The following is a 43,719-nucleotide window of genomic DNA, read 5'->3' as shown; positions in this document are numbered from 1 at the left end:
ATGCAAAAAAGCCCCGTCATTTCTGACGAGGCTTCGTTGTGTTGGCGGAGCGGACGGGACTCGAACCCGCGACCCCCGGCGTGACAGGCCGGTATTCTAACCAACTGAACTACCGCTCCAATTCTGTGTGAAACTCGATTAAATCAAATTTCTAGAATTTGGCGGAGAGATAGGGATTTGAACCCTAGATACGCTATAAACGTATGCCGGTTTTCAAGACCGGTGCTTTCAACCACTCAGCCATCTCTCCAATGCCGCGCATAATAGCGAGGTTAGCTTAATGTGTAAAGCTAAATTTTAACTAAAAATATCAACCGCTTAATTTTTACACTATCGTGTTAATTTGTGGTTTATTTAAATATAAAAAAGGCCAACAACTTGTCGACCTTTAATAATTACCAATAAGTGTTTAGTTTATTTTTCAGCAGCAATCACAGAAATTTCAACCAATAGAGTATCACGTGCCATACTAGCTTCAACACACGCACGTGCTGGTGCATGACCCGCTGGCACCCAGTTATCCCACACGGCATTCATTTCAGCAAACATACTCATATCTTTAATATAAATAGTTGCAGATAGCATGTGTTCTTTATCACTGCCCGCTTGTGCAAGCAGTACGTCAACTTTATCAAGCATGGTTTGTGTCTGCTCTGTAATGTCTTTAGTTGCATCGGCACAAACTTGACCACAAAGGTAAATAGTACCATTGTGCTTTACAACACGACTCATACGGGGTTTCGTTTCTTGGCGCTCGATCATAATGCTCTCTCTGATTGGTTTAAATAAGCAAATAATTCACTATTAACCCATCTAAGATAGCAAATAAATTTACTTTTTTATATTTTATTGCAAATAAATCTTCATTATTTGGTTAATGTATCTTCTAACCGTGCTTTCCAGATAGCCATTGCTAATGCAGGCTTACGCAAAATTTCTGGCGTTGGAATCCAACCATGTTTAATTTTAGCAAACACATCAAAACGTTCAGCAGTACCAGCCATTGCCTCAGCAACAACTTTACCCGCGATATTAGTCAGTCCGACACCATGACCGGTATAACCGTGCGCAACATAAATATCATTACCTAAATGATCAATTTGTGGCATATATGAACGTGTTACTGCAAATAACCCGCCCCAATGGTATTCCATTTTTACATCAGCAAGCTGAGGGAAGACAGTAATCATTCGCTGACGTAAACGCTCACTTGAATCACTATATTCACCATTGAATGGGTGATTAACACCACCAAACAAAATACGACCGTCTGGTGTTGGACGATAATAATCAAGACTATTATTCAAATCTGACATCGCCATCATATTACTGATCGGTTGACGATCGCCAAGTTGCTCAGTGACACCAATATATGACGCTACAGGCAACACAACACTTTGAGCTTTGCGATGTAATCCATCAAGATACGCATTACAAGCTAATAAAACTTGTTTAGCTTTAACCTGACCTTTAGGAGTATGGATAATATGTGGGTTACCCTTATCAAGTTTTACTGCAGGCGTATTCTCAAAAATAGTCGCACCTAAACTTAATGCTGCTTGTGCTAAACCTAAGGTGTAATTCAATGGGTGCATATGAGCACTATTTGAATCATAAAGCCCACCTAAATAGCGCTCAGTATGTGCAACTTGATTTACTTTATCTTTATCCCACCAGCTCGCACTTGGATAATCATAACGACCCTGTTTTAAGTCATACCAAGATTTTAGTTCTGTTTCTTGGCTTTTCTTCAACGCTAGTTCGATATAACCTTGTTGAAAATCACAATCAATATTAAATTTTTCAATCCGATCACGAGCAATATCAACCGCTTCACAAGATAAATCCCATAGCTGTTTGCCCCACTCTGGCCCGTATGTTTCATCAACTTCACGTAACCCTAAGCAATAACCCACTAAACACTGACCACCATTACGCCCAGATCCTCCCCATGCTAAACGTTGTGATTCAAGTACCACAACGGAGAATCCTTTTTGACGTAATTCAATCGCGGCATTTAACCCCGTCATACCGCCACCAATGATACATACATCAGCTTCAATCGCCTGATCAAGTAATGGCTGTTCTGGTAACGCATTAACGGTTGCTTGGTAGTAACTATCGATATATTGACTGCTGATTGACATTCCAATTGCCCACAAAAAAGTACAGGTTAAAAATCGCGCGGATGATGTCACGACTCTTATGCCTTCACAAGTAATTTATTACTGTGATTTGGCTCATAGTTTAGCTTGATAGTTTTTGACACTTAGGTAGTTAACTCTAATATCCGCGCTCAGATCTGACTTACCTGGTCAATTAGGGATAAACAATATGAAAAAGATATTTAAAGGGGTGACCACACTAGCATTCGCACTTTCAGCATTTAATGTTTCGGCAGCAAATGATGTGCTTAACGTTTACAACTGGGCTGAGTATATGCCAACAGATGTAATCAAAGCCTTTGAAAAAGAATATGATGTCACTGTTAACTACTCTACTTTTGATAATAACGAATCGATGTACACCAAACTTAAGCTACTCGATAGCAAGGGTTATGATGTCGCATTTGCTTCTACGTATTTTATTGAAAAAATGGCTCGTGAAGGCATGCTTGCAAAGATAGATAAAAGCAAAATGCATCACTTAACTGACATCTATCCTGGCTTAATGAAGCAGCCTTTCGATCCTAATAATGATTACTCTTTACCTTATGTATGGGGTGTGACTGGGATTAGTTACAATGCTGAAGTGATCACTCAAGATCAGGTAACTAGCTGGAAAGATCTATGGAACAAAAATTTTGAACAACAAGTAATGTTACTTGATGATGTTCGAGATGTATTTGGTATGGCACTACGAGCTCAAGGCCACAGCATTAACAGCACTAATGAAGCTGAGATAAAACAAGCCTACGAGAAGTTACGTCAGCTACGTTCAAACGTTGTCGTTTATAATTCTGATGCGCCGCATGTCCCTTATGTTACAGGGGAAGCTATGGTCGGTATGCAATGGAACGGTAACGCTTTTATGGCAAAACAAGAAATGCCAGAGCTTAAGTTTGTCTACCCAACAGAGGGCGCTATTTTATGGATGGATAATTTTATCGTCCCTAAAGGCAGTGAACATAAAGATCTCGCATTCAAATTTATCGACTTCTTTATGCGTCCAGAAAACCAGGCAAAAATTGTCGAAGAACTTGGCTTCCCGGCACCGAATAAACAAGCAAAGCAATTTTTACCAACTGAATTACAAAATGATCCAATGATTTTCCCAACTGACGAGCAAGTCAATAATGGCGAATTCACGGATGATGTTGGTCAAGCCGTTAATATTTACCAAAAATATTGGCAGATGCTAAAAAGCTAACAATAAAAAAGGCTACAGTTAACCATTAACTGTAGCCTCTCTATTTTCACAATAAAACCCGTAAAATTAGTTGATAACTAAACCAGCGGCATTAAGTTGGGGCACTAAATCTGTAATCGTACGTGGTATATTCCAATCAATACGAATTAACCTTGTACCCATCTTACGGCACGCTTGTGGTAATACTGCGTCATGAAACGCATCAATATCACTAATATATCCAAGCTCTAATCCCATTTCTTCTGCGCGCCCACGCTGACGCATGCGGCTATAAGCCACTTCAGGATCCGTCTTTAAGTAAATACAATAATCAATGGTCGGATATTGATTAATTTGGCTAATCAAGTGCTGATAACATGCCATATGTTGAGCAATATCTTCAGCAGTGCTGTTGTAATTAGCAATGCAAGCATGGGTAAAGACCAAATCACTCAGCAAAGAACGCTCAATAATATAGACCCCTTTTGGATCTAAATTATTCAGCAACTCAGCTCGTTGTGCTGTGATATAACATTGAAAATTGCTGCGCGCAGTAACGTTAAAAGGGTCGCGCGTAAATTCACCTAATAAATGTTGAAATTCAGGATCTGAATCTACAGGCTCTAAAATAGCTGTCGCGTTTAGTGCTGCCGCTAGTTGAGGGAGTAATGTCGATTTACCGGCACCGATATTACCTTCTACACATATAATTTGGGGCTTATCCAAGAATCTTTCCCTCTCAAGGTTTACAGATAAAAGAACCCACTTCGGTTCTTCTAGCGTTTACCAATGCTATAAACCCGACATTCTGAAACTAAACGTCGCAAAAAACCATCCCTTATATACTGTTTGGTGATTAATAAACCAAAACACTATGCTTTGAGTGCTAAAGCCGAACTAAATAAGACCACCCTTCCCATCTCAATTCAGCGAACATTAACTCTGTAGTAGAAGATAGAAATTTAATAAACCTAATCCATTTAGAAAATAACACCACTTCATATGCAAAATTTAGAGCATAAAACAGCTCCATCATGATAGCATTCGCAAAATTTATACATATAGGACAACAAAGTGTCATTTGAAGCTGCTATCGCATTTTTTGCTGCTATTTTCATTTTTGCAATAACACCAGGTCCCGGCGTATTTGCCATTTTAGCTAAAGCCATGGTTGAGGGGCCTCGAAAATGTGTAATGATGGCATTAGGCATGGTTTGTAGCGATCTACTCTACTTACAACTAGCCTGCTTTGGATTAGCAACGATTGCTGATAATTGGTCTGAAGTGTTCTTAATTATTCGTTATCTCGGTGCCGGATACTTAATTTATCTTGGTTATAAAATGTTTACGTCGTTATCTAAAGGTCAACACCCCCAAAATGACCAACAACCACAACAAACACCTTTAGCGAGTTTTAGCCATGGTTTTTTTATTTCCGCTTCTAACCCTAAAGTTATTTTGTTCTATGTTTCATTCTTACCGACATTTATTGATTTAACTCGCTTAAACCGTAGCGATATCATATTGGTATCAGCATTATCTTCAATCGCATTGATGTCTGCGATTATGTTAGTTGCTTATGGCGCTTCACGATTAGCGAAAGTCATTAAAACGCCAGCTGCACAACAGCGTTTAAACCAAACTGCAGGTGGAATTATGATTGCAGCCGGAGCATATTTAGCGATTAATAAGTAGTTGTTTGATTCGCGAGTAACTAACCTTGCGTCATTCTCGACAGCGAGGTTACGAGCGGCGATAGGGAATCTACTTTCCACGTATCGTAGAGTGACTGTTTTATTAGGGTTTTAACGTATGCTCAAACACGTGATGAATAGATCACGGATAGTTCGTACCTCTCTTCCGAGATGACGGATAATAACCTGTGTTATTATTTGTAAAAATAGCCATTCAAATAGACACAAAAAAGCCTCACATTGCTGACGAGGCTTCGTTGTGTAGTGAAGCGGACGGGACTTGCCATTCCGAAAATCAGCGCGACCCTCGGCGTGACAGACCTAACCGCTATTTCAACAAGCCTTTATTGTCTCTAAAACGCTTATCTTTAAAAATTACAAATGCAAAAAAGCCCCGTCATTTCTGACGAGGCTTCGTTGTGTTGGCGGAGCGGACGGGACTTGCCATTCCGAAAATCAGCGCGACCCTCGGCATGACAGACCTAACCGCTATTTCAACAAGCCTTTATTGTCTCTAAAACGCTTATCTTTAAAAATTACAAATGCAAAAAAGCCCCGTCATTTCTGACGAGGCTTCGTTGTGTTGGCGGAGCGGACGGGACTCGAACCCGCGACCCCCGGCGTGACAGGCCGGTATTCTAACCAACTGAACTACCGCTCCAATTCTGTATGAAACTCGATTAAATCAAATTTCTAGAATTTGGCGGAGAGATAGGGATTTGAACCCTAGATACGCTATAAACGTATGCCGGTTTTCAAGACCGGTGCTTTCAACCACTCAGCCATCTCTCCAATGGCGCGAATAATACCTATCATCACGGTGGCTGTAAAGCCTTTTTTGTCAAAAAAAATCATATTAGCTAATTTAATCTTAATTACTAACTAGAAGTATCAAAAAACAATCTTTCTGATTATAAAATTAGCATTTTCATATTGTTATCTATTTATAAATAAGCTTTATACAAAATGAACTATCGTTTGAATTAGCTTAGTTGCTAATTTCGCCGTCTGGTTATCGTAATCATATTCAGGGTTCAACTCAGCAATATCGACAATCTTGACTTTGCCACTTGCCATAATATGCTTAATCGCCCACTCAACCATTGATAAACTCACACCATGCATACGCGTCATATTAGCACCAGGCGCAATAGACGATGAAAAAACGTCCAGATCAATACTCAGCTGAATACAATCCACTTGCTCAATAAAGTTATCAAGTTGTGCCTGAATATGTTTTTTATTGCGAGTCGTCATTTGATTATCAAGTAACCACTGACAACCTAGTTCCTCTGCCAATTTAAACATTGCTTGTGAATTAGCGTGATCGCAAATACCTAAACCAAGAAAATCAAAACTACGTTGCTGTTCTTTGCTATAACACCACGCAGTATGAAATGCAGAACCCGCTCTTAATGATAATGACGGCCTAAGCTCAAAATGGGCATCAAAATTAATGACCCCTACACGAGGAGACGCTAGCATTCGTTGCTGATCTGCCACTGCTGATGCGGATAGTGACTCAGCACTAAAATCAGACAATGCTTGATAACTGGCAATTGATATTTCATGTCCGCCGCCAAGGACGACAGGAAAGTGACCATCGCGTAAGCTACGCAACAACAATTGATGCTGTCTTTGGCTTACAGCAACAAAACTCTGATCATCAATTGTTTGTTCAATATCACCAGCATCATAAAAAGGCAATTTTGTTTGTGAATGTGTACGCGGAAGTATGCGTCGAATACTCGCAGGGCCTTCTTTAGCCCCTTGTAAACCACGGCCCCAATCAAGACTAAGATCAGAGATCACCCCAACCAGCATAATTCCAGGCTGACATTGTTGAGTATAAGGGCTGATGAGCGTATGTTTACGATGGTATAACATCGGTTTTTGTGGCTCATTTTTAAATAACTTTTTTAATTGATCAACTAACATACGCCTATCTTCCCTATCTTTCACAAACAACACACACTAGTGTTGCGGTGGTAACGCTCTTGCTGCTTGCAATACACACATTACAATTTTATTTTTGCGGCTATTAATTCGCTCTGCTGGTGCCATGACACTGACCGCACCAACCACTTTATTACCGACAAATACTGGCGCACTAACACCGGAAACACCGACATCAATTTCTGAAGTACTGATTGCGAAGCCATCTTGTTTAATCAGATCTAACTCAGCAATCCAAGTATCGATCTGCTGTTGTTCAGTAATATCGTAATGTTCTAAAATTGTTAATTGGCGAGCCAATGGTAAGTAAGCCAGAATCACTTTGGCATATGCGCCACGAATCAGCGGCTGACTTTGACCTTTTTCATAACTACAACGCAGCGCGTATGGACTATCAATACTGTCAACACATAGCGCATTAAATCCAACTGCAACCATGTATGCTGACATCTCGCCAGTTTGCTGCTGTAAACGTTTTAAAATTGGCCTTACGCCATCTGGTAATGGCGAATTCATTTCAAAATTACGCTGAAGTTGTAATGCAGCTGGGCCTGCACTATAAGTATTACGGCCATGATTTTCTTCAATTAGGTTCCAATCACGAAGCAGAGCCAAATAGCGATATAAGCTACTTATTGGCATTTCCATTTCGGTACTGAGTTGTTGTGCTTGCAGCGGTACATTTGATGCTGCTATATGAATAAGCACTTGCAACAATTTTTCATTAGCACTGAGTGAATGAGTCACAGGTAGGTTATCTCTAATTTGTGTGATGATTATTTGTAACTAATTATATTGCTGACGACAAGTGTTATTCTTACATTATGAGAAAAATTAGGATTTATTTGACTTATTTTATTACCTTGCGAGAAATAAACCCATATTTGAAATCTTTCAGTCCAAAAATAAAACTCATGATTACTCTTTTTAACGGTGGTTTATTATTTCAACGTAAAAATAAAAAAATCGACTTTAGCCAGCATAAATACAGATCTAACTAGCCAGAATAAAGGGGTGCTGGTAAAATATTTGCATAATTGACCGTCTAAAACAGTAAAAGAGAGTGATTCCTCATGGGAAGAAAGTTCGAAGTACGCAAATTGTCTATGGCAAAAACCCAAGGCGCTAAGATCAAGGTTTACTCTAAGTACGGTAAAGAAATCTACGTTTGTGCTAAGAACGGTAGTCCAGATCCAGATAGCAACCTAGCACTTCGCCGTCTTATTGAAAAAGCGAAAAAGGATCAAGTACCAAGCCACGTTATCGATAAAGCAATTGATAAAGCGAAAGGCGGCGGCGGTGAAGATTACTCAACTGCACGTTACGAAGGTTTTGGCCCAGGCAACTGCATGGTTATCGTTGACTGTCTAACAGATAACAACAACCGTACTTTCATGGACGTTCGTCAAGCATTTGTTAAAAACAATGCGAAAATCGGTAGCCCAGGTACCGTTGGTCACATGTTTGAGCACCAAGCAGTATTTGAATTTAAAGGTACTGACGAAGAAGTTGTTCTTGAAAATCTAATGATGGAAGACGTTGACGTTACTGACATCACTTGTGAAGATGGCGAAATTACCATTTATGCTCCTCACACTGAATTCTTTAAAGTTAAAAATGCACTTGCTGCAACAATGGCTGACGTTGTTATTGACTCTGAAGAAATTGCTTTCGTGCCACAGACAATGACTGAATTGGCTGGTGACGATATCGCAATGTTTGAAAAATTCCTTGACGCACTAAACGATTGTGATGACGTGCAAAACGTTTACCACAATGCTGAAATGGCTGACTAATTTTAGACTGCAATTTCTTTGTAAAAAGGTCACCTCGGTGGCCTTTTTGTTTATTCATAATTATATATCACCCCGCTTAAAATTCAGCTTCAGTAGCACTTAAGCCATACCAACCCTCATGCCATTATTTTAATAATTACTTAGATATAATATTGAAGAAAAACACAACTATTCTACTTGTTCGTCTTATTATTTGAGCCTATAACTAATTGTAATATTAATTTATGTTCAATTAACGCGACTTATTTAAGCGGGAGTTCAAGGATAAATATGAATATTTTAATTGTATTAACGTCTCATCAAAATTTAGGTGAAACCACCGCTAAAACAGGGCTATGGCTAGATGAGTTCACAGTTCCGTTTTACGCCTTTAAAGATAATAACTACACCGTTACTCTCGCCTCTCCTAACGGTCAACAAGTACCCGTTGATCCAAAAAGTGACACGCCTGAACTGCAAACTGAATCAGTACTTCGCTTTAAAAATGATCCTGATGCTGTCACACAATTAGCCAATACATTATTACTGTCTACCATTAATCCTGCCGATTATGATGCAGTATTTTATCCTGGCGGTCATGGGCCACTATGGGATTTATCACAAGATATAGCATCACAAAAGATCATTGAATGGTGTTATCAAAACAATAAACCGACAGGCTTGGTCTGCCATGGACCCGCAGCGTTGAAAGCCCCAAAAAATCCCGATGGTAGCCCATTAATCACAGGTAAAAATGTCACCGGATTTAGTGATAGTGAAGAAGCCGCTGTTGGGCTAACCGAGGTTGTCCCTTTTTTACTTGAAGATATGCTAACAAGCCAAGGTGCACATTATAGTAAAGGAGCCGATTGGCAGAGCTATGTTGTTGTTGATAAAAATCTAATCACAGGACAAAACCCAGCGTCTGCACTGGCTGTTGCTACTGAAATCATTCATCAACTACAGGATCATTAATTAGCACTAAAATCCTTGTGCAAACATTTCTATTTATAATCATATCCTTATGTGGATAAATCAAAAAATAACATCTTATTAGCAACAAAAAATTATCGTTTAGCGATAATTTTTTGTTGCTTTAGGTGTGCTTCACGTTTACATTAGCACTCGTTAACCAACACGTAGTTCTAAATTAATCATGAGGTATATAATGAAAAAATATTTATTCTTATTGGCACTTAGTAGTATGTCTTATTTTGCTAATGCTGCAGATATTGTTCAATCTAAGCCAATGCTTGCGCAAATTAATAGTATTTCTGTTTACGCTGGGGATAATGTTGATAGTCAAAAAACAGCACTAAAAACAATTGATAAAGTCGCAGTTCCAGACTTTTCACACTGTGCCGTTTACCTCCCTAAAGAACAACAATCCGCTAGTACAAAAATCACTTTAAGCCGTACTAATGATGGTAAATTTTCAGTATCTTGTGGCAGTTAATTTCTTTATTAGATCATTTAATAACTTAATATTTGTTATTAAATAAAAAAGCCTAGCTATTCAATTAGCTAGGCTTTAAGTACTGGTTAACATTAGCGTTATAATTAGTTGTTATTCAGTGGCCAATGATCAAAATAGATATGGCTCGCTTGCCAATCAACCTTTTGATGGTTATCAGCTAATAGATAATGTGCAACGGTAAAGGCAAACTCAAAGCTAACCCCTAAACCACGTCCAGTAATAAATTGCCCATCAACGACAACTTTTTGTTTAACAAACTCACCGTCATCAAATTTTTCAGCTAATTTATCACCGGTTGTATACGTTCGTCCTTGTAATAAATGATGAGCTGCAAGTACTTTTGCACCCGAAGAACATAATGCACAAATATACTTATCAGCATCAATATGACGTTTTAAAAAAGCAATAACATTAGCGTTAGCTGACAAATTATCAGTGCCTTGCGGACCACCAGGCATCATCACCGCATCATAAGTGCTATCAAATTTATCCGCTAGAAGATAATCGGCACTAATTTTAGTTTCAAAGTAAGTATTAAGTGTGGTGGTTTCCATACAAGACAACACATCCACTTTAATATCTAAACGGCGCATAATGTCGATAAAAACGACCGCTTCCCCTTCTTCAAAACCATCAGCAAGAAGTACCGCAACGTGTTTTACATCCGTCATAATGATTCCCTATCTACCTAGCTGATCAATCATCGCTCGCACTTCACGTACATTAGCAGCAATAACATCCCAGTCATGATTATTGATAACACTTGTTGGCGCTATCCACGTACCACCACAAGCAATCACTTGAGGAATTGCTAAATACTCTCCCAAATTAAGCGGCGTAACTCCACCTGTTGGCATCAATTGGATCTGGCTGTAAGGCCCAACCAATGATTTGAGCATATTAATACCACCAGAGGCTTCTGCTGGAAAAAACTTAAGTGCACTCACACCAAGTTCTAATGCTTGCTCAACCGAACTGGGATTATTAACGCCTGGGATCATTTTAATGTTATTGGCTAAACAATATTTCACTGTCGTAGGATTAAACCCAGGGCTAATCACGAAATCAGCGCCGGCAGCCATAGCTGCATCGACTTGTTCAACGGTTAATACCGTCCCTGCACACAACACAATTTGTGGATAAGCAGCACGGATCAAGCGAATAGACTCAGCAGCGGCTGCGGTACGAAATGTAATTTCAGCAGCAGGCAAACCATTATCCACCAACACTTTAGCAAGAGGTACCGCATCCGCTGCATTGTCAATTTGAATGACAGGCATTACGCGTAATGCACGCAAACAATCAATCCATTCATTTGTCATCATAATTACTACTCATTAAATCCGTTAAATATTGGGTACATTGCTCAGGAATAACCGCCCCTCGATGCTGAATAACTTGTGCCGCGAGATTATTCCCCCACTGACAACATGCTGCCATTGGTAAATCTTTGGCCCATGCGGCTAAATAGGCTGCATTAAAAGAATCCCCTGCGGCTGTTGTATCAACAACGTGTTTAATCTTATTCCCGTCAATAAATCCTTGCTGACCTGCTTGTGACCACATTGCGCCTTTACTGCCTAATTTCACCACCACTTGTTCCACACCTAAACGGTGCAAACGCTCAGCAATCATTGGTGCTGGCGTATTGACTTCATCACGCAATAAATCTTCATCATCCGCAGTCACTAATGCAATATCCGCTAATCGATACAGTTCTGACAGCCATGTTTTTGCATGAGTAACGCCATTCCATAATCGAGGTCGATAATTAGAATCAACCGCAATTTTACAACCGGCAGCTTTCAAGTTTGCCAATGCTTCAATCAGCTTAATTTTGCCGTGCTCAGGTAAAATAGCTAAAGAGATCCCTGAAAGATAGATCAAATCGTAGGCTTTTAGTTGTGCCATAATTTGTGAAAACTGAGCATGTTCGCACATATAACGCGCCGCTGAATCATTGCGCCAATAATGAAAACTACGTTCACCTTGAGGATCGATTTCAATGGCGTACATACCTGGCAATTTAGTGTTTTCGCGCATCACAAACCGACAATCAATTCCCTCATGCTGCCATGCGTCAATCATGGCATTACTGTAATTGTCGACACCTAATGCTGTCACATAACTAGGTGATATTTTAGGAAGTAATCGAGAAAGATAGATGGCGGTATTAAGCGTATCACCACCAAAATTTTGATTCTGGGTCGCAAAAGGAGCACCACTAAGCTCAATCATGCACTCACCCAAAATAGCGATGTTGCGCTTTATTGCTGAATTTGGAAATGTCATTTTTCTTCACCTACTAAGCCATTGTTAGTTGTCAGAAAAAAGGCCATGATTGCGAGATATGGGAGCTCAATCATGGCCAAAAAACATCATCACTCAAAGTTATAAATGCAATACCAAATAAAGCGATTAGCTTCAGGGGGAAATGGTCTTGCATTGTGTCATCCCTGGCGAGAGGTCATAGTCTGTGGCTAATTACGCTTTTCCTTCGCTACCACATACACGAATTTTATCTTGAATCACTTTCTTCATTGCTGCTTTACCCGGAATGATATAGTGACGCGGATCATTCGCTTCAGGGTTTTCAATAAAGTATTGTTTCACTGCATCAGCAAAAGCAATTTTAAGTTCAGTAGCAACGTTCACTTTTGTAATGCCCAATTCGATGCAACGACGTACATCAGCATCTGGCACACCAGAAGCACCATGTAATACTAACGGTGTATCTGTTTTACTACGGATGATACCTAGACGATCAAAATCTAATCGCGGCTGCTCTTTATACATTCCGTGTGCAGTACCGATTGCAATCGCTAATGAATCAATACCTGTTGCATTAATAAATTCAACCGCAGCATCTGGATCGGTATAAAGTGCATCTTTATCTTCAACAATAAGATCGTCTTCTTGACCACCTAAACGACCTAATTCAGCTTCTACTGAACAATCCCAACCATGGCAAAACTGCACCACTTTACGAGTAATATCAATATTGCCTTCAAAGCTATGGTGAGAACCATCAATCATCGCAGACTTAATGCCCGCTTCTACTTTAGTGCGAATATCACTAAATGACTCATGGTGATCCATATGTAACGCAATCGGCGTTTGGTAAATATTTGCCGCTTTAAGACAGATACCCACTAAGTAATCAGTACCAGCGTAAGAATAAGTCCCAGGCGTACCAGCTAGAATAACTGGAGAACGCATCTCAGCAGCTGTTTCAAGCACAACTTGAATTGTCTCAAGATTATGAATATTAAAAGCAGGAACGGCATAGCCGCCTAGCTGCGCTTTTAGCAGCATTTCACGCGAAGAAACCAAAAACATAAAAAACCTCAAACCTTCCGTTAACTTTCGCTTTAGATAATATTCGAAAACAAAGACAAATAAAAAGATCTAAATCACATAAACACTTTCAAATCGAAAAAAAGTAACCAAATGAAATCAAAAGAAATGCGACATTTTGGATGAATAACAAGTAATACCTTTACGCAATAAGTTATTCTTCGGTCTTTCAGCTCGGCCAAGTATATTTTCAAGCCAGTAATGACGCGCTGATTGCGACTCTAACCGACGCGATAATGGATTTTGGTCAATGGTGTAATCATTTTTAAAGATCACTACCACCTCTTTCGTTTCGAAAACACCTATCACCTGAGCGTTAATGGCTGGCAATGCAAAATTAAAATCACCTTGTTCAACAGGTAATGGCTGTTGTGGTGCTTGCCACAAACCACATCTATCACCACAAAATAAAGCTATATTCAGTGCCCGCAACGACCAAAAACTACTTGCAGGCCCACTGTAGTTATCGACCAGACGACCATCATCTCCAAATAGCCCTTGGGTTGGTGCGCCATGTTGCATCGCGCCATGACTAATAAAATATTCTAGGCTCGTCGCAAAGGCACGTTGCGCTTCACCAGTAGCAATGACATCGCTATGTTGATCTACCGCCATAATAAGCGGTGCGGCAGCGGCTAAACGGTAACAAGCACTTCGACCAAAGAAAGGTAAGCCTTCAGCAGTAAATAAATAGCGATATTGACTAACAAAATCAGCTAAAGTTTGACGAATAAAATCACCATCAAAACTTGAATCTATTTGATCGAGCCAATATAACGAATAATGAAATCCCCACGCATTGTAGTAGTCATAATTCCCTTTAGCGCCGTCGCGGAACCAACCATCGCCGACATGAAATTTTTTTACTCGCTCATATTTATCGTAAGCAACTGTATCTTCACCGGTTAATACTTTAATCACCAATTGCACGGTTAATGGAAATAAATGCCAATTATTATCAACCGTTTGACAATGATTAACTTGCTTAAACCATGTGATTATTTGAGTTTGTTCTTGTGTCGTCATCTGTTGCCAAACATATTCACGACTGAGCCATAATGCCAATGCTAAATCAGCACTTTCACAAATACGCTGGTCATAATCGTGTAATTGACCCCAATAGCCAGCGTGTTGTGGGTCGGTTCCCGCTAAAAAAGCACGACGTAAGATTGCGACAATATCTAATGGCTTACCATTTAAGCCCGCTAATGGTTGTGGTCCATGCTGACTTACCCATGCCGCTAAGGTTGGTAATACTCGACTCGTACCTTCCATTGCATCAGTGCGCGCACTTTGCTGACTTGGGCGGCCAGGATAATAGGCATGGCTATAATCCCATACCGCATAATGTTCAAACGCTTCAGCGACATAACGTACTAAGTATTCACATTTACTCTCAATGCTTACATCAGCTTTAGCAAAACATTCCGCCACAGCCTCATCATTAATAGAATACGTTGAGGCTTTCATTTTTAAACGTACCAACCGCTGTTTAAATAATTTCAAATACATCGCAGTGGTCGGGTGTTCATAAGGAATGGTGGGTCGTTCAGTAGCGCTAATATTCTTGGCGGTATATAACGCTTGTGGTGCGATATGGTGGGATTTTGTCGCTACATCTAACTCAGTTACTGCGGCCGTCGTTTGAACATCATTTATCATTGTCTGTTCTCCATGAACAATAACGCACCACTACCACGTGGATAATATCTCAACATGATCGTGGTGCGATAAAGAGTGATTCGTTATTAACTTTTTGCTGATTCAGTTAGCACGTGATAACGATCTTGTCCCCATGCAACTGGTTTTGGTTTATCTTTAATCCACTCATAAAAAGCTTGCTTCATTTGCTTCACTTTTTGAGGATATTGCTGAGCAAGATCTTTTGATTCACTAGGATCAAGCTTGTCATTGAATAATTTCACTTTATTCGTGCCATCATCATAGAAATATAATGCCCAATCCTGATCACGAATCGCCCATGAGCCTTTTGATAATTTTTCTAGATTTGGATTTTGCGGAATATCATTGGATTCATAGGTGATCCATTTCCAGTAACCATGCCAAAAAGCATCATTTTCTTCGCTGTAATGCTTCGCACCAGGGCCTGCCCAGTAAATATATTGGTGCGGAGATTGCTTGGTTTTACCTTCAAGTACTGGCAAAATATTTTTACCGTCAACATTCATATCTGCTGGAATTTCAATACCCGCAGCACTTAACGCTGTTGGCAGAATATCTAACGCAGAAATCAAAGTATCATTAGTCCCCCCCGCTGGAATATGCTTCGGCCAATAAGCTACAAACGGTACACGCACGCCACCGTTATACATCTGACCTTTGTAACCACGATCCATGCCATTCATTGGCATTGGTGACTCATGTACAGCGCCATTATCGGATAAGAAGAAAATTAACGTATTGTCTAACTCACCTTTTTTCTTTAGTAGATCAACAATTTGCCCAAGTCCTTCATCAGCAGCATTGATCGCAGCAAAATATTTATCCGCTTCAACGTTACCTGTTTTAAAACGTTCCATATATTTCGCAGGTGACGCTTCTTCTAATGGAATATGCGGCACACTAAACGCAAGATTAATAAAGAAAGGTTTATCACCACTTTGCTCTATAAACTGCAACGCTTCGTTGGTAAGGTTATGCGTTAAATACCCCGGTGCAGGAATATTTTTACCATTTTGATAAATAGCGGGTGAATCCCATAATGCAGCACCAGAGGCGTAAAAACTGTAGGAATAATTGAATCCACGTTGTTCTGGTGAATATTCTTTTGGCGTTACAGGGATCTGATTATCGTGATAATCACGAGTTTTATTGTTATCAGCAACGGCATTTTTACTGCTTATTTTTGAATTGTGCCACTTACCAATATTGGCAGTATTGTAACCATTTTCTTGAAATAGAGCGGGCAATAACTTGATATCTAACGGCACCCCTTGCAACGCATCATCATTACTATAGGTACCAAAACTGGTTGGGTAACGGCCAGTAAAAATACCTGCTCGCGAAGGACCACAAACAGGATGAGCCACAAAGGCATTAGTCATTTTCACGCCATTAGCCGCAAGCTCTGCAACGGTTGGCATCGCCCTTTTCGCCGCATCGACCATTTTATCGAAATCACCTTGATAACGAACAGGCACAGGGCGTTGAGCTAAGGTTTTTTTATCTAAGCTATCTAAAGCAAAATCTAACTGACCTGTCCCCAGATCATCCATCACCACTAATAATACATTGGGCTGTTTTACCGTAGCTGTTGTTGGGGCAGCATTCGCTACAGCAGAAGAGGCCATGCAAGCAGCCGCTACAAAACTCGCAATTATCGTCTTCTTCGTCGAGGACAGATTCATTGTATACTCCTTGTAATATACTGCTGTAACACACAGCAATACGTCTTAAAATTCAATTTAATAATCAAGATTATGCTGAGCGAAGTTGCGCTAAATAAGGTAATGCGTCAGCGGCTGTGCCACCTTGCTGAATCGCCTGACTCATCATATGCATCGCGGGTGCGGTATGACGGAAAATCTGTTGATATGAGCCACACAAATAATTTTGTTTATGCTTTTCACCAGCAACACTAACTAAGCGATGTTTTGGACAACCGCCGTAGCACAAACCATGCACCTCACACTGCAGGCATTGTTGGGTCAACTTTTGAGATTTTGCATTCCCAAAACGCTGTTGCTGTTTACTGGTTGCTAGTTTCACAAGATTCGTAGCGGCAATATTGCCAAGTTTATTGGCGGGATAAACATAATGATCACACGAATAAATATCACCATTGGCTTCAATCACCATTGCTTGCCCACAGTTTTTTGATTGCACACAGACTGATGCTGGATAACCAAGCCAAGTCGCTAAAATACTGTCAAACATGCGTACAAACACAGTACCAACGTCATGCTGTAGCCACTCATCAAAGACTTCGCTCATAAATTGACCATAGCCATTCGCGGGAACAGAAAAGTGAGTTAATGGTGCATCTTTTTGTGGCGAATAATGACCATTACTATTAGCTTGGTATTGAGCTTGCACTTCAACAATAGGAATAAACTGTAAATGACGAGCACCTAGCGACGTTAAAAAACGGTAGGTTTCACGGCCTTTATTCCAATTTTGATCATTGATAACCGTGAGAATATTAAATTCAACCTTATATTCTAAAAGCAATTCAATGGCTTTTTTCACTCGCTCAAAAGTCGGTTTACCATTCACTGAAATACGATATTTATCATGCACATCAGGAGTACCATCAACAGAAACACCAATTAAAAACTTATGCTCGAAGAAAAATTGCGCCCACTGACGGTTAATAGCAACCGCATTGGTTTGAAAACTATTGGTAATTGTTTTACCTGCGCCATATTGAGCTTGGTATTTCACTACATTGCGGAAAAAATCTAGACCAGCAAGCGTTGGCTCTCCACCCTGCCATGAAAAATCAATCTCAGTGCTATTTTGACTCGCAATATAATCACGCACATAACGTTTTAACATTACGTCAGACATTTGGTCACTGCTTGGCGTTTCAGAGGTAGCAGCAGAACTGCATTGATTATTACTTGTACGACCAACGACGGTTTCTTTTTCGAGATAAAAACAGTAATCACACTTTAAATTGCAGCGATAACTGGTTGGCTTAGCCATCATATGAAAACGTGCTTGCTGCGAATGAGATGAAGACAAAGCCATATCTAACCTTTTTAAATGCTTTCGAAATACTGATGGCATATATTACGAAAGAAAACGAAAGATTAAAGCGGCAAAGATCACAAACGAACAAAAATGAAAGTCAACGTAAGTGTTTTACTGAATAAATCGAAAACTGAAAATAAAAAATGCCACTAAATATATAAAATACATATTCAGTGGCAGCTATATAATACAAGTCTCTTAATTAACAGCTAATATTTTCAGTGTAAACGGATAACTTTGACCCACGAGCTCCGCAACATTTATGATGAGATTTCCTTGACCATCAAGTTGTAATCGCTGCTCAACATCACTCATAATTTTAACTGGCTGGTTTAACATTATATGTAACGTCGTTTGAGTTTGTAATGGATCACTAACGGCAATCTTTAGTTCTCGACCCTCTTTTTCAACCATCAATGCCATTTTTGATAATGTGGAGATCTGGTTAGTTATCACTACAGCTTGTTCTGTCCATACATTCGCTGCTGTTACATGCTCATCTTTATGAGTGATGATATGTGCCAGGTTATCATTACGACGTACTTTAATTGGCATTTCTTCAGCAAACTCTTGAGCATCTTCTTGATCAGCATTAGGCATCAACACATACGCATAGTGATCATTTTGAGGTGTTTGATCTATAGTCGCAGAAATAAAGTTAGCACTGACTTGTCCATTACGAGTGCCTATCTCACTCCAATCTCCACTACGTAACTGCTGACCAATAGTCACTGTTGTTGGTTTTAAGAATACATAGCTGATATCTGCATCATTAATCTCGTCATTAGTCAGTGTTAATGTACGCAATTTCATGGTGTGATTTAACTGTGGCAGCCACTGCTTACCATTAACAAACAACTGATTGTTACCACTCTCGGCTAATTTTCTATTCATGACTGTGGTGGTTATATCCGCAGCGATAGTTGAGCTAATATCTGAGCCTAACATCACCACTTGATCATCAAACATAAACCATGATTTTTTAGCGGTTAAGGTATTATCCCAGTTACTAAATTCCATCCCTGCCGCCCCTATACCATCAAAAGCAACCGAACCAACCCATTCCATTTGTGTTTGGCGACCACCACGAATTTGATTACGCTGGCCATCACAATCTGTCATCAATTGATTGTCTACCGTGGTACCTTCCAAACGGTAGCGATTTACCGCAGGCCAATAGTTTTGGTAGTGATCTAGCTGACCATTATAGAGGTAACCCATCCCATCACCGGTAAACCATCCCTGCTTATTTTCATTATTCATGCATTCAAAATTACCAAGGCGGCTAGAATGCATTGCTAAACTAAAGCTCCAATCATCTCCTCGATACACAACGCGATCCATTGCCGGATAATTAAAGAAACCTTGCAACTGTTGCTCACTATCGACACTACTATCAGCGACTAATGCTTTTGCTTTTTGGTAATTACCTACATGATTAATCGAGGTAAAAAAGTCGAGAGATGTATCTTGCGTAATGTGGGTTTTAATTAAACTTTGTAACTGTCGTTTTGTTTGAGGCTCAGCACCATCAAGATAATGTAATAGTGATGCGATAACTGAGTGCCCGACATTATGGCCTTGCTCTGTCGGCCGAGAAATAGCACGTCCGTTTACAAACTCCATCATGGTGCCGCGCTCTAATAATGGCGCATAACTTTTAAAAATAATCGGGTAAATATTTTTCAGAACCGGATCAGTTGCTTGCCAAGGTGAGCCAGCAACTAAATCTAATTGCGCGCCTAAACCATTGAGTAATACATTGCCATAGGTACCGTTATAGGCAATATCATAATGTTGTAAAAAGCTGCCATCACTATAAAAGCCATCACTGGTTGTAACTTCAGCTAACACTGGTGATAAAGCAGCAATAGATGCTTCTATCTCAGCACTATTATTATCAAGAATCCCTCGTAAAATAACTACTTGGGTATTATCAGTTCGGTTACCACCAGTCGATAAACGGTAATGAGGATTACTTGAAACATCAGCTCCAGCCCCAGCACCAAGATGCGTTGTCTCTGGCGTAAAATAGCGCGTTGCTTGCGTGTGAGCCGCAATTAAGTCAGACGGTAATTGGTCATATAACAGCACTAAAATATTATGAATATCTTTAGGTGTACCCAACTCCCAGTGCCACCAATTACCCCATTCTTTGACGCCAACTTTATAATAATGTTGGTTAAGGAATGTCATACCATCGATAATGGCACTTAATAACTCAGCATTATTCTGTAACCGTCCATCGCGTAGACGGTAAGCTTTCGCCATGCTAAATAATCGCTGGTAAGAGGTGCGAATATTAGCTCCTAAGACTTTTTTTCCTGTAGCTGTTTGAGGATCTAACACTAAATCATTCCACAGCTCAGTTCGCGCTAAATCCGTTTGCATCGATGACCAATGTCGCTCAGCTGCATTATTGGTCGTAATAACAGTTTGTTTCAATGTCGCGTCAAAAGGAATATTAGCATCACCAAGAAAGCTCGCCGCCCAACGTTGGCGTAACGCTTGATACTCAGCCAAAGCCGATGTTTGTTGATGATTAGCAACAACTGTGGAATTAAGTTGAGCAAATACAGAGGTAGGTACTATCAATGTTGATAATGCCACGGCAATAGATACCGCTAAATTAGCGCGCTTCATTATTCCTTTATCCTTCCGTTATTAAGTTTCGTTTAATTACGGTAACGGATAACATGAAAGTAAAAAAGTACACGCATCACTATTAATCGTTTAAAAAATGGTCATAATTTCATTTTTATTCACAATATCACAACCGAAAGTAAACATAGCTAAAAACGAAAGCCAGAATCACTTAATACGTATTGGGCTTAACCATCCCCCAAATGGGCTTACTACAAATGCTATAAAAACCAAGCCATACCTGAGTATTTAATTACACCGAATAAATTAAGATAACCGCAGGAACACAAACAACCACAACACTAAATAGCGCCATAATCAAAAGTAAATGAAAGAAAAAAGGCAGCGTGAAAACTAAAAAAGCGTGATACTTATTCACAAATGAAAAAACAAAAGCATATGAAAGAGTTGTTAATAATAAGGAAGTGATGGGGATCAATATTTTGCTACATCGGTTTAATTACGCTGGCGTACAAATTATAACCAATAGAGATCTTATCAATGAACATCAATTATTTTTCTAATAATAAGAAGCGCCTACTAACTCTTAGCATCATATTGGCATTGTCTGGCTGTAATAGTGACAATATAAATACCACTCATCACAATCTTAATGGCAAAGGTGCACAACTTGAGCCTGGCGGATATATGTACTTCTTTGAAAATGGAGTACCGGATGCAATTACGACCACAGCAGAGCAAGCATTAACGACCTCAACTCTTCATTTTAAAGATGGTACACACTCATTAAAATGGCAATATGACCCAAAAAGCAGCATTATTTTTCATCAAAATATCGGTTATAGCCCAGAAAAAGAAAATGATATTAATCCACAAACATTTATGGCGTGGGTATATAACGAAATCCCTTCAAATAAAAAACTAACCTTTGAATTAGGTAATGAGAATAACACCAAAATTTATTTTAAATATGGCTTAAACTTTAGTGGTTGGCGTGGAATTGCCGTTCCCTTCCGTGACATGGAAGGAACAGCAACAGCAAATATGGACAGATTACGCATTATTGCCCCTGATCACCAAGGCACAATTTATTTAGATCAAATAATGGTTTCAGTCCCAGTAGATAATCGTTGGCCAACAGCAGATACTCAACAACCTTACGTTAATCCTGGTGTTGTTGATATGGCGAGTAAGAATTGGACCGCATTATTAATGTACCAACAAATGCTAGAACAACACCAACCAGAATTTAATTATCATGCTCAATTTAATGATGCAACGGGTGATACCGCTAATTTATATCAACAATTTGATCACCATTTAAACGTCAATATTAATGCTTCTATTTCTCAGCAAAAAATTGACGACAATCTCACTGACTATGATTCCTTTTTAATAAAACAAAATCAAGATGGCAGTTGGCAAGGAAAACCACTCGATCATCCGAAACGTCAAAACTTCTTAAAAACTGGAATTGTGAGTCGCACTACATTAACGTCACTAACAAAGACCGTAAATATCCGCGATTTGGGTAAAGTTATGCTGGAAACAGCTAAATATTTACGAACCGATTCTCTATCAACGGTTAATCGCCACCAACTTGAAACTCAGTTTATACAGGCCTTACAATACGCATTAGATCAAGGCTGGCAAGGGGGGTCTGGGCAACAAATAATAACGCACGTTGGTTATCAAACTAAGGAGTTCTTTGATGCTTTATTCATTAGCCGTAACTTATTAGCTGCACATAATCTATTACAACCCGCCCAACAAGCAATGATGTGGTTTAATGCCACTGGGCGTATTTATGAACAAGATGAAGACATCACCGCATCTAATGTTGATATCCTAAATACGCAATTACAATGGATGATCAAAAGCTTTTTGCTACTACCAGATCAAAACGAACGCCAGATAATGTTAGAGCAACTTCAGCAATGGCTCAGTAAAACTTTATTAGCTTCTGATGGCCTCGGGGGAGGCTTTAAAAAAGATGGTAGTATTTTCCACCACTCACAACATTACCCAGCTTACGGTAAAGATGCATTTGGTGGTTTATCAGCAGCAATATATGGTTTAAGTGCAAGCCCTTATCAAATAACAGCCGCAGCACATCAACGAATCAAAGACGCACTCTTAAAAATGCGGGTTTATACTAAAAACAGCTATATTCCAATCGTATTAAGCGGCCGTCATCCAGACGGTAAACAAAAAATCACCTCGATCCCATTTAAATGGTTAGCACTAGCAGGTTCACCAGATAAAACTCAAACGATCGATCAGCAACTAGCAGCAGCTTATGAAAACCTTACCGATAAATCATTCTTTGAAGACATCCAAGCTGAAGCTGAGCCTACTGGTGCATGGGCAATGAATTATGCATCAATGGCTATTATGCGAGGGGAAAGTGCTACCCCTAAAAAATCATGGTTAATTACAGCGCGAGGTTTTAGTCGTTATCTCGTAGGCAATGAAACGTATGCCGCAAACAATTTATATGGTCGTTATTTGCAATATGGCCAACTAGAAATTACCCCTGCAGATATAAAAAAACGCGCCTTCAGTCATGATGGTTGGGATTGGAATCGTTACCCTGGAATAACGGCAGTACAATTACCCAATGCCGAGCTACGAGCTACATTAACTCAACTTCCAGGAGCTGGTATTGAGGAAATGTTGTTATCAACCACCACTTATTCAGCGGCGAATCGTCTCCACGATCAAGCAGCAATGTTCGCAATAAAATTACAAGGGCATAAAAAATACAATCAGCAACATTTCACGGCCAATAAGTCATATTTTATGTTTAATAATACGGTGATTGCATTAGGATCTAATATTCACAATGACGATATTAACAATCCAGTCCAAACGACGTTATTTCAACATAATATAAGCGACTTATCTCCTGTTGAAGTGAATGGCGCCATTATTGATCAACTAGAAACGGAGCAAAAATTAGACGGCGAAATCACATTACAAGATCCAGCAGGTAATCGTTATTTTGTAACGACAACAGCAGCGCAACCATTATTATTTAGCTATAACAACCAAATATCTAATGACGAAGATGATGGTAAAGAAACCCACGGTCAATTTGCAACAGCAGTACTTGATCATGGTATTGAGCCAAGTAGCCAAGGCTATGAATATGCAATAGCTATTGAAGCGCAAACAAAAGAGAAACCACAATATCACCTCATTCAAAAAGATAACTTAGTGCATGCAATTGAAAGCGCTAATGGTATCGAAGCCTATGCGTTTTTTGCACCAGCAACAATTACGGCAGCGAAACATTTATTGTCTGCTGATACTGCATCGCAAATTATGCTACAAGAGCACTCAAATGGTCAGCAGCTAAAGCTCAGTGTCGTAAATCCTGATTTTGCATTCTATCAAGGCCAAGATCCTGAGCAAATAGATGCTAATGGCGATCAAGTTGAAGTCAGTATTTATGATCGAGATTGGCGTTATAGCCCTTCTCAGCCAGTAAAAACCCAATTCACTTTAAAAGATAAATGGCAACTAACAGCGCCTAGTAACGTCATTACAATCAAATATGATGGCAATAATACTAATATAACCACCACCACTGTTGACGCAACGCCACTGAGCTTTAACCTCTCAAAAGCCTAGGTTATTAAGCCAGGTTAACATCACAATAAGCCCAACTAATTAATGATTACTTGGGCTTTATATAAAAAACCAACTCTGTCCACTAACGTTAGAATGTACCACCTGTATGCCAAAAAATACCAATTACCATTGCCATATCCATTAAAAACCCAAGACTGTTACCGACCCAAATTGGCGGATTTTTATGAACAAAGCCATATACTGCCCATAATGCAGCTAAGAGTGCATAGAGCACCCATGTGGTTAACGATAAACCCAAGGCGTGTTCACTATGAGAAAAGAACAACTTAAACAGCTGCGGTAACGTTGCTAACGGGCCAACGATCCCCATCAACAACATAAACGGTTCAAATGCTGTCGCTATGCGCTTAAAACGGGTTGTCATCCATAATCCTTATGTATTATTAGTGTCCTAATAATAATATTCTAAAACACGCTTAAAAATGTCATTGATTACCTATCTAATAACAAATCGTGAACAACATTCACAATATGGACTTTTTTCATCCAACTGCCATTGACATAATACGTAATCACACTATTCTGGATTGAAGGAAAATAACCAAAACTATAAATAGTTTACTACGGAAGGTATTATATGGATTTACTACGCGGCTTATATTTACTACTAGAATCAATGTTCGAATAATGAAACATTTCTATTCTTATCGCTAAGTCGTAAGTAAGGGTTACCATTACTTACGACTTTATTTCATCCTACTATTTATCAGTTAACAAAAACGTTCCTACCCTTTGATATACTCGCTGACAATGATCAGGCACCACATCTTCTAAATTTAAAAACGCATGCACCATATCAGATACATGGTAATGCTGCGCCCTACTATCCAGCTGACGCAACTGCTGATAATAATAAATGCCTTCATCCCGTAATGGACAAAATTCGGTAGTAATCACTAATGTAGCAGGAAAGCCAGCCCTTATAGGCTGCCATAATGGCGATGCATTATATCGATGGTGATCAGCTTGAAAGTATTGATCAAAATACCATTGAATTTTATTTGTCTGCAGAAAATAGTCATTACCATTGCTCACAATCGAGGGCAAAGATAGAGTGTAATCAAGACTAGGATAAATAAGCACTTGCTTATGAATTTGTACCGTATCATCTTCTTGTGCCAATACACACATTGTTGCCGCAAGAGCGCCACCAGCAGAATCGCCACCAATAGATATTTGTGCTATGTCATTAATACCAATTCGATCTAGCTCTGATAATAGATGCTGCAAGCACAAATAAACATCATTAACAGCAGCCGGATAAGGGTGCTCTGGTGCTAAGCGATAATCGACAGCAACAACAATATGTTGACTTGCTAACGCTAATTTACGGCAGATAGGATCATAGACATCTAGACTACCCGCAACATGTCCACCACCATGTAAATACACCAAAATAGGTAATGGTCTTTGAGGTAGGGGGTGATAAACACGGATTGGAACATGCTCAATGGCATCATCAACAATCATTGCGATCTCAGGTATATCCGTAATGAATGTCTGCGTAATTGTCGCTAGCCCCTCACGCACACGAGTTGGGCTAAATTTAACGCCAGCCGCCATTAAGGCGGCTAATTCAAGATTAAATCCATGTAACCACGTTGCCAGTGAGCCATCCATTTCTCGCATAAATTTTCTGTCCCCCTCTCAACCACACCATTAATTGAGGATGACGATAAAATCTCAGCGCCATCAGAAAATATCGATAGTTAAATTATAATCTATTGACATAAAACTGATGATCTTTAATAAAAAAAGGTGATAAGCGGGGAAACTTACCACCAAAATAAGACTATAAACAATGATGTAACTCGGTTTTATACAACCGATTTAGTTATTATAAGGCAATATTTTCACACTGTTACGTGTAACTAATGTCGGTTCAAGTTGAATAACCTGAGTATCACTCATTTGAGTATCTAAGCGTTTAAGTAAGGTTTCAACGGCAGCTTGTCCTAATCGGTACTTGGGCTGATGAATAGTTGTTAATGCTGGAGACATATATTTTGCAATATGGATATCATCATAGCCAATGATTGATAAATCATTCGGGATTTGAATACCGCACTCATTAGCCGCATTAATAATACCCATCGCCATCATGTCATTTGAAACAAAAATAGCGCTGGGTAGCGTGCCATTGTGGTGCATTTTCATAAAGGCATCATAACCACCTTCACATTCAAAATCGGACTCGATTATCCAATGCGAATTAAAACGCAAATGTGCTTCATTCATTGCCCGTTTATAGCCTTCATAACGCATTTGAGCTTGATGCCTAATCAACGGACCAGTAATACAGCCAATATCAGTATGACCCGACTCAATTAAATATTGCGTTGCCATGTAACCACCACGAAGGGAATTATCTTGAATCTTATCACTGGTAAATAACATTGGCCCCCAATCCATAACCACCACGGGAATATCAGGGTAATGTTCAAATACATCAATCCGCTCACCTTCTAACGACGAACACATTAAAATCAGTCCATCAACTCGCTTTTGCAATAAAGTATTGATTGATTCGCGCATCCGTTGGTGATCACCTTCTGTATTACACAAAATCAGGCTATAACCATTTTGATAACAACTCCGTTCAACGCCTTTTACGACCTCACCAAAAAAAGGATTTGTGGATGTAGTCACCAACATCCCCAAGGTTTTAGTACGATTAACTTTAAAACTGCGCGCCAATACTGATGGGCCACTATAATGCAATTCTTTAGCTGCGTTATTTACTCGCAGTGATATTTCTTCACTGACAAAGCGGGTTTTATTAATAACATGGCTGACAGTGGATGTAGAAACCCCTGCTAATTTTGCGATATCTTTCATCGTTGCCATGTTATTGATCCTTTGGTGAATTATTACTTTAACTATTCTTGCTGAGCCAGAAAATCCTCAACCTCTTTACGGGTTGGAATTGATGTTTGAGCACCAAAACGAGTAACTGAAATTGCGGCAGCAGCATGAGCAAATTTAACCGCTGATTCTAAAGCTAAATCTTCCAATAAACCAGTCACGAATGCACCATTAAAAGTATCACCCGCAGCCGTAGTATCAGTCGCTTCCACACTAAAACCTGCAATAATGTCACCACAACCATCTTGGCTTAACCATACACCTTTGGCACCAAGAGTGATCATCACAATTTTGATCCCTTTCGCATGCAAAACATTCGCCGCTTGTTGTGCACTATCAGCATCTGTCACTGTGACACCCGTCAGCACTTCAGCTTCTGTTTCATTAGGCGTAATAATATCTACACACGCGAGTAACTCATCAGACAGTGTACGTGCTGGAGCTGGATTTAATATCACCACCGTATTAGCAGCTTTTGCTACTTGTGCGGCTTTTTCAATACCGCACAACGGTGTTTCTAATTGCATCAATAGATAATCAGCTTGGCGAATACGCTCTAAATCAGGCTCAATAGCAGCCGCTGTTAACTTGGCATTAGCTTCTGCTGAAAGACAAATACTATTTTCACCACTGTCTGAAACTTGGATCATCGCAATCCCAGTCGGACAATTAGGCTGCATTTTCACTGCCGTAATATCGATACCGTCCATTCTAAAATTTTCACGAATGTTAATCCCAAATGAATCATCTCCTACACAAGCGATAAAACCGATATCTGCATGCAAACGTGCTGCGGCCACCGCCTGGTTGGCTCCTTTTCCTCCAGGAATAACTTGATAGTTACGTCCATGAAGCGTCTCACCTGGACGAGGGAAAGAAGGGACTTGCAGAACATGGTCAGCGTTAACACTACCTAACACCACTAACTTATTCATAGGATTTTTCCTCTGTTCTTAACGAACCTTTCTAATAAAACATAACAAAATAAATGCTTTTAATTTTTCAACACTCACAACCTAGAATGAGACGAAAAATCAAAAGCTTTTATTTTACTCTCTCTTCTCAGAACCAATAATTACAGAGAGAGTAAATATGCGAGAATAAATTACGATTGTTTATACTGACAGACAAATACCGGTGCGCACTGTAAAACAACGTTCTTCATTAGGTTGCAGATAAACCACAGTTCCCCGCTCTTGCGCCGCGAGGAAGCCTTCAGGTCGACATGTTGCAGGTAATGCATATGCCGCAACCTGTTGGTCACCATTGCATAATAACCATCGAGTCGCACAATTAAATTCATGGGTATCAAATTCAGTCAGTAAATATTTATCGCCAACTTGCATTTTAAATACCGCCCGATCCACATAACGGCCAATATCATCGATACAGTACACAATTTCAGGATCATGCATGTCAGGCTTATCAAGTATTGAAATCGGTGCTGATGTTTTTAAACTGTCATTGTATGCCAACCACTGCGATGTTGGTTGTACATGCGCAGGTACAGTTTCACGTAACATTAATGCTGCGTCAGGAATATTTTGCGTCATAACCGCATTTTCAATATAGGTAGCATTAATATGACACATATACTGCAATGGCATATTCACGCTGGCAAGATTTTTTACTGACATTTTAATATCAAATAAACTGGCATCTTTGGCTAACTGAACCGAAGGAGTCGCCAAGTAATGATCCCCAAAACCCATTACATATTCATAACTACCTTTGATTACAACATTGTCAGCATCAATTTCTAGCCATGCTGAATCCATTACTGCACAAGGCATTTCACCATGTAAGGCATGGTCATCTTGCGGAGATGGGCACCCCATACGAAGCATGCCCGCATGAAAAGCAAAACAGCCATATGTCTCAACAACTGTTTTAGCGAATTTTGGTTCAGAGAACATATTTTTCATACACAAATCAGTGTCTAAAAAATGTGCATCCCAAATCATCTGCCCCATAAAAGGCAATACCACCAGATGTCCTTTGGTATTTTTAATTTCAACCGCATGCACACCTGAATTATATAGGAAGCTATGAATCTCAAAATGTTCAGACTGAGCGATTAACGTTCTTTGCTTAGTGAAATTTTCTTTATATAACGGCAAGGTAAACATATTTAATTCCTCCAAAAACTGACCACCCATGATTGAATGGTCATAATCGAACATTACGCTTTAGCTGCAACAAAATTGAATCTTTGCTTATATTTCTTTTCATTCATGAAGTAGACAAATACCACCGCGAAACATAGCGCACTCACAATAAATGACGACTGTAAGCCAATATTATCAGCAAGTAGACCTTGAATAACTGGAATAGCCGCACCACCAATGATAGCCATCACCACAAACCCACCCGCGGTTTCTGTATAGCGTGTATCAACAGATTGTAAGGTCGATGCGAAAATTGTTGCCCAGCAAGGTGCAAATAATGCCGATGTTCCTACCGCAACCCAAACCGCACTGAAGTTAGGAATAAAGGTCACATATATCAAGCACATGAAACCAATAGCCGAGTAACCCATTAATACGTTTTCTTGTGAGGTTTTGGTGAATAAGTAGTTCGCTAATAATTTGCCTAAGAAGTACATAATAAAGGCGTATAATAAGTAGTTAGCTGCATCATGTTCGACCATATTATGATCTAACTCTAACGCTAAACGAATCGTAAATGACCATACCGCCACCTGCATACCAACATAAGCAAACTGGGTCGCAATGCCTTTAAAGAAACGCTTATTACCCATTAAATAAGACAGTGTTTCACCGAACGAAGGCTGATTATCTTTACTATCTGATGCCGCTTTACAGTTAGGGTATTCAGTCACTGCAATTAAAACTGCAATCGTCGCAATCACACCCACTAACCACTTATAAGGTTCTAATGTTTGTTGTAACACTTGCTCTTTAAAAGCGGCAAGCTCAGGACCAGTTAGCGTCGCCATCATATGGCCAACATCAACACCTTCTTGGAAAATAAGATGTTTACCAAGTAACAGACCAATGATGTAGCCCATCGCATTAATCGTATGAGAAATGTTTAATCGTAGTGTCGAACGCTCAGGCTCACCAATCATCGCAGAATAAGTATTACATGAGGTTTCAAGGAACGACAATCCAATCGCAATACAAAAAATTGCGGCTAGGAACATAGTATAGGTGCCAGCATGAGATGCTGGAAAGAACATTAAACAACCTAAAATATATAACGCTAAACCAAGCAATATTGCTAATTTATAAGAGGATTTTTTCACAACCATCGATGCAGGGATTGCGACTAAAAAGTAAGCGCCATAAAACGCCGATTGTACCAGCGCTGAAGCAAAATTAGATAGTTCAAAAATGGATTTAAATTGGGTAATCAATACATCATTTAGCGCTGCTGCCGCAGACCAAAGTGCAAACACTGACGATAATAATAAAAATTGGAATATTGGCGTTTTATTTAAAAAACCATCCGCATGTTGAATTGTATTATTCTTAATAAACATAATATATCTTCCATAAAATCACCACGCCACGTTGCGTGTGCGATATTTGTTTATATTTAGGTAGACCTTATCCATATAAAGCAACGAACCAGATGTTCGATTTATGCCTTAAAACACAACACCTGTTTGGAAAATAATATTGGCATACGGCGTATATTCACCGGTTCTTACCACCGCACGGCTTTGCGCAGTACGTTGTTTAAATTCCTCATGTGATAAATAACCAATTTGAATTGATTTACCCGTTGTTAAACACTCTTGATCAAGAACAGCGAGCAATGCTTGATGGTGTTCAGGGCTGATTTCAGCAAATTCCGTTGCCATCAACACCGCTTCAATTTGTAATTCAGATAAAATAACTTTCACGGTATCGAGAAAACTCGGTACGCCATGTGTTAACGCCAGATCGATACGTTGTACATGTTGAGGAATTGGCAAGCCTGCATCACAAATAGTGATTTCATCGGTATGTCCTAGCGTTGCCACAAGGTACGAAAGTTCTGCATTAATTAGGGTACTTTTCTTCATTTAATTGACCTTCTCGTTACACGTTATATAACTCATTTATCTGTCTTTGAATTGATATTTATAATTGACAGTAAAACGCATCGAAACGTTTCGATGTAAATAATAAACCGCTGCAAAAAATTCACCATAGTGAAATATATAAGCTGTGAGAATGATCGCTTTCAAGGTTTAAAATAGGCTTAAAAAAGTTATTTCGCTCACATTTTTACCAGCGAAACGTTTCGATAATGAGAAGGAGGAAAGATCAACGTCCAGATCAAATAGCAAAAAAGCCATATTTAGCTATAAATATGGCTTTAAAAAAAGTGACAACGTTGCGATTTTATACGCGACGATAAGGTAAATACACCGGCTCCCACATATGGCTGGCTAATACTTGTTTAAGATCCTTATCCCGTAAATAACTACATGCATCCGTTGCTTGCATTTGAGTTAAAATAGCTTCTGCAACATGGATAGACACTGCTTTTAAGTCACTAATTCGAGGATAGATACATCCCATCGCTAAATCTTGCTCATTAACGCACTCTGCCAGTGCATAGGAAGCGGTAGTAAACATATCTTGAGTGATTTTTGATGTTTGCGACACAATCGATGCGAGGCCAACACCAGGGAAAATAAAGACGTTATTTCCTTGTCCAATACGATACTGCTGGCCATTATATTCCACATCAGAAAAAGGACTTCCCGTCGCAACAATTGCTTGGCCATCACTCCAATGATAAATCGCTTCAGGAATGGCTTCACAGTGAGCAGTTGGATTTGAGAGAGGAAATATAATTGGTCGAGGAGTATATTCCATCATCTTTTGAATATGTTCTACCGTAAACGAACCACCAATACCACTTGCACCCAGTAATACCGTTACGGGATGATTATTAATTAATTCTGTTAAGCTAATTTTACCAAGATCAGTAGCATGCCAACCTTCAGATATTGAACGCGGTTTAGCATAGCGACGCTTATAATCTTCTAAGCCATCACGATCATCAAATACCACTCCTTGAGAATCGAGAATGAAAATTTTTGCTCGCGCTGAATGATGACTGCAACCTTCTTTAAGTAGGCCGGCATAAATTTGATCAGCCACACCAACCCCGCCAGCGCCAGCCCCATAGATAACATAAGTTTGATCAACTAACCGTTCATGTTTGATCTTACAAGCACCAAGAATACCAGCTAAAACAACAGAGCCCGTTCCTTGAATATCATCATTAAATGACGGCAAACTATCTTCATAATCATCTAAATTATCAAACGCATTGGCTTTACTAAAATCTTCCCACTGTAATACAGCTTTGGGAAAATAACGTTTAACTTGTTGAACAAATGCTTTTATAAAACGTTTATAAGCATCACCACGAAGTCGTTTACGTGAAATACCTAAATACATAGGATCATCAAGTAACTCTTGGTTATCTGTACCAACATCTAATACTATCGGTAAGCAATGAGCAGGATGGATCCCAGCTCCTAATGTATATAACGACAACTTGCCTATCGGAATCCCCATACCGCCGACACCTTGGTCGCCAATACCTAAAATACCTTGGCTATCTGTAACCACAATGATTTTGATCTCTTTACCCATAAAATGGCGCGACATCTCACCCATTGCATCTACATTTTCTTCCGTAATATATAACCCACGCGCTTTTTGATAACGATGACTAAATTCTTGGCATGCTTTACCTACCGTTGGGGTATAAATAATTGGCGTCATTTCTTCTACATGACGAGATAATAAAGCATAAAAAAGCGTTTCGTTACGATCTTGTAGTGAGCGTAAGAACAGATATTTTTCTATATCCGTTGAAGCACTGCTAAAGCCATCATAGACACGGTTGAGTTGATCATCGAAGGTTTGTACTCGTGGTGGTAATAGTCCTGTTAATTGAAAAGCTTCACGCTCTTCTTGAGTAAAAGCTGTACTTTTATTTAAAGTGCGGTCATTGAGTAACTCGGTGCCGGTTAACGACACTGGACGAAACACTTTCCCTTGCGCATCTTTCCATCTGAGGTACTTACCGATAGTCATATTCTGTCTCCGCGTATAACAACAATAGCCAGCAGACTTTATTAACATCAACAACAGCCACACTGTTATTCATACTAATAAAACCATAATATAAATTAGAGTGTATATCTAACTGCGGCATAAAAATGTGAACAGTCGCATTTTTAATTATATCGCTAATTAAAAATTATCCTGACATTATCAGTTATACAAAAAGAATAAATAATCCCGAAAAAGACCCACTTTAATTATAGGTTTTCACGACGTATTGCCACTTTATCACAGCAAAATGGTGTAATATTAAGATTATCTCGTGCTTGCAGATCTGCATCAGTATAAAGCTGATATTTTAAGTGCTGGAAAAAACCATCTTTATAATCAACCCCAGCAATGGCAATAATGGCTAGTACTTGCTGAAATTCAATATACCTAAAATCATATTTCACTCGCAATTTATGCGCAGCTTTGATTGTTGCAGAAATAATATATTGATTAGCATTTAATGCTAAAAGCATAGACTCAAGTGCTGTTGTCGAACCGTCAACATAACAACGACGTTGATGAGGCTCAATAATTACTGTTGGTTTCATGGTAATGCCTCACTGCCAATAAGAAGCAATTAATAACACCACAAAAATCCCTGCAATTAACTTTAATAATAACCCTAAACTCGCGCCACCTTTAGGAGCTTTATTACAGCAACTCATACTTACCTCTATCATCAGCATATTTGAATAAAGCATGATCATAAAGGTTACACTGAGGGGAAGGTCAAGGGGGGAATTACATGAGTTACATAGCCACTATGTAACTCACTAATACCATAAAACAAAGATTGTTATTACTGATTATCCGCAGATTTAGTGGCAACTTGAGTATCCACTACCGTCTCAGTCTTTGATTGCGGTTCATCTTTAACTGCATTTTGAAAACCTCGCAATGCACAGCCAAGATCACTGCCTAGTGTTCGAAGTTTTTTGGTACCAAATAATAAAACAAAAATAACGGCAACAATAAGTAGCTTACCGATGCTAATTTCACCCATTTTTAATTAATCTCTCGTTGTTGTTCACTGTTAGATAAATAACGTTCTTTTGCAGCAGCAATGACAAATACAGCGGCAAAAAACACCCCAATAAACCATTTCGCTTCCAGAAACTCAGGAAAATAGTGGGTAATTGATAATTCAATTAAAAGAAGCACTGAAAATATCTGTAAACCGACAATAGTTAATTGCAGCCAAGTTGCTTTTTTATAAAGACTACGCGTTAACATCCACACGAAAAACATAACGGCAAGACCAAGTTTTACTTCAATAAACATCTGTATACCTTCAATGAGTCCAACTCACTTGATGGTATAAATTTTAATCTAATGTTTATGTAAGGATTATCAAGGTGAATATAAATTTTTTATAAACCCATTCAAAAATATAGTAATGGTTTAATCATCACTAATTAACCGATAACCAACCCCATTTTCAGTAATAATATATTGTGGTTGCGCAGGAGATCGTTCTATTTTATGACGCAGCTGCGCAATATGAATACGTACATAGTGAGCATGCTCAGTATAATTTCCTCCCCAAACTTCTTTTAATATCTGCTTGTGGGTTAATACCTTACCCATATTCTTCGCTAAAAGAGTGAATATCTTGTATTCCTTCGGCGTTAGCTTGATCGCCTCACCAGCATTGGTAACGGTTTGCATGGCTAAATCTAATACTACCTCACCAAACTGATACTGACTGATCTCAGCAGAATTAATATTAGTATTAATACGTAATGCTACTCGAATTCTAGCTAATAGCTCCCCACTACCAAACGGCTTAGTTAAATAATCATTAGCACCAGCATCGAGAGCAAGCACTTTATCTGCTTCTTTATCGCGCGCAGAAATAACAATAATCGGCGTTTCAGTCCATGAACGTAACTCTTTGGTAAAATCAAGACCATCTGCATCCGGTAAGCCTAGATCTAATAATATTAAATGTGGATTCCAGGTGGTAATTTGTTTAAGGCCTTCTTGCGCTGTCTCAACCGTTTTGACCTGATAACCATGTCCGGTAGTTAAAATATCAAGAAAGCGACGGATAGGTGCTTCATCTTCAATAATTAAAATCTTACTATCATTATTCATAAATATCCGTTAACTCATATTTTTCACAAGGAATTTTCACCACAAATATACTACCGCCGCCAGTACGTGATAATACACTTATCTCACCATTATGCGCTGCAACGATTAATTGGCAAATAGCTAAACCTAAACCCGTTCCTTTTACTTTAACTTGCTCAGAACGATAAAAACGCTCGAAAATACGTAACCGATCTTCTGGTGCCACCCCACAGCCACGATCAGCAATTTCAATAATGAAATGGCCGCGTCGATAATTAGTTTGAATATCAATTTCGCTACCTACCGGGCTATATTTAGCTGCATTTTCAACAAGATTAGCAATAATTTGTTCAATTAAAGTGTAATCCAATGACACTAAAATCGTATCACCGCATAAATTAATCGGATGCGATTTTATGACTTGCTCAACCCGTTTAATTGCACTCCCAATCACCTCTTCAGGTTCAACCCAATCACGTTTGGGAATCAAAGTCTTAATACTATAACGACTAATATCAAGTAACTTGGTTAAGCTACGATTTAAACTGTAACCTTCTTCTGCAATCGACTGTAATAATTCTTGTTGGGTTTGTTCTGGTAAACGTAAGCTCGTATCACTTAATGTGGTCGCAGAACCAATAATCGACCCTAATGGTGTTTTTAAATCATGAGATACCGCAGCTAATAATGTATTACGCATTTGTTCTAATTGATTGGCTTCTTTTGCCGCAGCTAAAGCGATATTCGCTTCAGATCTTGCTAACGACAAGCTAATCAGTGTACTCAAAATCGGATTAAACACCTGCTCTGACAATGCTTCAATCAGTAATACACCAAACATACCAGACTGCCCATCTAATGGATGTAAACTCAATGAGGGCGAGAGATACTCAATATGTTGTTGCTGTCTCCTACTGAAACGTTCAATTAACGGTCGATAAGTCACTTCACTGAGCTTCTGATGCGTCGCAAGACAATGTAACTGTGGCGAAAACAACCATACTTGTGCTCGCATTTTAAAATGCTGCTCAAGATGGACAATTAATGCTTCAGCGATAGCATGGCTTTCATTTAATGCCGCAAGTACTGACGCTAAATCATAATTACTATTTAACTCCGCCCGTAGAATCTGATTTTCTTCAATTTTTTGTTGTTGAGATTGGGTTAATCTCACCGCAAACACACCACTAAAAGCCATCACTGAAAAGGTGATAATATGTTGGTAATTCTGAAATCTAAACGAATTGTGCTCAGGTAAAACAAAGAAATGAAAAGCGACAATACTAATAGCAGTAATCACATACGCCATTCGTTTACGTAACAACACCCCGCTAACAATATTAAGTAGTAACAACAGCATTGCAGTATCAGTTTCAATAATAACATCTCGAAAGGCGACACCTAGATACGTCACTAATACGTATAGCAATAATAAAATACTGGTTTTGGTTACATCAAACCACGATAACGGGTTATTCATTCATTTCTCATTTTTTACCACATAAATTAGACAGCATTAAGCTAACAACAGCGCTCATCATTATTAAATACGATAATAATAAGCGCTGTAATTAAACCTAATGCGTTATATCTCTACATGAACCCCTATCTCAATCAATCTATCTTGCGGTACATGCAGTCGCTCTGACGTTCGAAGAGCGTTACGGCTTAATAAAATAAATAGCCGAGCTTTTACATCATGCCACCAAGAGCTGGGCTTCACTTTTATACGTTCTGATGACATAAAAAATAACGTATCCGTTGGGTGTAAAACAAAGCCATTGCTTCGTGAGACCGTGTAGATTTGTTCAATATCGGGCGACTCTTGATAACCAACATAAACAATCATTTGCCAGAAGGTTTCGGATAGTTGAGTCACTTCCATACGCTTTAATGGATGTACTCGTGGTTGATCTGGATATTTAAACGTTAACAGTACATTCCGTTGATGCAAAATTTCATTATATTTAAGATTATTGATTAATGATGATGGAACTTGTCCTTCATTTCGAGAGAAATACACAGCTGTACCTGATGCGCGGCTCCATTGCTTTTGCTCAAGTTCACTGACCATAGCTTCGGCAGACAAAGGTTGTTTAAGCAGTAATCCTAATCGTTGCCGTTCTAAATACCATACAACCATTAGAATAAACACCATTGAACCGATGGTTAATGGTAACCAACCGCCATCCATAAATTTCAATGATGTCGCAGTAAATAGCAAAGCATCATAGGTGAGCATTAATAGCCCATACTGTAATGTCACCAGTCGTGACCAATTCCATAAATGACGCGCTACAACTAGCGTGAATACCGATGAAATCAACATTGTTGCAGTTACCGCAATACCATACGCTGCAGCTAAACGTTCAGAGCTACCAAATGTTAGAACAACAGTAATAACTAAAATAAACAGCAGTAAATTAGCTAATGGTACATAAATCTGTCCCTGAGCTTGATGCGAGGTATGATAAATTCGCATTGGCGGTAAATAACCTAAATTAACCGCTTGACGCGTGAGCGAATAAATACCCGAAATCACCGCTTGCGAGGCAATGACTGTCGCAAAAGTAGCTAATATAATTAACGGTAACCGTAAAATAGTCGGTGCTAGCATAAAGAAAGGATTCGTTGCAGTACTCGCATCAGCCAGCACTAATGCTCCTTGCCCAAAGTAATTAAGCACTAAACATGGCATCACAATAAAGAACCAAGCAAGACGAATCGATTTAATCCCAAAATGGCCCATATCAGCATAAAGCGCTTCAACCCCAGTAACAGCCAACACGACCACCCCTAAGGTAAATAACGTTTCAATACCATGGTTAACAATAAACTCTAATGCATATAAAGGATTTAATGCCAGTAATACCCTTGGATTAGCAATAATACTGATCAGTCCCAACACGCCGATACAACTGAACCATAGCAGCATCACTGGTGCAAATAAGCGTCCAATGCTACCTGAACCATATTTTTGAATCGCAAATAATGCACATATAATACTAATCGCAATAGGAATAATCATCGGCTGTAAATTGTGATTAATAACAGTGATACCCTCTACCGCTGATAACACTGACATTGCTGGAGTAATAATTGCTTCACCAAAGAAAAAACCTGCAGCTAACATGCCTAAAAAGATAATTATTTTTTTGCTACGCTCAGGAGCTGCGCCATGCGCTAGTGCTGTTAACGTCAGCACACCACCTTCACCACGCTTAGATGCTCGTGTGACAACCGCTAAATATTTAATAGAAACGGTAATAACAAAAGTCCAAAAGACAAGAGACAACACACCAAAAACATTGGCAGGGTCAATGACCAGTGCATGCGAACCGCTAAACATCGCTTTAAAGGCATATAATGGGCTAGTGCCAATATCACCATATACAATCCCAACAGATAAGCACGTAAGTACTAATAGTGACTGTTTTTGATTTTGCATAACTTGTTACATATGTGTTTGCCCTTAACTACTGCAACACATAAGGCCTTATTTCATTCTACGAGGCGAGCAGGTTAACAAGGGTAATGTAAAGTTAGGGTATATTTTCCAGTATCAGATATAAAAAATATATAAGTTTTGGGCGTTATTTAACCAGTATGTAGCAACTCTCAACTGTCAACAAAAACAAAAACAAAAAAAGCATCAGTCACTGACTGATGCTTAATAATTCCGAGGTTAATATAGCGCTTACATGCTCTCTATATTTCGACCTGATGTTTCAAAACGATATTTATGTGTTACCCATGCGCCTAATAATGATGTCACAACTAAGCACAATAACAACGAAAACACCCCTATTCCATGCAGCAAAATCGGGAATAAGAAAGCAGTTAAAATCGCACCAAACTTAGCAATCGATGCTGCAAAACCTGCTCCTTTAGCTCGAATTTTAACGGGGAACACTTCACCCGATATCAAATATGTTTGTGCATTAGGACCAAGGTTATTCATAAAATTAAATAACATAAAGCCTAAAAACAGCAAATACATCTGATAATCACCATGCATTTTTACTGAAACTGCCGCACATAATAAGCCAACAGCACAACCAATAAAGCCATAAATTTGTAGCTTCATACGACCAATAGATTCAGAAAAAATAATCGCGCAAATAACACCAACAATAAGTAAGCAGTCAATAACTGCAGTACCTTTAGCTAAATAAATTGTATTAGCAATCGTGTTCTGAAGCGCATCTCCGCCTGTTGCCTGATGAGGATCAAGTACCGATGCTAAAATAACCGGCGTAAAAATACCAATACCATAAGTGCCAAGATCTTGAATAAACCAAGGTACTGATGCCAAAATTGTTTTAGCACGATATTTTTCTTTAAATAACCGTTTATAACCATGTAGCCATGATGATAGTTCAACATCATCACACGGTGTTTCTTCAATTGGCATTGACGACTGTTGCGAACGATGTAATAACCGCTTGAGTGATGTTTCAGCATCGGCCTTACGATTTTTAGACAATAGCCAATGCGCACTTTCAGGAATAAAGAAACGTGCAATCGTAATCGCTAATGATGGAATCAAAGCAATAATATACATCAAACGCCATGCATTGATGTCGTTAACATACGTCAAGACAAAAATACCGGTTAAAATACCGAGCAAAACACCAATAGATTGAAACGCAAACGCACCCAATACCAGCTTACCGCGGTTCTTGGATGGAATACTTTCAGATATCATTAAGTGCGCCGTAGGATAATCACACCCTAAAGCTAAGCCAATACCAAAGTTAAACACTAAAATACTCAGATAAGACTGGCTAGTGGCCATGCCTATCAAGCAGATCGAGAGCAAAGCCATCTCAATAATGAACATTTTCTTACGTCCATAAAGATCAGATAGCCCACCCAGAGCACTTGCTCCAATTAAAATACCAAACAGAATCGAGGAACTAATTACACCTTTCTGTAGCTCTGTTAAATGAAATTGTAGGGTTAATAATGGTAGGGTTAACCCCATCATAAAAACGATCATACCCTCAAAAAACTTACCAAATGTCGCTAATAACCAAATTCGCCATTGTACACGTGTCATTGACATTGAATATTTGCTAGTAACTGAGTTACTTATTGATATTTCATCAATATAATTTTGGATCGTATTTTGCGGTTGAATCTCTATTTTTTGATTCATGTTAAAATCAACAATGCTTATTGTCTTAATTCAGACGAATATCAGTATTAAAGTTGGCAGTATATAAACATATATCACAACCAAAGATGAAATTTATTTTCTGAATGTAATTAACCGCCACTATGCGCTCTCAGATATGCCGACTATAAAGTTCATATAAAACCAAAAAAACAGCCTTAACATATAACTTAAAAAACAAAAGCTTAGGTGAAAACTAACAGACTAACAAAACAAGAAGAAATAGTTATTTTTAGATTTATTTTATATTTAAAGATCAAAAATAAAATATAAATTACTATTTATTATGAGTCTATTAATCAGAATTTAAACAATATGAGTTATTTTTCAATGAAAATTAATCCAGATAGACGCTAATTTACAATTTTGATTGCTAAAAAAATATGCATTAAGCGCAAAAATCTTTCACTTTTTTGTTAATAAAAAATATAACTTATTTTTATTAACATAATGAAGATTCAATCATGCGTTGAATAACAGAATCACATCCGTTCATTTCATAGATACCACCATATACAGATAAGAAAAAGCCTTAGCCATAGCCAAGGCTTTTTATAGTAAAAACTATAAATTAGCGCTCTGGTTATCAATAATCTTAGTTAAATGACCAGTTAGTACCTACAGATGCACCGAAGTCATGCTGGGAATCATAAGATGATGTTACACCAATCGTCATATCTTGATCTACTCTAAACTTAGCACCAATAGCTGTTGCTGCTTGATTACCATATGAACCAATACCCATACCTATATTATATTTATAACCATTTAGCGGTGCTGCAATTTGTGTCATTGCCATCGCAGAAGCCGTTCCCGCATCAGCTCTCTTTCTTACGTGATAAATATCAGTTTGTAACTGATTAAATTTATTATCAACATAAGCCTTATTACTTGTATCAATATTATCAATACGATCAGAGTTATTCTGAATATTGGTACGATTAGTATTTATACCGTCAGTATTTTTACTAATATTGGTTTGATTTGTTGTCGCTAACTGTTTAGTTTTTGTTATCTCCGAAGTGTTCTTTTGCATATTTATCGTATTTGAACTGATATGAGTTGCATTATTATTAATATTAGTAATGTTACGATTAATAGAATCAGTATTAGTAACAATAGTATTTCTATTGGCATTAATACCTGCACTATTGGTCGCGATAGCATCTTTGTTGGTCGTTATACCTGTACTATTGGTCGCGATAGCACCTTTGTTGGTCGTTATATCTGTACTATTGGTCGCGATAGCACCTTTGTTGGTCGTTATATCTGTACTATTGGTCGCGATAGCACCTTTATTGGTCGTTATATCTGTAGTATTGGTCGCGATAGCACCTTTGTTGGTCGTTATATCTGTAGTATTGGTCGCGATAGCATCTTTGTTGGTCGTTATATCTGTACTATTGGTCGCGATAGCACCTTTGTTGGTCGTTATACCTGTAGTATTGGTCGCGATAGCATCTTTGTTGGTCGTTATATCTGTACTATTGGTCGCGATAGCACCTTTGTTGGTCGTTATACCCGTAGTATTGGTCGCGATAGCATCTTTGTTGGTCGTTATATCTGTACTATTGGTCGCGATAGCACCTTTGTTGGTCGTTATATCTGTACTATTGGTCGCGATAGCACCTTTGTTGGTCGTTATATCTGTACTATTGGTCGCGATAGCACCTTTGTTGGTCGTTATATCTGTACTATTGGTCGCGATAGCATCTTTGTTGGTTGTAATACCAGCGCTATTGGTGGCAACAGTCGTTTCAACAGTTTTAATTTTATTCTGATTAGCCGCTATGTCATCTTTTAATGGCGTAAGTTGGCCAACATTGACACCGTCAGTATCTTTAATACCTGCAGCCATATTTTCAATACGACGCTGCTGATATGGATTACCAATAGAAACTTGGCCGTCATTAGAATAAGACTGATTACCAATTGCAATACTGTTATTTTCAGCAACAGAACCAGCTCCTATTGCAACAGACTCACCCGCAGCTGATGTATGATTACCAACAGCAATAGACTCATTGTCACCCTTACTATCAGTACCAAAAACTAAATTACCTGTACCGCTAAAAGATGAATTTCTACCAACAACAACATTATCACTTTCTATGGCATCATGAACAACTGGATCCGAACCTGCATTTGGTTTATTAAAAATAATATTTGTCTCTGAAGCAAATGCAGATGTACTTATTAAAGCTGAACATAAAATAAAAGGAAGTATTCTCATTATTAAATCTCGAATTTTATAATTACTCTATAAATTCATAATTTAGTCAATATGTAAGAAAAATCCATTATAAAAAATCAATTATTACAATCGAAAACCTTAATTATAAAAACAACGTCCAATTATAAATCTGTAAGTTTTATCGATTATAAAACAAGTTACCTATTGTTTTATAAATAAAAAAACAGAAACAAAATGCATTTAATTCTAAATTTTAATATATAAGAACCAAGAGATTCACCATGGCAATATAATAAATGAAATCTATATATTCATTAATGATGCCCTATATGATGACATCCTTAATCAATATAGATTATTTTTTAATCAGCACTCATTAAATCAAAGGCTTTGAGCATAATGTTAAAAGCCCTATAATTATTTCTATTACTTAATAGTATCATCGGTTTTATTCACTATTCTTCGTTGTGATATCCCAGAGAATATTAATAATATAAGTACATAGTAATATTTGTTACTCAAATACAGCACTTACTAATAAGTCACTTAAAGCACTCAGTAAAAACATAAAAAACACTTAAAAATCATAGTAATAAATAGGAGGTAACATATGAGGTATAAACAAGAAAACCATCACCAATAAATAATATAAGTGTGTCCACTATGTAAGAAAAAAGTCAAAAAATGCTATTTAATCACAAATACTCACCACAATGACACAATAATGAC

The 43,719-nt window shown here is 38.6% G+C and carries 35 protein-coding genes and 4 tRNA genes; 6 read left to right on the top strand and 33 right to left on the bottom strand.

All coding sequences use genetic code 11. The features are described from left to right. Positions 1-42 precede the first annotated feature (42 nt). The 4 genes from C0W29_RS16160 to C0W29_RS16145 all read right to left on the bottom strand — a co-directional run bounded on the left by C0W29_RS16160 (position 43) and on the right by C0W29_RS16145 (position 2,147). Positions 43-119: transfer RNA gene (locus C0W29_RS16160), tRNA-Asp, on the bottom strand. A 40-nt stretch (positions 120-159) separates the two neighbouring features. Beyond that, positions 160-250, bottom strand: a tRNA-Ser gene (locus C0W29_RS16155). Positions 251-414: 164 nt separating this feature from the next. Further along, positions 415-762 (bottom strand): RidA family protein, encoded by a 348-nt coding sequence (locus C0W29_RS16150; protein ID WP_045044189.1) that lies wholly within the window; start codon positions 760-762, stop codon positions 415-417. 104 nt (positions 763-866) lie between these two features. Continuing rightward, positions 867-2,147 carry an NAD(P)/FAD-dependent oxidoreductase gene (locus C0W29_RS16145; protein ID WP_045044190.1) on the bottom strand — a complete coding sequence of 427 codons (1,281 nt, stop codon included), beginning with the start codon at positions 2,145-2,147 and terminating at the stop codon, positions 867-869. Between the two features lie 187 nt (positions 2,148-2,334). Between C0W29_RS16145 and C0W29_RS16140 the strand changes: the two genes are divergently transcribed. After that, positions 2,335-3,369: an ABC transporter substrate-binding protein gene (locus C0W29_RS16140; RefSeq protein WP_045044191.1), complete on the top strand. Its 1,035-nt coding sequence runs from the start codon at positions 2,335-2,337 to the stop codon at positions 3,367-3,369. Between the two features lie 66 nt (positions 3,370-3,435). On the opposite strand, the gene C0W29_RS16135 is transcribed toward C0W29_RS16140, so the two are convergent. Further along, positions 3,436-4,074, bottom strand: coding sequence for a deoxynucleoside kinase (locus tag C0W29_RS16135; protein WP_045045752.1), 639 nt, complete (start codon positions 4,072-4,074; stop codon positions 3,436-3,438). A gap of 348 nt (positions 4,075-4,422) precedes the next feature. Between C0W29_RS16135 and C0W29_RS16130 the strand changes: the two genes are divergently transcribed. Next, on the top strand, positions 4,423-5,043 hold the full coding sequence (locus C0W29_RS16130; RefSeq protein WP_107174199.1) for a LysE family translocator: 621 nt from the start codon (positions 4,423-4,425) through the stop codon (positions 5,041-5,043). A gap of 583 nt (positions 5,044-5,626) precedes the next feature. On the opposite strand, the gene C0W29_RS16125 is transcribed toward C0W29_RS16130, so the two are convergent. The 4 genes from C0W29_RS16125 to C0W29_RS16110 form a co-directional block, all read right to left on the bottom strand. Next, positions 5,627-5,703, bottom strand: a tRNA-Asp gene (locus tag C0W29_RS16125). Positions 5,704-5,743: 40 nt separating this feature from the next. Further along, positions 5,744-5,834, bottom strand: a tRNA-Ser gene (locus C0W29_RS16120). A gap of 165 nt (positions 5,835-5,999) precedes the next feature. Further along, positions 6,000-6,980 carry a formimidoylglutamase gene (locus tag C0W29_RS16115; RefSeq protein ID WP_045045753.1) on the bottom strand — a complete coding sequence of 327 codons (981 nt, stop codon included), beginning with the start codon at positions 6,978-6,980 and terminating at the stop codon, positions 6,000-6,002. Positions 6,981-7,016: 36 nt separating this feature from the next. Further along, complete coding sequence (locus tag C0W29_RS16110; RefSeq protein ID WP_045045754.1) at positions 7,017-7,745, bottom strand: IclR family transcriptional regulator; 729 nt, start codon at positions 7,743-7,745, stop codon at positions 7,017-7,019. A 326-nt stretch (positions 7,746-8,071) separates the two neighbouring features. On the opposite strand from C0W29_RS16110, the gene C0W29_RS16105 reads away from it, so the two are divergent. The 3 genes from C0W29_RS16105 to C0W29_RS16095 all read left to right on the top strand — a co-directional run bounded on the left by C0W29_RS16105 (position 8,072) and on the right by C0W29_RS16095 (position 10,229). Continuing rightward, positions 8,072-8,794, top strand: a complete 723-nt coding sequence (locus C0W29_RS16105) for a YebC/PmpR family DNA-binding transcriptional regulator (RefSeq protein ID WP_036791483.1) — start codon at positions 8,072-8,074, stop codon at positions 8,792-8,794. A 270-nt stretch (positions 8,795-9,064) separates the two neighbouring features. Next, positions 9,065-9,748, top strand: coding sequence for a type 1 glutamine amidotransferase domain-containing protein (locus tag C0W29_RS16100; protein WP_045045755.1), 684 nt, complete (start codon positions 9,065-9,067; stop codon positions 9,746-9,748). A gap of 193 nt (positions 9,749-9,941) precedes the next feature. Continuing rightward, a complete protein-coding gene (locus C0W29_RS16095; RefSeq protein ID WP_036791489.1) occupies positions 9,942-10,229 on the top strand; it encodes a hypothetical protein in 288 nt (95 codons plus the stop codon). 104 nt (positions 10,230-10,333) lie between these two features. On the opposite strand, the gene C0W29_RS16090 is transcribed toward C0W29_RS16095, so the two are convergent. The 8 genes from C0W29_RS16090 to C0W29_RS16055 all read right to left on the bottom strand — a co-directional run bounded on the left by C0W29_RS16090 (position 10,334) and on the right by C0W29_RS16055 (position 20,966). Beyond that, positions 10,334-10,921 (bottom strand): DJ-1/PfpI family protein, encoded by a 588-nt coding sequence (locus C0W29_RS16090; RefSeq protein WP_045045756.1) that lies wholly within the window; start codon positions 10,919-10,921, stop codon positions 10,334-10,336. 9 nt (positions 10,922-10,930) lie between these two features. Beyond that, complete coding sequence (locus C0W29_RS16085; RefSeq protein WP_045042863.1) at positions 10,931-11,575, bottom strand: bifunctional 4-hydroxy-2-oxoglutarate aldolase/2-dehydro-3-deoxy-phosphogluconate aldolase; 645 nt, start codon at positions 11,573-11,575, stop codon at positions 10,931-10,933. Further along, complete coding sequence (locus C0W29_RS16080; protein ID WP_052671728.1) at positions 11,562-12,542, bottom strand: sugar kinase; 981 nt, start codon at positions 12,540-12,542, stop codon at positions 11,562-11,564. The genes C0W29_RS16085 and C0W29_RS16080 overlap by 14 nt, the downstream gene beginning before the upstream one ends. Before the next feature lie 192 nt (positions 12,543-12,734). After that, positions 12,735-13,589, bottom strand: a complete 855-nt coding sequence (locus tag C0W29_RS16075; RefSeq protein WP_036791499.1) for a tagatose bisphosphate family class II aldolase — start codon at positions 13,587-13,589, stop codon at positions 12,735-12,737. Positions 13,590-13,706: 117 nt separating this feature from the next. Beyond that, the gene (locus C0W29_RS16070; RefSeq protein WP_080895473.1) at positions 13,707-15,269 is read right to left on the bottom strand and encodes a DUF2264 domain-containing protein; all 1,563 of its coding nucleotides are present in this window, start codon (positions 15,267-15,269) and stop codon (positions 13,707-13,709) included. Between the two features lie 86 nt (positions 15,270-15,355). Continuing rightward, the gene (locus tag C0W29_RS16065; protein ID WP_036791504.1) at positions 15,356-16,975 is read right to left on the bottom strand and encodes a sulfatase family protein; all 1,620 of its coding nucleotides are present in this window, start codon (positions 16,973-16,975) and stop codon (positions 15,356-15,358) included. Positions 16,976-17,045: 70 nt separating this feature from the next. Then, positions 17,046-18,320, bottom strand: a complete 1,275-nt coding sequence (locus C0W29_RS16060; RefSeq protein ID WP_045045757.1) for an anaerobic sulfatase maturase — start codon at positions 18,318-18,320, stop codon at positions 17,046-17,048. A 201-nt stretch (positions 18,321-18,521) separates the two neighbouring features. Continuing rightward, complete coding sequence (locus C0W29_RS16055) at positions 18,522-20,966, bottom strand: polysaccharide lyase 8 family protein (protein ID WP_045045758.1); 2,445 nt, start codon at positions 20,964-20,966, stop codon at positions 18,522-18,524. Positions 20,967-21,467: 501 nt separating this feature from the next. Here C0W29_RS16055 and C0W29_RS16050 point away from each other — a divergent pair. Then, positions 21,468-24,563, top strand: coding sequence for a chondroitinase family polysaccharide lyase (locus tag C0W29_RS16050; RefSeq protein WP_107174198.1), 3,096 nt, complete (start codon positions 21,468-21,470; stop codon positions 24,561-24,563). A gap of 88 nt (positions 24,564-24,651) precedes the next feature. On the opposite strand, the gene C0W29_RS16045 is transcribed toward C0W29_RS16050, so the two are convergent. From C0W29_RS16045 to C0W29_RS15970, 16 genes are all read right to left on the bottom strand, one after another. Continuing rightward, positions 24,652-24,948 carry a SemiSWEET transporter gene (locus C0W29_RS16045; RefSeq protein ID WP_045042866.1) on the bottom strand — a complete coding sequence of 99 codons (297 nt, stop codon included), beginning with the start codon at positions 24,946-24,948 and terminating at the stop codon, positions 24,652-24,654. A gap of 335 nt (positions 24,949-25,283) precedes the next feature. Then, on the bottom strand, positions 25,284-26,213 hold the full coding sequence (locus C0W29_RS16040; RefSeq protein WP_045045759.1) for an alpha/beta hydrolase: 930 nt from the start codon (positions 26,211-26,213) through the stop codon (positions 25,284-25,286). 201 nt (positions 26,214-26,414) lie between these two features. Beyond that, complete coding sequence (locus tag C0W29_RS16035; RefSeq protein ID WP_045042868.1) at positions 26,415-27,431, bottom strand: substrate-binding domain-containing protein; 1,017 nt, start codon at positions 27,429-27,431, stop codon at positions 26,415-26,417. Positions 27,432-27,463: 32 nt separating this feature from the next. After that, entirely contained in the window at positions 27,464-28,384 is a 921-nt protein-coding gene (gene rbsK, locus C0W29_RS16030) for a ribokinase (RefSeq protein ID WP_045045760.1), read from the bottom strand. Between the two features lie 180 nt (positions 28,385-28,564). Beyond that, positions 28,565-29,578 carry an aldose 1-epimerase family protein gene (locus C0W29_RS16025; RefSeq protein ID WP_045042926.1) on the bottom strand — a complete coding sequence of 338 codons (1,014 nt, stop codon included), beginning with the start codon at positions 29,576-29,578 and terminating at the stop codon, positions 28,565-28,567. 53 nt (positions 29,579-29,631) lie between these two features. Then, complete coding sequence (fucP, locus tag C0W29_RS16020; protein WP_045045761.1) at positions 29,632-30,954, bottom strand: L-fucose:H+ symporter permease; 1,323 nt, start codon at positions 30,952-30,954, stop codon at positions 29,632-29,634. A gap of 108 nt (positions 30,955-31,062) precedes the next feature. Then, positions 31,063-31,482 (bottom strand): D-ribose pyranase, encoded by a 420-nt coding sequence (gene rbsD / locus C0W29_RS16015; RefSeq protein WP_045045762.1) that lies wholly within the window; start codon positions 31,480-31,482, stop codon positions 31,063-31,065. A gap of 322 nt (positions 31,483-31,804) precedes the next feature. Continuing rightward, a complete protein-coding gene (locus C0W29_RS16010; RefSeq protein WP_045045763.1) occupies positions 31,805-33,520 on the bottom strand; it encodes an NAD-dependent malic enzyme in 1,716 nt (571 codons plus the stop codon). 227 nt (positions 33,521-33,747) lie between these two features. Next, positions 33,748-34,089 carry a hypothetical protein gene (locus C0W29_RS16005; protein ID WP_036791539.1) on the bottom strand — a complete coding sequence of 114 codons (342 nt, stop codon included), beginning with the start codon at positions 34,087-34,089 and terminating at the stop codon, positions 33,748-33,750. Between the two features lie 251 nt (positions 34,090-34,340). Further along, on the bottom strand, positions 34,341-34,544 hold the full coding sequence (tatA, locus tag C0W29_RS16000; RefSeq protein WP_045045764.1) for a twin-arginine translocase TatA/TatE family subunit: 204 nt from the start codon (positions 34,542-34,544) through the stop codon (positions 34,341-34,343). Positions 34,545-34,546: 2 nt separating this feature from the next. Continuing rightward, positions 34,547-34,822 carry a hypothetical protein gene (locus C0W29_RS15995; RefSeq protein ID WP_045045765.1) on the bottom strand — a complete coding sequence of 92 codons (276 nt, stop codon included), beginning with the start codon at positions 34,820-34,822 and terminating at the stop codon, positions 34,547-34,549. A gap of 120 nt (positions 34,823-34,942) precedes the next feature. Next, entirely contained in the window at positions 34,943-35,638 is a 696-nt protein-coding gene (locus C0W29_RS15990; RefSeq protein ID WP_036791544.1) for a response regulator, read from the bottom strand. After that, entirely contained in the window at positions 35,631-37,097 is a 1,467-nt protein-coding gene (locus C0W29_RS15985) for a sensor histidine kinase (protein WP_045045766.1), read from the bottom strand. The genes C0W29_RS15990 and C0W29_RS15985 overlap by 8 nt, the downstream gene beginning before the upstream one ends. 105 nt (positions 37,098-37,202) lie before the next feature. After that, positions 37,203-39,065, bottom strand: a complete 1,863-nt coding sequence (locus C0W29_RS15980; RefSeq protein ID WP_045042877.1) for a potassium transporter Kup — start codon at positions 39,063-39,065, stop codon at positions 37,203-37,205. A gap of 249 nt (positions 39,066-39,314) precedes the next feature. Then, positions 39,315-40,778 carry an MFS transporter gene (locus tag C0W29_RS15975; RefSeq protein WP_036791553.1) on the bottom strand — a complete coding sequence of 488 codons (1,464 nt, stop codon included), beginning with the start codon at positions 40,776-40,778 and terminating at the stop codon, positions 39,315-39,317. Positions 40,779-41,391: 613 nt separating this feature from the next. Continuing rightward, positions 41,392-43,029: a YadA C-terminal domain-containing protein gene (locus tag C0W29_RS15970; protein ID WP_107277786.1), complete on the bottom strand. Its 1,638-nt coding sequence runs from the start codon at positions 43,027-43,029 to the stop codon at positions 41,392-41,394. Positions 43,030-43,719: the final 690 nt, after the last annotated feature.

Source organism: Photobacterium kishitanii (genome assembly GCF_003026355.1).
Taxonomy (GTDB): Bacteria; Pseudomonadota; Gammaproteobacteria; order Enterobacterales; family Vibrionaceae; genus Photobacterium; species Photobacterium kishitanii.
The sequence above is the reverse complement of the archived record's forward strand: the minus strand, read 5'-3'. Positions and strand labels throughout refer to the sequence as shown.

Coding starts and splice junctions, on each gene's coding strand:
- C0W29_RS16150 (WP_045044189.1), bottom strand. CDS start 762: ATGATCGAGCGCCAAGAAACGAAACCCCGTATGAGTCGTGTTGTAAAG.
- C0W29_RS16145 (WP_045044190.1), bottom strand. CDS start 2,147: ATGTCAATCAGCAGTCAATATATCGATAGTTACTACCAAGCAACCGTT.
- C0W29_RS16140 (WP_045044191.1), top strand. CDS start 2,335: ATGAAAAAGATATTTAAAGGGGTGACCACACTAGCATTCGCACTTTCA.
- C0W29_RS16115 (WP_045045753.1), bottom strand. CDS start 6,980: ATGTTAGTTGATCAATTAAAAAAGTTATTTAAAAATGAGCCACAAAAA.
- C0W29_RS16105 (WP_036791483.1), top strand. CDS start 8,072: ATGGGAAGAAAGTTCGAAGTACGCAAATTGTCTATGGCAAAAACCCAA.
- C0W29_RS16100 (WP_045045755.1), top strand. CDS start 9,065: ATGAATATTTTAATTGTATTAACGTCTCATCAAAATTTAGGTGAAACC.
- C0W29_RS16095 (WP_036791489.1), top strand. CDS start 9,942: ATGAAAAAATATTTATTCTTATTGGCACTTAGTAGTATGTCTTATTTT.
- C0W29_RS16090 (WP_045045756.1), bottom strand. CDS start 10,921: ATGACGGATGTAAAACACGTTGCGGTACTTCTTGCTGATGGTTTTGAA.
- C0W29_RS16085 (WP_045042863.1), bottom strand. CDS start 11,575: ATGATGACAAATGAATGGATTGATTGTTTGCGTGCATTACGCGTAATG.
- C0W29_RS16080 (WP_052671728.1), bottom strand. CDS start 12,542: ATGACATTTCCAAATTCAGCAATAAAGCGCAACATCGCTATTTTGGGT.
- C0W29_RS16075 (WP_036791499.1), bottom strand. CDS start 13,589: ATGTTTTTGGTTTCTTCGCGTGAAATGCTGCTAAAAGCGCAGCTAGGC.
- C0W29_RS16070 (WP_080895473.1), bottom strand. CDS start 15,269: ATGATAAATGATGTTCAAACGACGGCCGCAGTAACTGAGTTAGATGTA.
- C0W29_RS16065 (WP_036791504.1), bottom strand. CDS start 16,975: ATGAATCTGTCCTCGACGAAGAAGACGATAATTGCGAGTTTTGTAGCG.
- C0W29_RS16060 (WP_045045757.1), bottom strand. CDS start 18,320: ATGGCTTTGTCTTCATCTCATTCGCAGCAAGCACGTTTTCATATGATG.
- C0W29_RS16055 (WP_045045758.1), bottom strand. CDS start 20,966: ATGAAGCGCGCTAATTTAGCGGTATCTATTGCCGTGGCATTATCAACA.
- C0W29_RS16050 (WP_107174198.1), top strand. CDS start 21,468: ATGAACATCAATTATTTTTCTAATAATAAGAAGCGCCTACTAACTCTT.
- C0W29_RS16045 (WP_045042866.1), bottom strand. CDS start 24,948: ATGACAACCCGTTTTAAGCGCATAGCGACAGCATTTGAACCGTTTATG.
- C0W29_RS16040 (WP_045045759.1), bottom strand. CDS start 26,213: ATGCGAGAAATGGATGGCTCACTGGCAACGTGGTTACATGGATTTAAT.
- C0W29_RS16035 (WP_045042868.1), bottom strand. CDS start 27,431: ATGGCAACGATGAAAGATATCGCAAAATTAGCAGGGGTTTCTACATCC.
- rbsK (WP_045045760.1), bottom strand. CDS start 28,384: ATGAATAAGTTAGTGGTGTTAGGTAGTGTTAACGCTGACCATGTTCTG.
- C0W29_RS16025 (WP_045042926.1), bottom strand. CDS start 29,578: ATGTTTACCTTGCCGTTATATAAAGAAAATTTCACTAAGCAAAGAACG.
- fucP (WP_045045761.1), bottom strand. CDS start 30,954: ATGTTTATTAAGAATAATACAATTCAACATGCGGATGGTTTTTTAAAT.
- rbsD (WP_045045762.1), bottom strand. CDS start 31,482: ATGAAGAAAAGTACCCTAATTAATGCAGAACTTTCGTACCTTGTGGCA.
- C0W29_RS16010 (WP_045045763.1), bottom strand. CDS start 33,520: ATGACTATCGGTAAGTACCTCAGATGGAAAGATGCGCAAGGGAAAGTG.
- C0W29_RS16005 (WP_036791539.1), bottom strand. CDS start 34,089: ATGAAACCAACAGTAATTATTGAGCCTCATCAACGTCGTTGTTATGTT.
- tatA (WP_045045764.1), bottom strand. CDS start 34,544: ATGGGTGAAATTAGCATCGGTAAGCTACTTATTGTTGCCGTTATTTTT.
- C0W29_RS15995 (WP_045045765.1), bottom strand. CDS start 34,822: ATGTTTATTGAAGTAAAACTTGGTCTTGCCGTTATGTTTTTCGTGTGG.
- C0W29_RS15990 (WP_036791544.1), bottom strand. CDS start 35,638: ATGAATAATGATAGTAAGATTTTAATTATTGAAGATGAAGCACCTATC.
- C0W29_RS15985 (WP_045045766.1), bottom strand. CDS start 37,097: ATGAATAACCCGTTATCGTGGTTTGATGTAACCAAAACCAGTATTTTA.
- C0W29_RS15980 (WP_045042877.1), bottom strand. CDS start 39,065: ATGCAAAATCAAAAACAGTCACTATTAGTACTTACGTGCTTATCTGTT.
- C0W29_RS15975 (WP_036791553.1), bottom strand. CDS start 40,778: ATGAATCAAAAAATAGAGATTCAACCGCAAAATACGATCCAAAATTAT.
- C0W29_RS15970 (WP_107277786.1), bottom strand. CDS start 43,029: ATGAGAATACTTCCTTTTATTTTATGTTCAGCTTTAATAAGTACATCT.